Origin of the sequence: Streptomyces sp. NPDC052040, from assembly GCF_044548405.1 — a bacterium.
In the GTDB taxonomy this organism is placed as follows: domain Bacteria; phylum Actinomycetota; class Actinomycetes; order Streptomycetales; family Streptomycetaceae; genus Streptomyces.
Window position 1 is genome coordinate 243,673 of the sequence record NZ_JBIUBV010000009.1, and the last position, 56,379, is coordinate 300,051.

Sequence of the window (56,379 nt, forward strand, 5' to 3'; positions counted from 1 at the left end):
GCCCGGCCCTGGCGGTCGGCTCGGCCCTGGCGGGTGGGCTCGGCCCTGGCGGGTGGCCCGGCCCTGGCGGGTGGGCTCGGCCCTGGCGGGTGGGCTCGGCCCTGGCGGTCGGCTTGGCCCTGGGGGTTGGCCCGGACCCCCGCCGGGTCGGCAGCTCGCCTGGGTTCCGGCTGGGTTCTGCCTGGGTTCCGGCCGGTAGGCCCGCCCCTGTGGATGGCGCACTTCTGGCGGGTGGCCTGGCCCTGGCGGGTGGCCCAGGGCCCCGCCGGGTCGGCAGCCCGACCGGGTTCCGCCTGGGTTCCGGCCCATAGGCCTGCCCTTGGGGATAGCAGGGCTCTTGCGGATGGCAGGGCCTTGGGGGGTGGCCAGGCCCCCGCCGGGGCGGCAGGCCGACCGGTTTCTGCCCGGGTCCCGGCCGGTAGGCCTGCCTTTGCAGATAGGAGGGCCCTTGCGGAGGTCGCGCTCCCGGCGGTCGGCCCGGCTCTGGCGGTTGGCCCAGGCCCCCGCCGGGGCGGCAGGCCGACCGGGTTCCGCCCAGTTCTGGCCGGGAGCCCGGCCCGGGCGGGTGGCCGCGCCTCGCCGACAGCCTCGCCTCGGCCGGTGGCCCGGGCCCGTCCGGGGTTGGTGGCCGGTCTCGGCCGATGGCTCGGCTCCCGGTCGGGCGGTGGCTCGGCTCCCGGTCGGGCGGGGGCACGGTTGGCCGGTGGCCGGTCCCGGCAGGTGGTCCGGTGGCTCCCTGCCGTAGGGGAGCCGACCGGACGGGGACGACCGGATGGGGGACCGGCCGGATGGGGGCCCGGTCCCGCCCGGGACCGTTGAGCTGCACCCGCCCTGAGCGAGAGGGCCGTTCGGCCGGTCGCAGCGTGTCCGGACCTCGGGGGGACGAATACGTTGATACGGTCACAGGCCCCCCGAACTCGCGGCGGCCGCCGCATCCGTCCGGCAGCCGCCGCCGACTCGCCGTCCTCGGCCCTCCCCGGCCGGTGATCAAGCCCCTGCCAGGAGTTCTCGTGCACAGGCCGTGTGAGTGGATCCGCCGCGACGTCCGACCGGACCCCCCTCACACCCCCCTGCGCCCCTCCGGATCCCCCCTGGCCCCCTCCGAATCCGACGCATCCCCCCTGCGCCGCTCCGCGTCCCCCCTGCGTCCCTCCGCGTCCCCCCTAGGTCCCTCCGCATCCCCCCTGCCGTCCCGTCGCCCCCGCCGGAACGCGCCATGAGGTGGCTGGCCCGCCGCCGGGCCGACAGCCGCCGGACGTCCAAGGTGAGCAGCACGGACCTGCGGGTGCCCGCGCCCCCCGTATGGCTGCGCTGGCTGCCCGCCCTCTATGTGGTGGGGCTGCTGATCCTCGAACCGATCACCCCCGTGCAGTGGCCGGTGAGCTTTCTGCTGATCGCCCTCCCCGTGGTCTCCGCCTACGCCCACGGCCCCGTCTTCGTCGCCGCGGTCACGGTCTTCGCCGTCGCCTTCGAAGCCGTCCTGGCGGGCACCCCCTGCTGCGCGGGCCGGGCCGTCGGCTATGTCGGCGAGCGCCACTACGTGGCGAGCTACATCTCCACCGCGCTCGTCGGGATGCTCGGCACCTTTCTGGCCGCCACCCGAATGCGCCGGGAACGCACCCTCGCCACCGTGCGCTCCGTCGCCGAAGCCGCGCAGAGGGTTTTACTGCGCCCGGTCCCCCGACGCCTCGGCCAGGTGTCCATCGACACGCTCTACCTCTCCGCCGCCGCGGAGGCCCGCATCGGCGGTGACCTCTACGAGGCGGTGCTCACCGCCTACGGGGTACGCCTGCTCATCGGCGATGTGCGGGGCAAGGGTCTCGTCGCGGTGGAGACGGCCGCGACCATGCTCGGCGCCTTCCGCGAGGCCGCCCATGACGAACCCGATCTGTCCGGGGTGGCGCGCCGGGTGGAGCGGAGCATGACCCGCCGGGCCGAACAACTGGAGGGCGACGAGGTGGCGGAGCGCTTCGTCACCGCGGTGTTCGCGGAGATCCCGGAGCACGAGCAGGTGGTCCACATCGTCAACTGCGGCCATCCGCCGCCCCTGCACTTCGGCCGCGACGGGGTCACCGAACTGGAGCCGACCGATCCGTCGCCGCCCATCAACATCGGTGTGATGGTCGGGGACAGCTACCACATGGACGTGGCGCCCTTCAGCCCCGGCGACCAACTGCTGCTCTACACCGACGGAGTAACCGAGACCCGCGCTCCCGAAGGGTCCTTCTACCCGCTCCTGGACCGCGTCCGCTCCTGGGGGCCCATGGCGCCGCAGGACCTCCTCGCGTGTCTGCACCGGGACCTCATCGACTTCAGCGGCGGAAACCTCGACGACGACACCGCCGCCATGGCGGCATACCGCCTCCCCACCGAGCTCACCGGCTGACACACGGACCGGACACCTGCCGCGCACACCCGGCGCCGAGCACGATCCCAACAGACAGCGGCACGATCCCAACAGACAGCGGGCAGACAGCGAGCAGGAGGGACCCGCCCGACGCGAGTCGGCCCGCCGTCCGTATCCCCGGGCCACCATCGGGGCGGGGATACGGACGGCGGGCCGGTCGAAGGCGGCCGCCCCGGCGTTCACCCGCCGTGGGCGGGCTCCTTGCCGTGCGCGGCATGGCGCGGGCGGTACTTGGACGAGACCTGGCCGACGAGTTCCCGGAAGCAGACCAGGGCCGTGATCGGCGGGATGCCGACGATCACCATGGAGAGCGTCGAGTACGAGGAGTGGCTGATGCAGAGGGCCGCCGCGGTGGCGGAGGCGACCACGATGACCCCCCAGGAACGGCGGGCGGTCCGGTGCTGGAGCGCCGCGCGCAGAATGGAGAGGGCCGCCACGAACCACGGTCCGTACACCGTCAGCGGCCACCACTGCGCCAGGGGCGACGGAAGCACCGTCGCGGCGATGGCGCGCAACTGGCCGTACGAATAGGCGGTGGACCACCCCAGCAGGGCCACGGAGCACGCGGCGATCGTGGCGACCAGGAGGGTGATCGGAGTGATCGGCTGACCGCTGTCGAGGACATGGGGCGCCGGGCGGGGCCGCCGCCGCTCGCTCCGGTGCCGATGGTGCCCGTCGAGTGTGACCGGAGCGGGGGCCGGGGCGGTCACGGTGGACAGCATCTGGGCCAGTTCCTCGTCCGGGTCCCAGCCGCTCGGCCCGATGTCCGGGCCGGAGGCGCTCCAGACGGGGCGCACGTCGAAGGGGCCGACCTCGTAGGCCGTCTGCGCCAGCGGATCGTAGTCCGTCCGCAGCGCGAACTGAATGTCGTAGAGGCTCGGCTCGCCTTGAAGCCTGTCCATTCTCTAGCTCCTCCGCGCCCCTCGCTCAGGCGGTTCCGTTGAAAGCGCGCAGGTATTCATTTTCCATCTGGCCGATCTTCTTGAGGAAGTCCTCGAGAAGATCCGAGCAGCCCTTGACGCGCAGTTCGCCGATCACCGAGTCATGCCATGCGGCCCCGGTCCTGGCGGGGATCTGATCTTCGGGTTCGTTCCAAGTCACGATGACCTAACGAGCGCCAACCGCCCCGGGCTATCCGGCATTCGAGGGAATGGAATGATGAAGAAACGTTCCTCCAGTCGGATGACCGTACCCGCCCGGCGTAATTCCCCATAGGCGTCCAACCATATATATCCGTCATGGCATTTACTGCTGTGCAGCCCGGACCCGGACCCGGACCCGGACCCGGACCCGGACCCGGACCCGGACCCGGACCCGGACCCGGACCCGGACCCGGACGCGGGCGACCGGGAGCCGGGGCCCGGCGTCGTGCGGTCTCAGTGGGGGAGTGTGGCCGGGCTGCCGCCGTTGGCCTCGAAGCCCGCCACCGCCAGGGCCCGGTACACCGTGTAGTCCGCGGCCGGGTCCGCCGTCAGGGTCCAGGGCAGCGCGCCCACATGGCCGTCGATGTGGACCAGCTGGGCCATCGCCTCCGCCCAGCGCTCGCCCTGGACGAGGAAGAACACCAGCAGGTGGCGGACATGGGCGAGCATCGGGTCGTCGGCGCGAGCCGACTGGACGGCGTAGAGCGCGCCGTGGACCGCCCTGGTCACGACCTCACTGCGGTGGAAACCGCTCACCAGGTTCACCTCGGGCAGGTGCTCGAAAACCGCGAAGAGGGGCATCGCGGCCAGCAGCGAGCCGCGCGGTGCCCGGGCCGCGGCCGCCTCCGCGAAGGAGTACGCCAGCTCCCGTGAGCCGTGCCACTTCTCGCACCAGTAGTGCAGGGCCGCCAGATGGGCTCCCATATGGGCGGGCGCACGGTCGAGTATCTTCAGCCACAGCTGCTCGAACTCCGGCTGCGAGTAGCCCAGTCCGCGGGCGACCGACAGCTCGACGATGTACGGGACCGGGTCACCGGGGGCCAGCAGCGCCGCCTCCCCGCACGCCGACCTCGCCTCCTCCATGATGATCCGGAAGTCGTCGCTCCCCGGGGTCGACGTACGCCACGCCTGCTGCACCAGGAACTCCGCGTGGACCGCCGCACCGCCCGCGTCCTTCGGGTCCTCGGCCCTCCACACCCGCAGCCACTGGCCGCCCGGCGTCTCGCTCACCCCGCCGGGCCGCTGCTGGAGCTCCAGGGACGCGGCTCCCGCGAAGGCCTGCACCCGCTGCCAGCGCGTCTCGCCCGCCGCCTCCGTCCCGGCCAGCAGTTGGGCCGCCGCGCGGTAGTCCTGGGTGTGCTGCACCACGTCCAGGACGTCCAGCAGATCCTGGTCGGGGCCCGGCATCCGGATGTCCAGCTCCTCCTGTCGCGCAAAGCCGTAGTCCGCCGGGTCCGCCGCGTCCGGGTCGCCCGGCGCGACCTGCTGAATGCCCGACCGGCCGCGCTTGAGGACGGGCAGCAGAACCATGCTGAACAGGGCCAGCGCCATCAGGACCCAGAGAATCGCCATGCCTCAAGCGAACCAGACGAGCCGGATTCCGCGCCAACCCGTCGCGGAACCTGTGGAAAACTCACCGCGCGGGCCGCCCCGCACCGATATTTACGTCATGTGCCCGTCATCCCATCCGGGCCCTTGGCGCACTACCCTCGGTGCTCATGAGTGACAGGCACATCAGCGAACACTTTGAGACCCTCGCGATTCACGCGGGGAACACCGCCGACCCCCTGACCGGTGCGGTCGTCCCGCCGATCTACCAGGTCTCCACCTACAAGCAGGACGGCGTCGGCGGCCTGCGCGGCGGCTACGAGTACAGCCGCAGCGCCAACCCCACCCGGACCGCCCTGGAGGAGAACCTCGCCGCCCTGGAGGGCGGCAGCCGCGGCCTCGCCTTCGCGTCGGGACTGGCGGCCGAGGACTGCCTGTTGCGTACGCTGCTCGGCCCCGGGGACCACGTGGTCATCCCGAACGACGCGTACGGCGGCACGTTCCGCCTGTTCGCCAAGGTCGTCTCCCGGTGGGGGGTGGAGTGGTCGGTCGCCGACACCAGCGATCCGTCCGCCGTACGGGCCGCCCTCACCCCGAAGACCAAGGCCGTGTGGGTGGAGACCCCCTCCAACCCGCTGCTCGGCATCACCGACATCGCCGCCGTGGCCCAGGTCGCCCATGAGGCGGGCGCCCGGCTCGTCGTCGACAACACCTTCGCCACCCCCTACCTCCAGCAGCCGCTGTCGCTCGGCGCGGACGTCGTCCTGCACTCCCTCACCAAGTACATGGGCGGCCACTCCGACGTCGTCGGCGGTGCGCTGATCGTGAACGACCAGGAGCTGGGCGAGCAGCTCGCGTTCCACCAGAACGCGATGGGCGCCGTCGCCGGCCCCTTCGACTCCTGGCTGGTGCTGCGCGGCACCAAGACGCTCGCCGTCCGCATGGACCGGCACAGCGAGAACGCGACGAAGATCGCCGACATGCTCACCCGGCACGCGCGCGTCACCAGCGTGCTCTACCCGGGGCTGCCGGAGCACCCCGGGCACGAGGTGGCCGCGAAGCAGATGAGGGCGTTCGGCGGCATGATCTCCTTCCGCGTCGAGGGCGGCGAGGAGGCGGCGGTCCAGGTCTGCAATCGCGCGAAGGTGTTCACCCTGGGCGAGTCCCTCGGCGGTGTCGAGTCGCTGATCGAGCACCCGGGACGCATGACCCACGCCTCCACGGCCGGCTCGGCCCTGGAGGTCCCCGCCGACCTGGTCCGCCTGTCGGTGGGCATCGAGAACGTGGACGACCTCCTGGAAGACCTCCAGCAGGCGCTGGGCTGATACGGGACGACCGGCCGCCCCGCCCGCCGCACACCCGCCGGGCGGGGCGGCCGGTCACCTGGTGCGGTCCCGGGTCCCAGGCCCGACCGGGGGCCCGGGCCGACGCCCCGGCCTCACCAGTCGCTGATCGGCGGAGTCGTCGTCGACGGCGGTTCCACCCAGGGGCGCGCGACCGACGCCCAGACCAGGAAGGCGACGGCCGCGGCGAGCAGCGCCAGCCACAGCAGACGGCGTGCCGCTGCCCTGCGGCGCCGCATACGGCCGCCGCGCCGGACCGCCTCCGCGTGCAGACCGGACGGCACCGGCGGCGGCGTCCGCTCCAGCAGCCGCCGTACGGCGGCCTCCCGCTCGGGCAGATTCACCGGCCCCCTCCCTCCAGCGCCCCGCCCCGCACCACGGACGACGGAGTCACCCCCGCCCCCGGCCCTGCGGGAGCCGGACCCTTCGGCGGGTGGAGGAGCGTCGCCGTGGCGCGGGCGCACAGGCCGCGGACCCGGTCGGCGGGCAGGCCCAGCAGTGCCGCCGTCTGTTCCTCGGCGACACCCTCGTAGAGCCGGAGGACGAGGACCAGCCGTTCCTGGGGAGCCAGAGCGGAGAGGACGCTGCCCGGGGCGGGCCGGTGGCGGCCGAGCGGTCCGTACCGGTGCCAGACCGTGTGCGCGAAGCGGGTGGCGAGCCGACGGCGGGCCAGGTCGTAGGGGTCCTCGCCGTGCAGCCGCTCCCAGGAGGCGTAGGTCTCGGCGAGGGCCAGGATCAGCAGGCGCCGGGCGCGCGGATTGTCGCGGGGAGCCTCGGCGGTCAGCAGGGTGGCGGCATGCAGCAGCCGCCCGGAGGCACCCGCCACAAAGGCCTCGAACTCCCTTTCCCGGCGGGCGGATTGGATCACACGCCGTTCTCGCACCGCGCCTCCTGCCCGAGGGTGAACCCGAAGCAAACCCTGGGATCCGGCCCGTACGACTCCGTACGACAGGCACCCGGTCTCATGGGAAACCGGTCGCGCGCCCCGGTCAAGAGCCGGGACGCACCCCCTTCGCCCAGTCGTACGCCCCCGGCGGCGTCAGGACACCGGCCGCGACTCCGCCACCGGGAGCCCCTGGGCGGACTGCCGGGTGGAGAGGGCCGTGTTGAAACGGGTGAGGAGACCGCAGAACTCCTCGCGCTCCTCCGGCGTCCAGTCGTGCGTCAGCTCGGCCATCAACTGGCGCCTGGAGGAACGCACTTCCTCCAGCCGCGTCAGCCCGCGCGGGGAGAGCTGGAGCACCACGGCGCGGCCGTCCTCCGGGTGCGAGGTGCGCTTGACGAGACCGGTGTCGACCAGCGGGGCCACCTGCCGGGTCACCGTCGAGGAGTCGATGCCCATGCTCGCCGCGAGCGCCTTGACGCCCATCGGACCCTCCTTGTCGAGGCGATTGAGCAGCAGATACGCGGCGCGGTCCATGGAATTGCGCACCTGACCGACCCCGCCGAGCCGCGTCTGTTCGGCACGGCGTGCGAACACCGCGACCTCGTGCTGCAACGTGTCCAGAAGACCGGGATCAGCGACGGTCGTCATGTCCATCGACATATCAGGCGTTGTGGGCATGGCCGGAGGCTCACTTCATGCGTGGGGAGCGGGGTTGGGGGACAGGGTACGCGGCCGGGGCGCGGGCCGTACTGGGGCTGCCCAAACCCGTCCCGCGCCTTGGTCACACCCGGCCCGGACGGGCGTGAACTGCGAGACTGGTGGTCATGAGGTACAGCACGGCCGCCCCTCTGTCGTCGGTGACGCTGGACGACGTACGAGGCGCTCAGAAAATGCTCTCGGGCGTGGCGCGCGTCACCGCCATGGAGGGCAGCAGATATCTGTCCGGGCTGCTCGGTGTTCCGGTGCAGCTCAAGTGCGAGAACCTCCAGCGGGCCGGGTCCTTCAAGCTGCGCGGCGCCTATGTGCGGATCGCCGGGCTGCTGCCGGAGGAGCGGGCCGCCGGTGTGGTGGCCGCGAGCGCCGGGAACCACGCGCAGGGCGTGGCGCTGGCGTCGTCGCTGCTCGGGGTGCACGCCACCGTGTTCATGCCGAAGGGCGCGCCGCTGCCCAAGATCAGCGCCACCCAGGACTACGGCGCCGAGGTGCGGCTGCACGGCCAGGTCGTCGACGAGACGCTGGCCGCGGCCGAGGAGTACGCGGCCGAGACGGGCGCGGTGTTCATCCACCCCTTCGACCATCCCGACATCATCGCGGGCCAGGGCACGGTCGGCCTGGAGATCCTGGAGCAGTGCCCGCAGGTGCGCACGATCGTCGTCGGGATCGGCGGCGGCGGGCTCGCGGCCGGTATCGCGGTCGCGGTGAAGGAACTGCGCCCCGACGTGCGGATCATCGGTGTGCAGGCCGAGGGCTCGGCCGCGTACCCGCCCTCGCTGGCGGCCGGACGGCCCCTGGCGATCGAGAACCCGGTGACGATGGCCGACGGCATCAAGGTGGGACGCCCGGGCGATGTCCCGTTCGGGATCGTCAGGGAGCTGGTGGACGAGGTCCGCACGGTCACCGAGGCCCAGCTGTCCACCGCGCTGCTGCTGTGTCTGGAGCGCGCCAAGCTGGTCGTCGAGCCGGCCGGGGCGAGCCCCGTCGCGGCGCTCCTCGGCGGCCTCGGCGAGGTAGAGGGCCCGGTCGTGGCGGTGCTGTCCGGCGGCAATGTCGACCCGGTGCTGCTCCAGCGCGTGCTACGGCACGGCATGGCCGCCCAGGGCCGCTATCTGGCCGTACGGCTGCGGCTGACGGACCGGCCCGGGGTGCTGGCCGGGCTGCTCGGGGTGCTGTCGGCGGCGGACGCGAACGTCCTGGACGTCAGCCATGTGCGCACCGACCCGCGGCTGGGGCTCACCGAGGCCGAGGTGGAACTGCACCTGGAGACCAAGGGCCCGGCCCACTGCGCGGAGGTCGACCGGGCCCTGCGGGAGGCCGGGTACACGGTCATCGACTGAGTCCCGGTCGCACGGCCACCGGCCGCCGGACCCGATCTGCGGCCGTACGCCGCCGGGCCCGCTCCGGGGGTGGGGGCCGTACGCCGCCGGGCCCGCTCCGGGGGTGGGGGCGGTACGACGCGACCCCGGCGCCTGAGCGGCGCCGGGGTCGCGTGGGGTCCCGGTTCTCGGCCGGGGCGGGGCTCGTCAGCCGGAGTACGGCTCGGCCTTCAGGATCTTCACCGCGGCCTTCTTGCCGTTCGGCAGCTCGTACTCGGCGTCCTCGCCGACCTTCTTGCCGATCACGCCCGACCCCAGCGGGGACTGCGGCGAGTAGGTCTCGATGTCGGAGCTCGCGTACTCGCGGGACGCCAGCAGGAAGGCCATGGTGTCGTCCTCGTCACCGTCGAAGGCGATGGTCACGACCATGCCGGGCGCCACGGCGCCGTCGGCGGCGGGAGCCTCGCCGACCTTGGCGTTCTCCAGGAGCTGGGTCAGCTGGCGCACCCGGAGCTCCTGCTTGCCCTGCTCCTCCTTGGCCGCGTGGTACCCGCCGTTCTCGCGCAGGTCGCCCTCCTCGCGCGCGGCGGCGATCTTCGCCGTGATCTCCGAGCGCGCGGGACCAGAAAGGTACTCCAGCTCGGCCTTGAGCTGGTTGTACGCCTCCTGAGTCAGCCAGGTGACGTTCTCGCTGGTCTGGGTCACGGGTGCTCCTCGTCGGTACTGGGAATACAAAGCATCGCCCTACCCAGAAGAATGTGCCTTCACAGGTGGGCGAAACCACGAGCCTAACAATTCAGCGGCAAAAGGGGGAGGACATAAGCCATCAGAATTGCGACAACGCAGGTCAGCGGGGGTGTGACGCGGGCCGGCGTCAGTCGACGCCAGTCGCCGTCAGTCGGCGTGGCAGCCGAGCAGCTCCGCCGTGGTGCCCCTGGCGGTGGTCCGGAGCGTGACCACCCGGTCGATGCGCGTCGAGCGGCCGTCGAACCGGAAGTCGGCGCGGCCCACCTCGGCGCCGTCCGCCGACTGGGAGCGCACGGTGCAGTAGCCGTTCGTGTCCGCGTCCTTGTGGACCTCAAGGTGGATCTTGACCGCGTCCGCGGAGGTGTCGAAGGTGATCACCTCGGCGCTGATCTTGTTCTCCACTACATAGTGGTACGCGAACCAGCCGACGACCACGAGCAGCAGCGCGCCCAGCACACCGCCGGTGATGCGGAGGGTGCGGTCGGCGCGCTCGTCCCCGGAGCGGCCGTAGCGGCCTTCGGGCAGTCGCGTGCTCGCCGTACTCATCACAGTCCTCTCGGCAGGAACCGGGGCAAACGTCCCGGAAGGGGCTCTCCGGGATCGGACCCGGAATTATTCGCCCCCCGATTCGGTCACTATAGAAGCCGCCCGATACGCCGATTCACACGGGCGCCGACTTGCCGAGTTACTGAGGATCGAGTCTTGACTGACCAACTGCGACTGATGGCTGTCCACGCCCACCCCGACGACGAGTCGAGCAAGGGCGCGGCCACCATGGCCAAGTACGTGTCCGAGGGGGTGGACGTGCTGGTCGTGACCTGCACGGGCGGGGAACGCGGCTCCATCCTCAATCCCAAGCTCCAGGGCGACACCTACATCGAGGAGCACATCCACGAGGTGCGCAAGAAGGAGATGGACGAGGCGAGGGAGATCCTCGGCGTCCGCCAGGAGTGGCTGGGCTTCGTCGACTCCGGCCTGCCCGAGGGCGACCCGCTGCCTCCGCTTCCCGAGGGCTGCTTCGCCCTGGAGGACGTCGACAAGGCGGCCGGGGAGCTGGTCCGCAAGATCCGCGCGTTCCGTCCCCAGGTGATCACCACCTATGACGAGAACGGCGGCTACCCGCACCCCGACCACATCATGACCCACAAGATCTCGATGGTGGCGTTCGAGGGCGCGGCGGACACCGAGACCTATCCGGAGGCGGAGTTCGGCCCGGCGTGGCAGCCGCTGAAGCTCTACTACAACCAGGGCTTCAACCGCCCCCGCACCGAGGCCCTGCACCAGGCGCTGCTGGACCGCGGCCTGGAGTCGCCCTACGGGGACTGGCTCAAGCGGTGGGACGAGTTCGAGCGTGTCGAGCGCACCCTGACCACCCATGTTCCGTGCGCGGACTTCTTCGAGACCCGTGACAAGGCGCTGATCGCGCACGCCACCCAGATCGACCCCGACGGCGGCTGGTTCCGCGTCCCGATGGAGCTCCAGAAGGAGGTCTGGCCGACGGAGGAGTACGAGCTGGCGAAGTCGCTCGTGGACACCTCGCTGCCGGAGGACGACCTCTTTGCAGGCATCCGCTAGCCCTGAGGGACAATGCCTGACATGAGTGCAAGCGTGAGCCTGGCAGTGACGCACCTGCTCCCCCTCGCCGAGGTGGACGAGAACAAGGTCACCCCCGGCGTCCTCGGCTTCATCGTCTTCGCGGCGATGGCGCTGGCCGTGTGGCGTCTGATGAAGTCCATGAGCAAGCACATGGGCAAGGTCGACTTCGAGGAGCCCGACACCGCAGACGCGGGCGCCGCGAAGAAGGGCCCGGGCACCCCCGAGGCCCAGCAGGGCTGACCCCCGCCCCTGCCCCACCGGTCCCGCGGTGCCGCGAACGGTCCCCCTCCGCCTCGGCACCGCCGGACCGTTCCGTGCTGCCCGGACGTGCCCGCTTCCTCCTTGTCGGGGGGCGCGGGTCACGCAGCGGGGACGGGCCCGCCCGGCCGGAAACGCTCCACCCCGACGATGTGCCGCACCTTGAGCGGACGCACGACCACCGCGACCCGCTGCTCGCCGGGCATGATCCACTCGAAGCGCTCGCTGCCCAGGTATTTGCGGGCCAGCCGGTCCATCCGGTCGTGGGCCTCCGCCCCCTCGATGAACCGTGACACCACACCGCTGATCTGTACGCGGTCAAAGGGGTCGGCGGCGTCCGCGTGCGAGAGATACACGCGGGGGTCGCGGCGCAGGTTCTCCTCCTTCACCCGCCCCACCGAGGTGTTGAACATCAGTTCCCCCTCCCCCTCCAGATCCACCCACATCGGGCTGACCTGCGGTGCTCCATCGGCAAAAACGGTGCCGACGTACCAGATATTGGGAGCTTGCAGCCGAGCGCGGACGGCGTCGTCGAATGTCGCAGTCATCCCGCGAGGCTACCAACCATGATCCACTTGTGCTGTCCCGTCAGATGACGGCTCATGAGCGCGGTTCGGCCAGGTGAGGCAGAGCCCGTGCGGGCTCCGCGAACGGGTTGGGCGCTGTGAGAGGCTGGGCCGTATGAACCGGTTGGCTGGTGTGACCTCGCCGTATCTGCTTCAGCACGCCGACAATCCCGTCGACTGGTGGCCCTGGACGCCGGAGGCCTTCGAGGAAGCGCGGCGGCGTGATGTACCCGTGCTGCTGTCGGTCGGTTACTCCGCGTGCCACTGGTGTCATGTCATGGCGCACGAATCCTTCGAGGACCCGGAGACCGCGGCCTACCTCAACGAGCACTTCGTCAGTGTCAAGGTCGACCGCGAGGAGCGGCCCGACGTCGACGCCGTGTACATGGAGGCCGTCCAGGCGGCCACCGGTCAGGGCGGCTGGCCCATGACCGTCTTCCTCACCCCGGACGCCGAGCCCTTCTACTTCGGCACGTACTTCCCGCCCGCCCCCCGCCACGGCATGCCCTCCTTCCAGCAGGTGCTCCAGGGGGTCCAGCAGGCGTGGGCCGACCGCCGGGAGGAAGTGGGCGAGGTCGCCGGGAAGATCGTGCGGGATCTCGCCGGGCGGGAGTTCCAGTACGGCGACACCCGCACCCCCGGCGAGGAGGAACTCGCCCAGGCCCTGCTCGGCCTCACCCGTGAGTACGACCCGCAGCGCGGCGGCTTCGGCGGCGCCCCCAAGTTCCCGCCGTCCATGGTCCTGGAGTTCCTCCTGCGCCACCATGCCCGCACCGGCTCCGAGGGCGCCCTCCAGATGGCGCAGGACACCTGTGAGCGCATGGCGCGCGGTGGCATCTACGACCAGCTCGGCGGCGGCTTCGCCCGCTACTCCGTGGACCGCGACTGGGTCGTGCCGCACTTCGAGAAGATGCTCTACGACAACGCGCTGCTCTGCCGGGTGTACGCGCATCTGTGGCGGGCCACCGGCTCCGATCTCGCCCGCCGGGTCGCACTGGAGACCGCCGACTTCATGGTGCGTGAGCTGCGCACCCCGGAGGGCGGGTTCGCCTCCGCGCTCGACGCCGACAGCGACGACGGCAGCGGCCGCCACACCGAGGGCGCCTTCTACGTATGGACGCCCGCGCAGCTCGCGGAGGTCCTCGGCCCCGAGGACGCCGAGCTCGCCGCCCGGTACTTCGGCGTCACCGAGGAGGGCACCTTCGAGCACGGGGCGTCCGTCCTCCAGCTCCCGCAGGACGAGGGCCTGTCCGACGCGGGAAGAATCGATTCCGTCAGGCGCAGGCTCGTCGAGGCGCGGGCCGGGCGCCCGGCCCCGGGGCGCGACGACAAGGTGGTCGCCGCCTGGAACGGGCTGGCCGTCGCCGCCCTCGCGGAGACCGGCGCCTACTTCGACCGCCCGGACCTTGTGGACGCCGCGATCGGCGCCGCCGACCTCCTCGTACGCCTGCATCTGGACGAGCACGCCCGGCTCGTCCGCACCTCGCGGGACGGCCGGGCGGGGGCCAACGCGGGCGTGCTGGAGGACTACGCCGACACCGCCGAGGGCTTCCTCGCGCTCGCCTCCGTCACCGGTGAGGGCGTCTGGCTGGAGTTCGCCGGGCTGCTGCTCGACCATGTGCTGACCCAGTTCACCGACGGAAGCGGGACGTTGTACGACACCGCCGCCGACGCCGAGAAGCTCATCCGCCGTCCCCAGGACCCCACCGACAACGCCACCCCCTCCGGCTGGACCGCCGCCGCGGGCGCCCTGCTGTCCTATGCCGCCCAGACCGGCGCCGAGGCCCATCGCACGGCCGCGGAAAGGGCGTTGGGTGTGGTCCGGGCGCTCGGTCCGCGGGTGCCCCGCTTCATCGGCTGGGGGCTCGCCGTCGCGGAGGCGCTCCTCGACGGCCCCCGGGAGGTGGCGATCGTCGGTCCGGCCGTCGACGACCCGGCGACCAGGACACTGCATCGCGCGGCTTTGCTGGGCACCGCCCCGGGCGCGGTGGTGGCCGTGGGCACTCCGGGCAGTGACGAGTTCCCGCTCCTCGCCGAGCGGGTACCGGTGGGCGGCCGCCCCACCGCGTATGTCTGCCGCCACTTCGTCTGCGAGGCGCCGACCACGGACCCCGGGCAGCTCCGCCGGGCACTCGAAGACTGAGCCGCGAGCGGCGGGCCGCGGCACCGGCCCCCGCGCGGCCCGGCCCCCTGTCAGGGCCGACGCCCGCCCCGGCCTCAGGGTCTGCGCCCGGCCTGCCTTCAGGGCCTGCGCCCGGCCTCAGCGGACGCGCCCCGAGGCTTACGCCCGGCCCCGAGACCTACGCTCGGCCCCAGGGTCTGGCCCGGCCTCAGCGGATGTCGGCCCGAGGCTTACGCCTGGCCCCTGGCTCCTTGGCTTACGCCTGTCCCCGAGGTCTGCGCCCGACCCCAGCCGACGTCGGCCCGAGGCTTACGCCCGGCCCCGCCACAGGCGCGACGCCCGGGCCGGGCTCAAGGCCGACGCCCGGCCTCAGCCGATGCCGACCCCGAGGCCCACGCCCGCCCCCGCCCCTGCCCCTAAGCCCGGCTGGGGAACTCCGTCAGTGCGCGGTCCACGATTGCCTCCAGGCGGTCGTGGTGGGCGCCCTTCCAGTAGGCGCGGCCGCAGGCGGGGCAGCACGCGAAGACGTCGTACGAGCGACGTGTGCCGTGTTCGAGCCGGTCGGCCACCTCGTCCTTGGTCGCCTCGCGCAGCAGCCCGTTGCAGGCGGTGCACCGGGTCCAGGGGTGCAGCGCGGGTGCGAACCGGTCGAGCACGTCCCGGAGCTGCTCGTCCGGCTGGGTGCTGTAGACGAAGGCGCCCGCCCACAGCTCGCGGCGGCGCAGCAGGCCCCGGTCGCGGCTGAGCATCACCCGCTGCTCGGCGGCCGAGCGGGCGGCGAGGGCCGGGTCGCCGATGTCGGTCGACTCATAGGCCGCGTCCACGCCGAGTAGCCGCAGCCGACGGGCCAGGGTGCCGAGGTGGACGTCCAGCAGGAAGCGCAGCGGTGCCCCGGGCACCTCCTGCGGGCGCCCGACCGGGCAGACCTCGACGTGTTCGCCCGCGGCCGGGATGTGGGAGAAGGGCGAGGACCTGCCGTCCACCAGGAGCGTCCCGACCTCGGTCAGCGGCACGCCCAGCGACTCGACGACATGACCGAGCGTGGAGACGCCGTCGGTGACGACCGCGGTGGCGCGTCCGCGGCGCGCCTGCGGGAGGAAGACGGCCAGTTCGGGGGAGAACTCGACATGGATCTCGGGTCCGTTCACCGGCTCAGGATGACATGCGGAACCCGCCCGCGGCCTCCGGGTTTCGGGCCCGGCCACGGGCGGGTCCCGCACGGCGGAGCGGCCGCCGCATGGCACCGAGTGCCACGAGTTGCGGCAAGGCGCTATGCGTGCTGGTACGCCACCAGGGAGATGCCCACGTAGTGCACGACGAAGGCGGCGAGGGTGAGGGAGTGGAAGACCTCGTGGAAGCCGAACCACCGCGGGGAGGGGTTCGGCCGCTTGATCCCGTAGACCACACCGCCCGCGCTGTAGAGCAGTCCGCCGACGACTACCAGCACCAGGACGGCGATCCCGCCCGTGCGCATGAAGTCGGGGAGGAAGAAGACGGCGGCCCAGCCCATCGCGATGTAGCAGGGGGTGTAGAGCCAGCGGGGGGCGCCGACCCAGAAGACGCGGAAGACGATGCCGGCCGCCGCGGCGGCCCAGATGCCCCACAGCAGCCACTGCCCCTTCCCGCCCGGCAGGAGCAGCAGGGTCAGCGGGGTGTAGGTGCCCGCGATGATCAGGAAGATGTTGGCATGGTCAAGGCGGCGCAGGACGCCGTCCATGCGGGGGCTCCAGTTGCCGCGGTGGTAGAGCGCGCTGACGCCGAAGAGCAGACAGGCCGTCAACACGTAGATACCGCAGGCGACTCGGCCGCGCGGGGAGTCGGCGAGGGCGGTGAGCACCAGGCCCGCGATGAGCACGGCCGGGAACATTCCGAGGTGCAGCCACCCGCGCAGCTTCGGTTTGACCGGGCGGGGCAGGGAGAGCGCGACGGGACCGCGGCCGGCTGCCGGCGAGTCCGTGGGCGCGTCGGGGACGGACGCAGTCATGCGCCGCATCGTACCTACGGAACCGTAAGTTATGGATCAAAGGCGGCCCGTTATTACCCGTCCTGTCCGTTCTGTGGTGATGTCGCGGCAACGCAAAAAATCCTTCTGCCGAATCCTACGTGGACGCAAAGAAACGCGGGGATACGTGGCGATCCTCACTCCGCTCAGCTGTGACGCCCTCTGGACAGATGCGCAATCCCGTCGGATGATCAAATGAGTGCGGTCGGCACCGGATGAGCGGCTACGAAGCATCCGGGTCGCAGCCCCCACGGGGCAACCAACAGAAAACCCCTCATCTAGGAGCGATCGTGGCGCGCGACAACGCGGCTCCCTCAACCGTCCCCACCCAGCACAAGGACCTGATCTCGTGGGTCAACGAGATCGCTGAACTGACGCAGCCGGACAGCGTGGTCTGGTGTGACGGATCCGAGGCCGAGTACGAGCGCCTGTGCGAGGAGCTCGTCCTCAAGGGCACGTTCAAGAAGCTCGACCCGATCAAGCGCCCGAACTCCTACTACGCGGCCTCCGACCCGACCGACGTCGCCAGGGTCGAGGACCGGACCTTCATCTGCTCCGAGCGGGAGCAGGACGCCGGTCCCACCAACCACTGGAAGGCCCCCGCCGAGATGCGGGAGATCTTCCAGGGCGAGAAGGGCCTGTTCCGCGGTTCCATGCGAGGCCGCACGATGTACGTCGTGCCGTTCTGCATGGGCCCGCTGGGCTCGCCGCTCTCCGCGGTCGGCGTCGAGATCACCGACTCCGCGTATGTCGCCGTCTCCATGCGCACCATGACGCGCATGGGTCGCCCGGTCCTGGACGAACTCGGCTCCGAGGGCTTCTTCGTCAAGGCCGTCCACACCCTGGGCGCCCCGCTGGAGCCCGGCCAGGAGGACGTCCCCTGGCCCTGCAACCAGACCAAGTACATCTCGCACTTCCCCGAGAGCCGCGAGATCTGGTCCTACGGCTCCGGCTACGGCGGCAACGCGCTGCTCGGCAAGAAGTGCTACGCCCTGCGCATCGCCTCCGTGATGGCGCGCGACGAGGGCTGGCTCGCCGAGCACATGCTGATCCTCAAGCTGACGCCCCCGCAGGGCGAGTCGAAGTACGTCGCCGCCGCCTTCCCGAGCGCCTGCGGCAAGACGAACCTCGCCATGCTGGAGCCGACCGTCTCCGGCTGGACCGTCGAGACCATCGGCGACGACATCGCCTGGATGCGCTTCGGCCAGGACGGCCGCCTCTACGCGATCAACCCCGAGGCCGGTTTCTTCGGTGTCGCGCCCGGCACCGGCGAGCACACCAACGCCAACGCCATGAAGACCCTGTGGGGCAACTCGGTCTTCACCAACGTCGCGCTCACCGACGACAACGACATCTGGTGGGAGGGCATGACGGAGGAGACCCCGGCCCACCTCACCGACTGGAAGGGCAACGACTGGACGCCGCAGTCCGGCACCCCGGCCGCCCACCCCAACGCCCGCTTCACCGTCCCCGCGGCGCAGTGCCCGATCATCGCGCCCGAGTGGGAGGACCCGAAGGGCGTGCCGATCTCGGCGATCCTCTTCGGCGGCCGCCGCGCCAGCGCGGTGCCGCTGGTGACCGAGTCCTTCGACTGGAACCACGGGGTGTTCCTCGGCGCCAACGTCGCCTCCGAGAAGACCGCCGCGGCCGAGGGCAAGGTCGGCGAGCTGCGCCGCGACCCCTTCGCCATGCTGCCGTTCTGCGGCTACAACATGGGCGACTACATGGGGCACTGGGTCGACGTGGCCAAGGACAAGGACCAGTCCAAACTGCCGAAGATCTACTACGTCAACTGGTTCCGCAAGAACGACGAGGGCTCGTTCGTCTGGCCGGGCTTCGGTGAGAACAGCCGCGTTCTGAAGTGGATCGTCGAGCGCCTGGAGGGCAGGGCCGAGGGCGTCGAGACCCCGATCGGCATCCTGCCGACCAAGGAGGCGCTGGACACCGACGGCCTGAACCTGTCCGAGTCCGACCTCGACTTCCTGCTCACCGTCGACAAGGACGTGTGGCGGGAGGAAGCGGCCCTGGTGCCCGAGCACCTCAACACCTTCGGCGACCACACGCCGAAGGAACTGTGGGACCAGTACCGCGCGCTGGTGCAGCGCCTGGGCTGACGCCCCCCAAGCTCCGCGGCCGGTCCGGCATGCCCTGACCTGCGATGTCGTCACGAAGGCCGGCCGCGGTGACAGCACCTTGGTGTGCCCGGGCCGGGGCCCGCACCGTACAACGGCGTACGGTTGCGGGCCCCGGCCCGGTTTGCGCACATCCCGTACACATCCCCGTACACACCACACATCCCCGTACACACCGTTGAGACGGTAAAGAACCGGCATTCAGGGGTAATTCGCCTACAGTGGCGCCATGCGCGGAATCCTGTTGGCCGGGGGTACCGGCTCCCGGCTGTGGCCGTTGACCCGCTCGGTGTCGAAGCAGCTTCTTCCGGTCTTCGACAAGCCCATGATCTATTACCCGCTTTCCACACTCGTGATGGCGGGCATCCGGGACATCCTGGTCATCACCACCCCCGAAGACCAGTACCAGTTCCGCCGGTTGCTCGGGGACGGCCGCCAACTCGGCCTGCGGCTCGACTATCTCGTACAGGAGCGCCCGGAGGGCATCGCCCAGGCCTTTGTGCTGGGGGCGGACTTCCTCGACGGCGAGCCCGCCGCCCTGATCCTCGGCGACAACATCTTCCACGGAAGCGGTCTCGGCACCCGGCTGGCCCGGCACGACGACCTCAGCGGCGGCCGGGTGTTCGCCTACCCGGTCGCCCAGCCCTCGGCCTACGGTGTCGTCGAGTTCGACGAGCAGGGCCGCGCCCTGTCCATCGAGGAGAAGCCCGCCCGGCCCCGCTCCCGCTACGCCGTGCCGGGGCTGTACTTCTACGACCGTCATGTCGTGGACATCGCCCGCGAGCTGCGGCCCAGCGCCCGGGGCGAGTTGGAGATCACCGACCTCAACCGCGTCTATCTGGAGGCCGGCGCGCTCCAGGTCACCCGGCTCGACCGGGGCACCGCCTGGCTGGACACCGGCACCTTCACCTCCCTGGTCCAGGCCTCGGAGTTCGTGCGGGTGATCGAGGAGCGCCAGGGCTTCAAGGTCGGCTGCATCGAGGAGGCGGTCTGGCGCGCGGGCCTGATCGACGACGACCGGCTCCGGGAGCTGGCCGAGCCGCTGCTCAAGAGCGGCTACGGCCGCTATCTGCTGGGACTGCTGGAGGACTCCGCGTTCCGGGTCGGACCCCAGCGGGGCCCCGGACCGCGCCCGGAGGAACTGGTACCGGCGACTCCGTGATTCCAACTGGCGGCCCCCCCCCCGCCGCCCCGGCCTTTCGGCCCAGCGGCGGACCGGTCCTCAAGGACCGTGCCGGTTCTCAGGTCCCGGACCGGTCCTCAAAGCCCGTGCCGGTCCCGTCCTCAAGGGCCGCCGTTGACGACCCGAAGAAGCATACGGATGCGGAGATCCGCCACACGGTGGCGCGGCGGAAGGAGGAGGCGCGTGGAACAACTGGGCATCGAAGGGGCCTGGGTGGACACACCCAGGGTGTTCGCGGACAGCAGGGGAAGTTTCCACGAGTGGTTCAAGGGGGCGGCCTTCCACGGCTCCACCGGGCAGGAGTTCGGCCTCGCCCAGGCCAACTGCTCCCGCTCCGCCCGCGGCACGCTGCGCGGCATCCACTACGCCGAGGTCCCGCCGGGCCAGGCCAAGTACGTGACCTGCGTCAGCGGCGCCGTCCTGGACGTGGTGGTCGACATCCGCACCGGTTCCCCGGGTTTCGGGACCTGGGAGGCGGTCCGCCTCGACGACACCACCCACCGGGGCCTCTACCTCTCGGAAGGTCTGGGCCACGCCTTCATGGCACTGGAGGACGACTCCACGGTCGTCTATCTCTGCTCCCAGCCCTACGCGCCGCAGCGGGAGCACGGGATCAACCCCCTCGATCCGGCTCTGGCGATCGACTGGCCCGAAGGCCTGGTCCCGCTGCTGTCCGAGAAGGACGCCGCGGCACCCACCCTGGAAGAGGCCGGGCGCCTGGGCCTGCTGCCCTCGTTCGAGGCCTGCGGGGCCTATCGCCGGGGGCTGGTGGGCAGCGTCTGAGCCGCTTCCCGAACCTTCCCCGTCGACACGCCGCGACGGCCGCATTTACTTGGCCGCCACGCGGGTGATCTTTCCGCGGTGACACGGAGTGACATACGACTATCGGTGACGGAGAGTGAAAGTGTGTGCCGCGTCCGTGGCCACGGACAACGTGAGTGCACCCAGTGCGTGCGCTTGCAGGTGTGGTCACTCCACGTTTTCGTGAGGAAGGTTCTCAGTGAGCCGTAGAACGATCCGAAGTTCTCGGGTGAAATCCGCCACGATGGTCTCGGTCGGCGCACTTGCCGTCGTGCTGAACGTCTCCCCGAGCGCGGTTGCCGTCGCCGACGCGATCCACCGCTCGGGCACGGGGAGCAGTGCGGGCCTGCCCGGGCCCGGCGGGGCCGTGAGCGCCCACCACGGCAAACGCAGCACCCAGGGCACCAGGGGCCGGGACGGGGACCGCGGTCCTCAGGGACGCCCGGGCCACGACGGCCGGGACGGCGACCGCGGGCCCCAGGGGCCCCAGGGTCCGCGTGGCCCGCAGGGTCCCCAGGGTCCGGGCGGGACCGGGCCGCAGGGCGCCCGCGGTCCGCAGGGTCCGCAGGGCACGCAGGGTGCCCAGGGCGCGAACGGCACCCCCGGCCCGCAGGGCATCCCCGGCGCCCAGGGCGTCCCCGGCCCGCAGGGCACCCAGGGCGCCACGGGTACGCAGGGCGCCAGGGGTCCGCAGGGCTTCCAGGGCACCCAGGGCACCGCGGGTCCGCAGGGCACCCAGGGCACCACCGGTACGCAGGGCGCCACCGGCAGCCAGGGCGCACAGGGCTCGACGGGCGCCCAGGGAACCCAGGGCACCCAGGGCTCGACGGGTACGCAGGGTGCCACCGGCGCCCAGGGCAGCCAGGGCTCCCAGGGTTCGGCCGGTCCGCAGGGCTTCCAGGGCACCCAGGGCGGGACGGGTACGCAGGGCGCCACCGGCGCCCAGGGTTCCCAGGGCGCTCAGGGCTCCTCCGGCCCGCAGGGCTTCCAGGGCTCGCAGGGGTCCCAGGGCGGCACGGGTGCGCAGGGCACTCAGGGTTTCCAGGGGACGACGGGTGCGCAGGGTGCCACGGGTACGCAGGGTGCCACCGGCGCCACGGGGCCCCAGGGCAGCCAGGGCTTCCAGGGGACGACGGGTGCGCAGGGTGCCACGGGTACGCAGGGCGCCACCGGCGCCACGGGGCCCCAGGGCAGCCAGGGCTTCCAGGGCGTGACCGGTGCGCAGGGTGCCACGGGTACGCAGGGTGCCACCGGTGGCACGGGCCCCCAGGGTGCGACGGGCGCGCAGGGCACCCCCGGTACGCCGGGCGTGCAGGGCGCCACCGGTGCCCAGGGTGCGACGGGTACCCAGGGCGCGCAGGGAGCCCAGGGCGCGACCGGTGCCGGGACCCAAGGCGCTCAGGGTGCGCAGGGCGCCCAGGGTGCCGGCCTGAACTCGACCTATGTCGTGACCGGAGCCCAGGGAACCACGTCCACGGCTCTCTGCAACCCCGGTGACATCGCCATCGGTGGTGGCTACAGCGGGGGCGCGGGCAGCATCTCCAGCACGCTCCCGGTCTTCACCGGAACCGGCCCCGCCACCGGGTGGCAGGTCGTCACCCTCGGCACCCCGGCCGAGGCCGTCGCGCTCTGCGCCACGGTCACCCCCTGACCGTGATCCAGGACGGTCTCCGACCGGCCTGCTGACCCGACAGTGAGCGGCGGTGCCCCGAGGTCCCGGCCTCGGGGCACCGTCCGCGTTCCGCCCGCGGCCGCGGACCGCCTCCCCGGCCGCGACCGCCGTATTCGACCTGATCGACCCGGTCGACCCGACAAGACCAGCACATCCCGTACACCCCATAAACTCGGAGCACCATGCGCATCCTCGTGACCGGCGGCGCCGGATTCATCGGCTCGGAGTACGTCCGCCGACGGCTGGCAGCGGACGCGTCGGAGCGGATCACGGTTCTCGACGCCCTCACCTATTCCGGGGTCGAGGCCAACTTGGCCCCGGTGGCCGACCGCCCCGGCTTCCGTTTCGTCCGGGGCGACATCTGCGACCCGGAGGCGGTCGACGAGGTGATGGCGGGCCAGGACGCGGTGGTCCACTTCGCGGCCGAGTCGCATGTGGACCGGTCGATCGAGGGCGCCGGTCCCTTCGTCCGCACCAATGTGACGGGCACCCAGGTGCTGCTGGACGCGGCCGTGCGCCATCGGGTCGGCCGTTTTGTACATGTCTCCACCGACGAGGTGTACGGCTCGATCAGCGACGGCTCCTGGACCGAGGACTGCCCGCTCGCCCCCAACTCGCCGTACGCCGCGTCCAAGGCGGGCTCCGATCTGCTGGCGCTCGCCTACCACCGCACCCACGGCCTGGACGTGGTGGTCACCCGGTGCACCAACAACTACGGGCCGCACCAGTTCCCCGAGAAGGTCATCCCGCTCTTCATCACCCAGCTGCTCGACGGCCGGACCGTCCCCCTGTACGGGGACGGGCGCAACGTCCGCGACTGGCTGCATGTCTCCGACCACTGCCGGGGCATCGACCTGGTGCTGGCGGGCGGCCGGGCCGGGGAGGTCTACCACATCGGCGGCGGCACCGAGCTGAGCAACCACAAGCTGACCGGGCTGCTGCTGGACGCGGTCGGCGTGGGCTGGGACCGGGTCGAGTACGTGGCCGACCGCAAGGGCCACGATCTGCGCTACTCGCTGGCCGACGGCAAGATCCGGGAGCAGCTCGGCTATGCCCCGCAGGTCGGCTTCGCGGAGGGCCTGGCCGCCACGGTGGCCTGGTACCGCACCCATCGGTCCTGGTGGGAGCCGCTGAAGGAGAGGGCCGAGCTGCGGTGACCACGACCTGGCTGGTGACCGGCGCCGAGGGGATGCTCGGCCGGGACGTACGCGCCGAACTCGCCACCGACCCGGACGCCGAGGTGACGGCCCCGGGCCGCGGGCTGCTCGACATCACCGACCCGGACGCGGTGCGCGCGGCCGTCGACGGCCACCGGGTGGTCGTCAACTGCGCGGCGTGGACGGATGTCGACGGCGCCGAGCGGTCCGAGGCGGCGGCCACGGCCGTCAACGGCACCGCCGTACGCCATCTCGCGCGGGCCTGCGCGGACACCGGGGCGCTGCTGCTGCACCTCTCCACCGACTACGTCTTCCCGGGCGATGCCCGGCTGCCGTATCCCGAGGACGCCCCGACGGCGCCCGTCAACGCGTACGGGCGGAGCAAGCGGGAGGGGGAGCGGGCGGTCGCCGAACTGCTGCCGGACTCCGGGCTCGTCGTGCGCACGGCCTGGCTCTACGGCACCCACGGCCGCAACTTCGTGGCCACGGTGCTGGATCTCGCGGCCCGGCGCGCCACCCTGGACGTGGTGGCCGACCAGCACGGCCAGCCGACCTGGTCCCGGGCGCTGGCCCGGCAGCTGGCCGCCCTCGGCCGGGCCGCCCTGGCCGGACGGGCCCCGGCGGGTGTCTACCACGGCACGGCGTCCGGCAGCACCACGTGGTACGGCCTGGCGCGGGAGGCCTTCCGGCTCGGCGGGCTCGACCCCGAGCGGATCCGCCCGGTGGGCTCGGACAAGTTCCCGCGCCCGGCGGCCCGTCCGGCGTTCGGGGTGCTCGGTCACGACCGCTGGGCCCGGGCGGGCCTCGCCCCCCTGCCGCGCTGGGACGACCAGCTGGCCGCCGCGCTCGCCGCGCCGCCCTTCGCGGAGCTGGCCGCGGCGGCGCGGGCGGCGGGCGTACGGGTGCCGGACCGGACGGCGGGGGAGGGCCCCGGGGCCTGAGAGGGACCGTGAAAAATGCCCCGCGGATCCGGGATCCGCGGGGCACGTCCGTCTCGTCCGGCGCCTACACCAGCAGCGGTCCGCCGCAGCGCTCGGCGCCCTCCTTCATCGCGATCAGATTGGCGACCACATAGGAGATGTCGTTGCGGGAGTGCCACTCGGTCGGGAAGTAGGTGACCAGCCGCGACGACTGAAACTTGGCCTGGATCTCGGGCACGAAGGCACGGTACTGGTTGTCCGTGTAGTACCAGAACGAGTTCTCGTTGTAGAAGGCCACATGGGTCGGGTCCTGGTAGGCGCCGCGGCCGTCCGAGCTGGGCGTCATGGTCAGGAGCATGCCGCCGGGGGCCAGCAGCCGGTACAGCTCGTTGATCAGCGGCACCTTGTCGGGCACATGCTCCAGGAAGTCCACCGCCCGCAGCAGGCCCACGGAGTTGTCGGGCAGGTCCAGCGGGTCGGGCAGGGTGGCGACGATGTCGACGCCGTCTCCCGGGTGCTGGTCCACGCCCAGGTACCCGGGCGGCTTGCGGTGGGCGGCGCCCAGGTCCAGGGCGACCAGCCCGCGCCGCTCGGTCCAGGCGAGCGCGTTGGCCTCGATGTACTTGTCGTACAGGGCGACCGTCTCGCGCTGGATGTGCGCGTTGATCTCCGGGTCGCGCTGGGTGTTCGACGGGTGCATCCGCTGGAGGTAGAGGCAGCGCGGGATCTGGTGGAAGTCGCCGACGTGGAACAGCCGGCACATCAGGTCCTGGTCGTCGAGGACCGTGCGGGTGGCGTCGTAGCCGCCGGCCTTCTCGTAGGCGTCCTTGCGGAACGCCCGCACATGGTTGGGCGCGTACCAGATGTACGAGACGTTGTGCGGTGTCGGCGACATGGATTTGGCCTGGAGCAGGGTGCGGCCGTCGACGCGCACCTCCTCGTAGTTCCAGCCGTACGACTCGTTGAAGCGGCTGTCGTCCCGCTTGCCGTCCTCGGTGATCTGCGCGGTGTTGCTGTAGACGAAGACGGCCTCGGGGTGCTCGTCGAAGGCCGTGGCCAGCTCCGCGAGGCAGTCCGTCGCGAGCAGGTCGTCGTGGTCGAGTTCCACGAGGATCTCGCCGCGGGCCAGCTCACAGGCCCTGCGCTTGGCCGCCCCGACGCCGCGGACATCGTCCGCGATCTCCACCCGCACCCGGTCGTCGGGCCGCTCGGGCCGCCAGCGGGCGCCGTTGTTGAGCAGGACGATCCACTCCCAGTCCGGGCAGGTCTGCGCCTGGAGGGTCGCCAGGCACTCGTCGAGGAACCGGGGCCGGTGGCTGGGGGTGAAGACAGAGAACCTGGGTGTTGCAGTCGACGTCATCTGGAGTCACCTGTTTGGCTCGGTGTCGGTGGGGGGCTTACGTCGTCCCGGAAGGAATCGGGCACCGCGGAGTAGAGCGAGGGGTCGGCGTCCACGGCACGGCGGAACTCGGCGGCCGCCTCGTGGTCCCGGTCCTTCTTCGCCAGGATCTGGCCGAGTTGCAGATGGGCCGTGGAGGCGCCGGGAGTGGCGTCGATGGCGCGCCTGAGCAGGGTGATGGCGAGGTCGGGGTCGCTCGACTTCAGCAGTACCGCCTCGTTGTAGAGGGCGGATCCGTACTTCGGGTCGAGCTTCAGCGCCTTGTCGTAGGCCGCACGGGCATCGGCGGTCCTGCCGTCCTGCTGTGCCAGGACCCCGAGGTTGTACCAGGCGATCTTGTTATGGGGGTCGAGGTCCAGCACCCGCCGATAGGTACGGGCCGCCCCGGCCGAGTCGTGGTACTGCGTCTGCAACAGGGCTGCCTGGAGAAGGGAGTTCGTGTCCAGGTGTTTCTGCTGGGCCGCGGCCTTGGAGTCCGTCGACTGGTCCGTGTGGGACTGCACCGCCCAGACGGAGATCCCGGTGGCGACCGCGGCCGCCGAGACCAGTCCTGCCCACAATGTCCTACGTTTCACTTTGTCACATCTCGCGCAATGGTGAGGGAGCCCCCCCGTCTGTCCGCCGACGTTACGAGGCCGTCCCGGCGGCACCGCCCAGCGGCAGGTGATTGCGATCAGGGTCCACCCGAATGCAGGCACCTCATGGAGCAAGGGGCCTGAGCAGCCCTCAAACTCGTGCTGTCATCGGTTAATTGGGCGGACTGCTCGGTAATCCGTCGACAGATAAGGACGTCGCCGCGGAAGGTGGGCGAAGGCGCCTTTGGGTGCGGTGAGTTCGCGGTCGCCAGAGCGTTCGGGAAGGGGTCCCGGGGAGGGGCGCGCGGAGTGGCGCCCGGTCCGCGCGTCTCTGCGGGTGCACGCGGACCGGGGCCGTACGGAGGGAGCCACCCGGAGCGGCTCGGGAGGGTCAGCCCGCGGTGATCGGCTCGCGCGGTCCGGCCGGGGCGGCGGCGTGGGCGTCGATGCGCTCCGCCGCCAGGATCGCCGCCGCGGTGTCCGCGCGGGACGCGGCGACCACCAGTGCCCGGCCCGCGAGGGCGTGGGCCCGCCGGTGGAATGCCTCGATCTGCCGTTCACCGCCGCGCGGGGCGGTTGTCGTACGGACCGGCCGTGCGCCCCCCCGCAGCCGTGCCACCTGCTCGGCGAGCCGTTCGGCGGCCGTGTCCAGGTCTCCGGAAGGGGTCAGCGCCCGCAGGTCGTCCGTCACCGCGAGCAGGGCGGCCAGATGGGCCGCGAGCTGGATGTCCAGCTCCTCCTCGCGGGAGCGGTGCGGGAAGTCGGGGGTCGCGCCGGCCGTCGTGTGGACCGACTTGGTGCGGATCGGTTCGTACATGGGACGGCCTCCTGTGCTGGTCAGGAAACCATCCTAGCTTGGATTGGGTCTAAAGTTGAGCGTGATCGCGAAATGGAGGAGTCGGTCGCTTACGGTGAGGGGTCTTGGGTGGGCGGTTGTGGTCCGCCCGCGCCGCCGACCGGTCAGGGCTGGCCGTAACCGTCCAGGAAATTCCCTATCCGGGTGATCGCGTCCGTCAGGTCCGCGACGTTCGGCAGGGTCACCACCCGGAAGTGATCGGGCTCCGGCCAGTTGAAGCCGGTCCCCTGCACGACCATGATCTTCTCGCTGCGCAGCAGGTCGAGGACCATCCGGCGGTCGTCCTTGATCTTGAAGACGGTGGGGTCCAGGCGGGGGAAGAGATACAGCGCGCCCTTGGGCTTGACGCAGGTCACGCCCGGGATCCGGGTCAGCAGCTCGTGCGCCGCGTCCCGCTGCTCCTTCAGTCGTCCGCCCGGGAGCACCAGGTCGTTGATCGTCTGGCGGCCGCTGAGCGCCGCCACCACACCGTGCTGGCCGGGCATGTTGGCGCACAGCCGCATGTTCGCCAGGATCGTGAGGCCCTCGATGTAGGAGGCCGCGTGCGCCCGGGGGCCGGAGATCGACATCCAGCCCACCCGGTACCCCGCCACCCGGTACGCCTTGGACATGCCGTTGAAGGTGAGGGTCAGCAGGTCGGGGGCGATCGATGCCGTCGGGGTGTGGACGGCGCCGTCGTAGAGGATCTTGTCGTAGATCTCGTCGGAGCAGACGAGGAGGTTGTGCCGCCGGGCGATGTCCGTCAGGCCGCGGAGCACGGCCTCGTCGTACACCGCGCCCGTCGGGTTGTTCGGGTTGATGATGACCAGGGCCTTGGTGCGGTCGGTGATCTTCCGCTCGACGTCCGCCAGGTCCGGCATCCAGTCCGACTGCTCGTCGCAGCGGTAGTGCACGGCGGTGCCGCCCGAGAGGGAGACCGCCGCCGTCCACAGGGGGTAGTCGGGTGCCGGTACGAGCACCTCGTCGCCGTCGTCCAGCAGGCCCTGCATCGCCATCACGATCAGCTCGGAGACGCCGTTGCCGATGAACACGTGTTCGACGTCGGTCTCGATGCCGAGCGTCTGGTTGTGCATGACCACCGCCCGCCGGGCGGCGAGCAGGCCCTTGGCGTCGCCGTAGCCGTGGGCCGTGGAGACATTGCGGAGTATGTCCTCAAGGATCTCGGGCGGGCACTCGAAGCCGAAGGCGGCCGGGTTGCCGGTGTTGAGCTTGAGGATGCGGTGCCCCGCCGCCTCCAGCCGCATCGCCTCCTCGAGAACCGGGCCCCGGATCTCGTAGCAGACATTGGCGAGCTTCGTGGACTGGATCACCTGCATGTCCGCGAGCTTACGGCCGCATATCCGGTCGTGCCGCGTGTTTTGCACCACGCGGGGGCTTCCGGGCCGCCCCGGGCGGTCGTCCCACCTGTCACAGCCGCCCCTAAAATGCACCCCCATGTCATGGGAACACCGGTCCGGCGACGGGATGTACGGCGCGGAGGCCGCCACGGAGTGGACGGGCGGCCGCGCCGAGGGGGCGGTGCGCCCGGCGGGGGAGGCCTCCGGGATTCCCCCGAACGTGTACCACCCGTACGCCGAGGCGGCCCCCGAATACCACCGGTACGCCGATCCGGCGGCGGCCCATGGCTGGCAGAACGCCTATGACGCGACGCGCGAGCTGCCGGTGACCTCCGAGGTCCCCGGTCCGCCGCCGCCCGCCGTGGGAAAGGGGGCGCGGCGCCGGGCGCGGCCCGCTCCGGGCTCCCGGGGGCCCCGCCGGGCGCTGGCGGCCGCCGGGGTGCTCGGCACGGTGGGTCTGGCCGCGCTCCTGGCCGTGGGGGCGGGCTCCGGTTCCGCCGGGGGTGTGCCCGGTGGTGCGGAGGCTTCCGTACGGCCGAAGGCAGCGCGGACCGCGCCGTCCGTGGCGGCCGCGCCGTCCTCCGCCGCGGCCTCCCGGTCCGCGTCCGTCGCCCCGGTGCCCTCGCGTTCCGCGGCTCCGGCGGTCGTGGTGAGCACGAGTCCGGCACCCGCCCGGCGCGCGCCCGCCGTCCGGGCCGCGTCCGTCGCGCCGAGCGCGCCCCCGGACGCCCCGGCGGCGCCGCCCACGGTTCCGTCCGCGCCCGCCTCCGCCGCCATGAGCGCCACCGCGCCGGACACCTGGCACCACAGGCCGGGGCGGGGGCACGGGCACTCCTGGTAGCCGGACACGGCGGGGCGGGCCCGTGTGGTGGCCGGGATTCCGTGGGGCGGGCCCGTGTGGTGGCCGGATCCCGTTAGTGGGTGGCCGAAAACCGCTTCTTGTCCCGGCGGGAACCGCTGTTGACAATGCGCATGACAAATACATGGCGGGCCGGACACGTTCCGGCCCGGCACGTCACCCTCCCCTCCCCAGAGAGGACCCCCACATGAGAAAGCCTCTCGCTGCCGCACTCTTCGCTCTGGCACTCGCCGGAGCCGGTGCGGCACCGGCGGTCGCGGCTCCCCAGGCCGCACAGACCGCCGCGCCGACGGCTTCCCGCACCACGGTTCCTTCCCGGACGGCCACCCTCAAGGCCGGAGACTTCGCCGGGACCGTCTCGCTCAGCAACTGCTCCGGCTCCGTCATCCGCTTCCCGAACTCCGCGGACAACGACCCGGCGCTGGTGCTCACCAACGGCCACTGTTTGGAGACCGGCTTCCCCGACCCGGGCGAGGTCATCGTCGGACAGTCCTCCAGCCGTACGTTCGGCCTGCTCAACTCCTCGGGCAGCAAGGTCGCGACGCTGCGCGCGAGCAAGGTCGCGTACTCCACGATGACCGACACGGACATCACGATCTACCAGCTCACCACCACCTACGCGCAGATCAAGAGCTCCTACGGGATCAGCGCGCTCACCGTCTCGGACACCCACCCGGTCGCGGGCACCGCCATCAAGGTGGTCTCCGGCTACTGGAAGCGCGTCTACAGCTGCACCATCGACGGCTTCGTCTACCGGCTGAAGGAGGGCGACTGGACCTGGAAGGACTCGGTCCGCTACACCTCCGCCTGCAACACCATCGGCGGCACCTCCGGGTCGCCCGTCGTCGACACCGGTTCCGGCAAGGTCGTCGCCGTCAACAACACCGGCAACGAGGACGGTGAGACCTGCACCGTGGACAACCCCTGCGAGGTCGACGCCAACGGCAAGGTAACCGTGCGTCAGGGCATCAACTACGCGGAGGAGACCTACCAGATCCCCGCGTGCTTCGGCGCCGGGAACAAGCTGAACCTCAACGCGAGCGGCTGCGTCCTGCCCAAGCCGTAACGGCGTCCGGCGGCGCGACGGCGGGTGGTCACCGCGGAGTCCTGCGGACCGCCCGCCCCGCCAGCACATCCGTCCGGCGGCCGTCCGCGATCACCGGACGGCCGTCGATCAGCACATACGGGATGCCGGTCGGCAGGGTGCGGGGCCGCTCGAAGGTGGCGCCCGCCGCCACCGTCGCCGGATCGAAGAGCACCAGGTCGGCGCGGTGTCCCGGACGCACCAGACCGCGGTCCGGCAGCCGCAGCCGGGCCGCCGGGCGCGACGTCAGCCGCGCGACGCACTCCTCCAGCGACAGCACGCCCAGCTCGCGCACGTAACGGCCCAGATAGTGCGGGAAGGTGCCGTACGCCCGCGGGTGCGGCTTCGCACCCTGGAGGATGCCGTCGGAGCCGCCGGTGTGCACCCGGTGGCGCATGATCGCCCGGACGTTCTCCTCGTGCCCGACATGCTGGAGGACCGTCGTCCCCAGCCGGTCCTCGACCAGCAGCCGCCGGGCCGTGGCCCACGGCTCCTCGCCGCGCCGGGCGGCCGACTCCCTCACCGTACGGCCGACGTACGCGGCGAGTTCCGGACTGCCCACCCCGGAGACCTCCACGGTGTCCCAGTCGACGGGCACCCCGTGGCAGCCGTCGGAGCCCGCCGCCTCCAGAGCGTGCCGGATCCGCCCGGCCGCCGCGGGGTCGGCGAGCCGCCGCAGCAGCGCCTCGGGACCGCCCTCGCCCGCCCAGCTCGGCAGCAGCGCGGCCAGGGTGGTGGAGCCCGGGGTGTAGGGATAGGTGTCCAGGGTGATGTCCGCGCCCGCCGCCAGCGCCTCGTCGAGCAGGGCGAGCAGTTCGGGCGCGCGGCCCCGGTTCACGCCGAAGTTCAGGGTGGCGTGCGCCAGATGGAGCGGGCAGCGGGCCTCCCGGGCCAGGGCCGCCATCTCCGCGTACGCCTCCAGGGCGCCCGCCCCGTAACTGCGGTGGTGCGGGCAGTAGTAGCCGCCGTACGCGGCCACCACCCGGCACAGCTCGGTGAGTTCGGCGTTCCGGGCGTACATGCCGGGGGTGTAGGTGAGCCCGGACGACAGGCCGACCGCGCCCTGCCGGAGCCCCTCCGCGACCAGGCGCCGCATCCGGTCCAGCTCCCCGGGTGTGGCCGCGCGGTCCTCCCAGCCGACGGCCAGCATCCGGACCGTGCCCTGCGGGACCAGATAGGCGGCGTTGACCGCGATGCCCCGGTCCAGGCGGTCCAGATACTCGCCCACCGTCCGCCAGTCGAAGTCGATGTCGTCGCCGTACCCGTTCCAGCCCGCGATCGCCCGGCGCACCTCGTCGAGCGTCCGGTCGTCGACCGGCGCGTAGGACAGCCCGTCCTGGCCGAGGACCTCCAGGGTCACGCCCTGGGCGGCCTTCGCGCTGTGGTCCGGGTCGCGCAGCAGGGCGAGGTCGCTGTGGGCGTGCATGTCGATGAAGCCGGGGGCGAGGACCAGGCCCCCGGCGTCCAGTTCCCGCGCGCCCCGGGGGCGTCGTCGGCCCGCCGCGGCGGCCTCCGCGACGATCTCGGTGATCCTGCCGCCACGGAGCACCACATCGGCGCGGTACGCGGGCCGCCCGCTGCCGTCCACGACGTGTGCGTCCCGGACGACGAGCTGCTCCACCGGCCGGTGCCTAGAAGAAGGTGCGGATGAAGTCGACGACCGTGCCATCCGCCTCGGCCACCGGGATGACCTGCCACTTGTCGAAGGTGGTGCACGGGTGGGACAGGCCGAAGCCGATCCAGTCGCCGACCCGGACATCGGCCTCGGGGCCGGTGCGCAGCCACAGGTGCTGGTCGGACAGGGCCGTCACCTCGATCCCGGCCGCGGGCCGTGCGACGCCGTCCCGGCGCACCGTGTCGGCCACCGGGAGGTCGAGGTCGTGGGCGGCGTCCCGCTTGCCCGCGTTGACGAAGGCCTCGTCCGCCGTCGGGCGGGAGATCACCTGGGCCCACAGCCGGAACGCGGGCTCCAGGGCGCCCTCCTCGGGCACCCGGTTGAAGGGGGTCCCCCGGCGGTAGTGCACGTCGTCGTGCGAGACATACGCGCCCGAGCGCAGCAACTTCAGTACGGGAAGCGAGAGTTCAGGGATCTCGGCGAAGACGTCGGCGACCGCGTCGAACCACTCGCTGCCGCCCGCGCTCACCACGATCTCCTCGGCCCCGGCGAACCGCCCGGCCTTGTCGAACTCCACCGCGATCGCGGTCAGCCGGTGCAGCCAGGCCTGCACCCGCTCCGGGGAGGCGCCGGGCACCTGGGCCTCGTATCCGGCCACACCCGTCAGGCGCAGTGTCTCCGCGCGCGCCACCGCCTCCGCGACCGCCGTGGCGTCCGCCTCCGTCCGCACCCCCGTGCGGGCCCCCTCGCCCGCGCCCAGCTCGACCACGACCTCCACCGGACGCTCGGCCCCGGCCTCCCGCAGAGCCGCGTCCATCAGCTCCACTCCGCGGACGGAGTCGACGTAGCAGATGAAGCGGAAGTCGGGGTCGGCGGCCAGCTCGGCGGCGAGGTGGCGCAGGTCCGCGGTGTCCACCAGTTCATTGGCGAGGAAGATTCGGCGAATGCCGAACGCCCGGGCCACCCGCACCTGGTGGGGGAGGGCGAGGGTGATGCCCCATGCCCCGTGTGCGAGCTGCCGGTGGAACAGCTGCGGGGCCATCGACGTCTTCCCGTGCGGGGCGAAGGCGAGGCCGTGCCGGGCCGCGTAGGTCTCCATCAGTTCGAGGTTGTGCGCGAGGCGCTCGGCGGAGAGGGCGAGGACCGGGGTGGTGAAGCCGCCGGAGAACAGATTGCGGCGCTCGGCCGCCAGTTCGGCGAGGGTGCGGCCCTCGGCGTCCGGCGGGAGGCCCTTGAAGCGGTGGTCGACGCGCTCCGCCTGAAGGGCGGCGAGGCGTTCTGCGACAGTGGCGGCGTCCATGGGACCTCCCTGAGGTCGGTCGTTGCGCCCTGTGCAACGTCCGTTGCGTATCTCGCTCGCTGCTGTCTAACATCCCGGCCAACGCGGGGTCAACGGAGCCGCCGGGCCCCTCCCCGCCGTCCCGGGCCGCCGGGCTCCGGGGAACCGCAGAGGAGGAGCCGCACCGACGTGACCGCCAACGGTCCCCTTTGCGGTCCGGGCGTCCCGGGCGACCCGGACGTCGTGGAGATCGCCGCGCTCGGCGAGTCCCTGGTCACGTTCGTGCCGTCCGCGCCGGGCGGCCTGGCCGAGGTGCCGTCCTTCGAACGGGGCATCGGCGGCGCCGAGTCCAATGTCGCCTGTGCGCTGGCGGCCGCCGGGCACTCCGCGCGGTGGATCGGGCGGGTCGGGGCGGACGGCTTCGGCGCCCATCTCGTCGACGCCATCGGCGCGTACGGCGTCGATGTCGCCTCGGTGGCGCGCGACCCGGAGCGCCCCACCGGGATCTACTTCCGCACCGCGGGCGACCGCTTCGGCGAGGACCACGAAGTGGCGTACTACCGGGCGGGGTCGGCGGCCTCGGCGATGACGGTGGACAACGTGGACCTGGCGGCGGCACGGGCCTGCCGGGTGCTGCATCTGTCCGGGATCACGGCCGCGCTCTCCGAGGGCTGCCGGGACCTGCTGCGGGAGCTGACCGCGCCCCGGGCCGGGCGGCCGCTCCTCTCCTTCGACGTCAACCACCGGCCGGGACTGTGGCGCGGCTCGGACGGGCCCCGGGTGCTGCTGGAACTGGCGCGCCGGGCCGACCTCGTGTTCGTCGGGGACGACGAGGCCCACCGGCTGTGGGGGCTGCGCGGCGCCCACGCCGTCCGGCAGGCACTGCCCGAACCGGCGGTCGTGGTCGTCAAGCGGGGGGCGGAGGGGGCCACGGCTTTCGGCACGGGCACCGGCCTTCGGGGCGCAGGCGCGGGCACCGTTGCCCTGGGGAGCGGCTCCGGTGATCGGGGGAGCGGCTCCGGTGGCCGGGGTGCGGAGGCCGTCGTCTCTGTGCCCGCCCCGGTGGTCGAGGTCGTCGCCGCCGTGGGCGCCGGGGACGCCTTCGCCGCCGGGTTCCTCTCCGCCGCCCTGCGCGGGCTGCCGATGCGGGACCGGCTGCGGCACGGGCATCTGGCGGCCGCCGCGGCCCTCACCGTCCCCGGAGACCTCGCCGTCCCGCCCGCCCGGCACCGGGCCGACCGGCTGGCCGCGTTGGACGACGGCGCGTGGGGGACACTGCGACTCGGCCCCGGCTGGACCGGAGCCGACGCACGGGCCGCCGAGGAGGGACCGTAAGCCATGAGCCAGACCGTCGACCGGGCGCTGAGCATCCTGCCGCTGCTGGCCGAGGGACCCGCCGATCTCGGGCAGGTCGCCGAGCGGCTCGGTGTCCACAAGTCCACGGCCCTGCGGCTGCTGCGCACCCTGCACGAACACGGCCTGGTCCACCGCCAGTCCGACCAGCGCTACCGCCTCGGCGCCCGTCTCTTCGCCCTCGCCCAGCAGGCCGCGGAGGGACTCGACGTCCGGGAGATCGCCCATCCGCACCTGGTCCGCCTCGGCGAGGAGTGCGGACACACCGTCCATCTCGCCGTGTACGAGGAGAACGAGGTCCTCTACATCGACAAGGTGGAGAGCCGCTATCCGGTGCGGATGTACTCCCGCATCGGCATGCCGGTCGCCATCACCGTCGCCGCCGTCGCCAAGCTCCTGCTCGCCGACCTGCCCGAGCCCCGGCGCCGCGCCGTCGCGGAACGGCTCGACTACCCCCCGTACACGGCCCGTTCGACGCCGAACGCCGCCGCCTACCTCCAGGAGCTGGCGGTCGTGCGCCAACAGGGCTGGGCCACCGACCTCGGAGGCCACGAGGAGTCCATCAACTGCGTGGCCGCCCCGGTCCGGGGCACCGACGGCCGGGTCGTCGCGGCCATGTCGATCTCCGCGCCCAATGTCGTCGTCACCGCCGGTGAACTCCTCACCCTGCTCCCGCTGGTGCGCCGTACCGCGGACGCCATCAGCCGGGAGTACTCCGGCACCACCTCAGCAAAGGACCCCCTGTGACGGACAAGACCGCCCTGACCCCGAAGACCCATACGACCCCGCCCGCCCGCTTCTCCCACGGGGTGCGGAAGGGGAACCTCCTCCAGGTCGCGGGACAGGTGGGCTTTCTGCCCGCCGAGGAGGGCAGGCCGCCCGTACCCGCGGGACCCACCCTGCGCGAGCAGACCCTCCAGACCCTCGCCAATGTCAGGGCCATCCTCGAAGAGGGCGGGGCCTGCTGGGACGACGTGCTGATGATCCGCGTCTATCTGACCGATGTGGACCACTTCGCGGAGCTGAACGAGATCTACGACGCCTACTTCGACGAGCAGGGCCTCACCGGGCCGCCCGCCGCCCGGACCACGGTCTACGTCGGTCTCCCGGCCGGTCTCCTCGTCGAGATCGACGCGCTCGCGGCGCTCGGCTGACCGGTCCTCCGCCGCGGCCGGACGCCGGGTGCGCGGGGGCCGCCGCGGGCCGCCTCTTCGTGCAGAGGCAGGGAAGATTCGTATAACGATGCCGGGGCTGGCTGTGACCGCCACAGGATCGTCGACCATACTGCCCGCTGTGGAGCAGCGCATAGGTCCGAGCAGCCAGCCCCTGGACGGTGCCGGGATCGACCCGGCCTTCATCCCCGGGCTCACCGCCCCAGCGTCCGCCGGACAGGGGGACCCCGCCGAACCGGAGGATGCGGTAACGGCGACCGACACGGCCGCCGCGGAGGCCGTCGACAAGGCCGGCCCGAGAGACGTGGGCGCGGAGCCGGACGGTCCGTCCGCTCTGTCGGATCCGACGGATCCGACGGATCCGGAGAGTCCGGCGGATCCGGAGAGTCCGGCGGATCCGGAGAGTCCGGCGGATTCCGGTGAGCTTACGGGGGTCGGTGAGAGCGGGGCGTCCGAGGGCGAGACCGCCGAGGACGAGACGTCCGCCGGGGAGGACGCGGCCCGGGCGGAGGCTCCCGAGGGCCCGGTCTTCGAGGCCGCCGACCGGCGGGCCCGGATCGTCGCCGACCACAGCGGCGTACGGCTGAGCCTGGACGACCAGGAGTGCGAGTTCCGCTGGGACGAGATCGGTGCCGTGGAGACCGAGACCGCGCGCTTCGGCAAGCGGTTCACCGTCACCGTGCACACGCCCGACCGCCGCTGGTACCCGATCGAGATCGAGGCGGCCGCGCGGTCGGACTTCCCGGAGTGGGAGGCCCGGCTGGACGCGGTCCTGGACGCCTACTTCGAGGACGGCGACGAGGAAGCGGCCGCTGTCGTGGCGGACGGCGAGAAGGAATCCGCCGCCCCCGCGAAGAGCGAGGACGAGGACTGAACTACGCCCCTGGTGCCCGCCCCTCCCGGTCGGGCACCAGGGTGGACACCGGGTCAGGGCAGTGCGTGGACGTGCGGCCCCACCGTGTTGGACCAGGCGTTGCCCGAGGCCGCGTCCCAGTTCGTCGACCAGGTCATCGCGCCCCGCAGATCCGGGTAGGTGGCCGACGGCTTGAAGGAACCGCAGTTCGCGGCCCGGGTCAGGCAGTCCAGGGCGTTGTTCACCACGGCCGGGGAGACATAGCCGCTGCCCGCCGCGCTGGTCGAGGCGGGCACACCCAGGCCGACCTGGGACGGCGACAGACCGCCCTGGAGCTGGATGCAGGCCAGGGCCGTCAGGAAGTCCACCGAGCCCTGGCTGTAGACCTTGCCGTCACAGCCCAGCATGGAACCGCTGTTGTAGTACTGGGTGTTGACGACGGTCAGGATGTCCTTGATGTTCAGCGCGGTCTGGAAGTAGCCGTTCGACGTCGACTGCATGTCGATCGTCTGCGGCGCCATGGTGATGATCAGCGACGGTCCCGCCTTCGACGACAGCTGCCGCAGCGCCTGGGTCATATAGGTCGCGTTGAGGCCGTTCTCCAGGTCGATGTCCACACCGTCGAAACCGTAGGTGCCCATCAGCGCGTAGACCGAGTTCGCGAAGTTCGCCGCCGACGCCGGGTCGCTCACCGACACCGTGCCGTTCTGCCCGCCGACCGAGACGACCACCTTCTTGCCGGCCGCGTGCTTGGCGGCGATGTCCGCCTTGAACTGGTCCACCGTGTAGCCGCCGAGGCCCGCCGAGTCCAGGGTGAAGGAGACCGCACCCGGTGTGCCCGTGGCGTCCGCGAAGGCCACCGCGATGATGTCGTACTGTGCGGGCACGTCCGAGATCCGCTGCACCGTCGCGCCGTTGTTGAAGTTCTGCCAGTAGCCCGTCACCGCGTGCTTCGGCAGGCCGCCGCCGCCTCCGCCGGAAGAGGGGGCCGTGGTGGCCGTCACCGGGGCCGACTTCGGGGACTCGCCCGCCGCGTTGGCCGCCGTCACCTGGAACGCGTACGACGTCGACGGGGACAGCCCGGTCACCGTGGCCGAGGTGCCGGTCACCGCGGACACCTTGGTGCCGTCCCGGTAGACGGTGTAGCCGGTCGCGCCGGACACCGCGGCCCAGGACAGGGACGCCGACGAGGACGTGGTGGAGGCGACGGCGAGGCCGGTGGGGGCCGCGGGCACGGTCGGGGCGGGGTCGCCCCCGCCGCCCCCGTCCGGGCCGTAGACCGACACGTCGTCCGCGTAGTAGGCGGCCTGGCCGTACCAGCCGTGCAGATAGACCGTCACCGAGGTCGTCGAGGAGCCGGTGGTGAAGCTCGTGGACAGCTGCTTCCAGCCCGCCGAGTCCGGGGTCCAGGTCGACACGTCCGTGGTGCCGGTGCCGGTCGCGCCCAGATAGGTGTAACCGCCCTGCACCCATGCGCTCAGGGTGTAGGCCGTGTTGGGCTTCACCGCGACCGACTGGGTGCACTGGGCGTTGTCCTGGCCCGCCGGGACCGCCTTCAGCGCGGCCGTGCCGCCGTGCACCGGCGACGACACCGTCGTACCGCTCCCGGCGGAACAGGTCCAGCCCGTGAGGCCGGACTCGAAGCCGCCGTTCCTGGCGTTGTTCACGTCCGCGGCGGCGGCGTGCCCGGCCCCCAGAAAGGTGAGGGCGAGCGCGGCGACGGCGGTCCCGGCCAAGGTGCGTCTGCGAGGGAACATGCCTGGTACGCGGTCCACTTGGGCCTCCGATGCAGGGGAGAAGGGGGAGGTGGGGACGTAGGGAGAAGAGGGGGAGTGGGGGGAGCGTGAGGGGGTGGGGGAGTTGGGGAGTGTGAGGCTGGGGGGAGTGGGGGAGGGACGTGCGGAACGGTGGCCACCGTCTGATCCATGAATTTGGTCCAGACCAATAGGCTTGTCAAGATGTCCGACGCTGCAACGCCCCTGCCGCTGTGCCGAGTTGCGGCATATGCCCCTACACTGTGTTGATCATGGTCACACCTTCGGTGAGATGATCTTCCGGATTCGGTGTTGAGCCGGGCATGCCGTGGATATGGTGCTGGTGCAGGACGATGCAAGAGGACGCAACAGGGGCCATCTGAGGCGGGGGTTCGACCATCCCGCCGCAGTGAACGGGGTGGTGTGCAGCCGTGCCGACCGCGATAGCCGTCACCAGTCCCGACCTCGTGCTCCCGCCGCCCGACCGGGGGACCCCGCCCGCCGTGGTCCAGCCCGGGCCCGCCCTTGAGCAGTCCCTGACCGGTATGCACGCGCTCATCGAGCAGCACGGATACGTCGTCGTGCTGCACTCCGGGTCCGGGTCCGGGGACGACCCGGTCGTGCAACGGCTGCACACCGTGCGTTCCGTCCTGGAGAGCGACCGCATCGCGCTGCTCGGCACCGATCTGCCGCCGCTCGGACTGGCCCTGCTCGCCCAGCAGTTACGCCAGCTGTCCGTCTGCGACTTCAGCCCCGGTGTGCTGGCGTCCGCCGCGCGACTGCTCGCCCACTACATCTACGCGGGCGCCCTCCTCGGCTCCGTCACCAGGCTCGACCGCGTCCCCGTACCGCTCGCCTCGCACGCCAAGTCCTGGGTGCCGAACGCCCAGTTCGCCGTACTCGCCCACCCCCGGCCGCACCTCGTCCGCGTCGGCCAGCAGGACCTGCCCGGACCCGAGTTCGCCACCCGGATGGTCGTCGCCGCCGGACAGCCGCCCTCCGACTGGGTCACCGCCACCCTCGCCCCCTCCTGGCGCGTCCAGGGCGTCCAGACCGTGCCCCTCCCGGCGGACTCCGGGCGCTGGTGGGGAACCCAGAAGCTCGTGGAGTTCGCCGCGGGCCTGCACGACATCTCCGTGCTCCACCAGCTCGTCTCGTCCGTACGGCGCGAGAGATGCCACTGGTGCGGCCTCGAACTCATCGGCGACCGCTGCGCCTTCTGCTCCGCGCCCCTGACCCCGCCCCCCGAACTCCGGCCGACCGCCGCAGCCGCCCGCACCCTCCCGCAGGGCGGCACCTGAGCACCGTACGCCCCACCGCTCGAACGCCCCACGGCCGGACAGCGGGTCCGTCCGACCGCACGGCACATCCCTTCGAGGTGAGATGTAGTGAACGCACGTCAGCGCCGCGGCGTCATCCTGCTGGTGCTCTCGGCCCTCGCGGCCGTCGGCGCCTTCGCGGGCGTTCTGTCGGTGGTCCGCGACGTGAACTCGAAGGTCGGCCCGGAGGTCACGGCGTACCGGCTCCGCGGCGACATCCCGCCCTACCGGGAACTCGCGCCCGACCAGTTCCAGAAGGTCTCCATGCCCCGGCGCTGGCTGTCCTCGACCGCGGTCACCAGTCTCTCCCAGATCCGCGGCAAGATAGCCGTCACCCGGCTGGAGAAGGGGTCCCTGCTCCAGACCGACATGATCGTCGACCGGCCCGCACTCCAGGCAGGACAGCAGGAGATCGCGATCATGATCGACGCGTCCACCGGTGTGGCGGGCAAGATCGACCCCGGCTCGCGGGTCAACATCTACGCCACCTTCAAGGCCCAGAACGACAAGGGCCGGGACGAGTCCCGGATCATCGTGACCAACGCCCGGGTCCTCGACGTCGGCAAGCTCACTGCCCTCGACCCGGACCAGTCCAGCGACGAACGACGGCAGAACGCCACCGAGGCCGTCCCCATCACCTTCGCCCTCGGCACGGCCGACGCCCAACGGGTCGCCTACGCCGAGTCGTTCGCGGAACACGTCCGGCTCGCCCTGGTCGCGGGCGGCTCCGAGACCCCGGTCCCGCCCGGCGACCGTACGTACACCCTCGACCAGGACAAGTAGGAGGCCACGCATGAGGTCCCTCCCGGTCTCCGACGGGCCCTTCCGCAGTCGATCCGTCCGCAGTCGACCCGTCCTCAGCGGGTCCGCCTCCGGCGGGCTCGACCCCGTTCCCGGTCCCGGCTTCTGCTTCGGCCCCGGCCCCGGCCCCGGCCCCGGCTTCGGCTTCGGCTTCGGCTTCGGAGGGTTTCGCCGATGACCATCCGCATCCTTCCCGCCGTCGGCGACGTCGAGGCGGCCCGCGCGCTCACCGGTCTGCTCGGCCGGCTCCCCGACGCCGAGGCCGCCCAGCCGGTGCCGGACACCACCGCCCTGCTCGACACCCTGGCGCGGCTGGCCGGTGACTCGCTCGACGAACTGCCCGAGGTGGTACTCGTCCACGAGCGGATCGGGCCCGTCCCCGCGCTCGACCTGATCCGCGACCTGGCGATGCGCTTCCCGGCCGTCGGGGTCGTCCTCATCACCGCCGACACCAGCACCGGCGCTCTCACCGCCGCGATGGACTCCGGCGCCCGGGGCATCGTCACCTTCCCCCTCGGCTACGACGCCCTCGCCGAACGCGTCCAGGCCGCCGCCACCTGGTCCGCCGGGATGCGGCGCCATCTGGGCAGCACCGGACCGGGGCCCCACGCGGGCCCCGGCGGCACCGTGGTCACGGTGACCGGTGCCAAGGGCGGGGTCGGCGCGACCGTCACGGCGGTGCAACTGGCGCTCGCGGCACGGGCGTCGGGCCGCACCGTCGCCCTGGTCGACCTCGACCTCCAGTCCGGTGACGTCGCCTCGTACCTGGATGTGCAGTTCCGCCGCTCGGTGGCCGACCTCGCCGCGATCGCGGACATCACCCCCCGGGTCCTCCAGGACGCCGTGTACACCCACGACAGCGGTGTCGCACTGCTGCTCGCCCCCGCCGAGGGCGAACGTGGCGAGGAGGTCACCGACCGGGTGACCCGCCAGATCATCGCCGCCCTGCGCTCCCGCCACGACGTGGTGATCGTCGACTGCGGCGCCCAGATGAACTCCGCGACCGCCGCCGCCGTGGAGGTCGCCGACCAGGCGCTGCTGCTGGTCACCCCGGACGTGGTCGCGGTCCGCGCGGCCAAGCGGATGGTGCGGATGTGGGACCGGCTCCAGATCCGCAAGGCCGAGGAGACGCTCACGGTCGTCAACCGTCACTCGCGCGGTACGGAGATCCAGCCGTCCCTCGTCGAACGCATCACCGGCACTCGGGTGGCCCGCGCCGCGGTCCCGGCCTCCTTCAAGGAACTCCGGCCGGTCGTGGACGCCGGACGGCTCCAGGACCTCGACGCCCGTTCCGCGGTGAAGCAGGGGCTGTGGTCGCTGGCAGGGGAACTGGGCCTGGTGGCAGCGAAGGAGGACGGGGGCGGCCGCAGGCGCCGGGCGCCGTCGGAGCGGGGGACGCTGGTCCCTTGGCGCAAGGGCGGCGACCGGGGCGCGGTCACCCTGGAGTTCGCCGCGATGTTCCCGCTGGTGCTGGTCGTGATGGCACTGCTGTGGGAGTGCGTCCTGTACGGCTACACCTACTCCCTGGCGGGCAACGCGGCCGACGAGGCGGCCCGCGCGGCCACGGCCGCGTACGCCGTGCAGGGCGATGTGGCGGGCGCCTGCCGACAGGCGGGCGCCGCGCATCTGCCGTCCGCCTGGAGCGGAGCGGACATCGCCTGCGGCCAGGACGGCCCGGTGATGAAGGCGACGGTACGGGCAAGGGTCCCGCTGTTCTTCCCGGGCGTCGACCCCGGATGGCAGGTGGAGGGCACCGCCGGGGCGGCCCTGGAGGGGGACGGCCGATGAGAACACCACCACGCACGGAGGGGACGACCGGGCGGCCGGGTTCGCGGTCACGCCGCTGGGGGACTGGGTGGCCGGGGGCACGGTCACGCCGCTGGGGGGCCGGGCGGCCGGGCTGGCGGTTACGCCGCTGGGGGATCGGGCGGCCGGGAGCGCTGCTACTCCGCCGGGGCGCCGCGTGGCGGGAGGCGCCGTCACGCCCCCCGAGGACCGCACCGTCACGCCCCCCGAGGGCCGGGCGGCCGGAGGCACTCCTACGCCACCGGGCCCCCGGGCGGCCGGAAGCACGGCTGCGCCGCCGGGACGACCGCGGGGTCTCCATGCTCGAATTCGCCGGATTCCTGCCCATCCTCCTCCTCATCGGGATGGCCGCCGTCCAACTCGGCCTCATCGGCTACGGCATCAACCAGGCAGGCACCGCCGCCCGCGCCGCCGCCCGGGTGGCCTCGCAGAACGGCGACGGCAACGCCGCGGGCGCGGCGGCCGTCAGCGACTGGCTCCACCCGAGCGTCGACGCCCCCCGCGGCGCCGGAACCACCACCGCCACCGTCACCGTCACCGTGCCCTCCGTCGTGCCCCTCCTCGGCGACTGGCCCGTGACCCGCCGCGCCACCATGCCCAACGACCCCGACCCCCTCGCCCCCGGAAGGAGCCGACGACCGGCATGAGCCTGCGTTCCCGCATCGCCGCCCCGGACGACGGCGCGGCCGCCCGCGAGGACGGACACCTCGTCGCGGTCTACCGCGCCAAGCTCCTGGAGGAGATCGACCTCGCCGAGATGTCCGGCCTCGCGACCGCCGAACGCCGTGTCCGCCTGGAGCGCGTCCTCGGCCACATCATCAGCCGCGAGGGCCCGGTCCTGTCCTCGGCCGAACGCGCCCAGCTGATCCGCCGGGTCGTCGACGAGGCACTCGGCCTCGGCGTCCTGGAACCGCTGCTCGCCGACGCCTCGATCACCGAGATCATGGTCAACGGGCCCGACTCGGTCTTCGTCGAACGGGCGGGCCGCGTCGAACAGCTCCCGCTGCGCTTCGCCTCCACCGAGCAGCTGATGCAGACGATCGAACGGATCGTCTCCACGGTCAACCGGCGCGTCGACGAGTCCAACCCCATGGTCGACGCCCGCCTGCCCACCGGCGAACGCGTCAACGTCATCATCCCGCCGCTCGCCCTGACCGGCCCCACCCTCACCATCCGCCGCTTCCCGCGCGCCTACACCCTGCCCGAACTCATCGGCCTCGGCTCGCTGGACGAGCAGATGCTGATGCTGCTGGCCGCGTTCGTCCGCGCCCGCTTCAACGTCATCGTCAGCGGCGGTACGGGCTCCGGCAAGACGACCCTGCTGAACGCCCTGTCCGGGCTGATCCCCGTGCACGAGCGGATCATCACCATCGAGGACTCGGCCGAACTCCAGCTCCAGCAGGAGCATGTGATCCGACTGGAGTCCCGCCCCCCGAACGTCGAGGGCAAGGGCCACGTCACCATCCGCGACCTGGTCCGCAACAGCCTCCGGATGCGTCCCGACCGCATCATCGTCGGAGAGGTCCGCGGCGGCGAGACCCTCGACATGCTCCAGGCGATGTCGACGGGTCACGACGGCTCCCTCGCCACCGTCCACGCCAACTCCGCCGAGGACGCCCTGATGCGCCTCCAGACCCTGGGCTCGATGTCCGAGGTGCTCATCCCGTTCGAGGCGCTCAAGGACCAGATCAACTCCGCGGTGGATGTGATCGTCCAGCTCGCCCGGTTCGCCGACGGCTCCCGCAAGGTCGTGGAGATCGCCCTCGTGGTCTCCCACGGCCGCGAGCAGTTCCGCGTCGCCACCGTGTCCCGCTTCCGGCCCGAGCCGCTCGGCGCCGACCGGCTCGTCCGCGGCCGCTTCGAACACCTCCCGGTGCCCCGGACGGTCGCCGAGAAGCTCTACGTCGCCGACGAACCCCTCCCGCCCGCCTTCGGCATCGCGGAATCCCCCGACCACCTCAGGAGCGCGCCATGAAGGACCTCGCTCTCCTCGCCCTCGGCGCCACCGTCCTCACCGGCACGCTCGCCGTCGCCGGTGTCCATCTGTACGCCTCCGGCCGGGCCCAGCGGCAGGCGCTCGTCGACCGGCTCGCCGACGGCCGGTCCGGGCCGCAGCGCACGGCGGGCGGCAGGGTCAAACGCTTCACCGTCGTGGACCGGCGGCTGCGCCGCACCCGCCTGGGCCGCGCCCTCCAGCTCCGCCTTTCGGCGACCGGACTCGACCTCACACCGGGGGAGTTCTCCGTCTGTGTCGCCGCCGTCGTCGTCGCGCTGTGGCTGATCGCGGCGTCCACGCTGGCTCCCTTCTTCGGCCCGATCGCCGCACTGGTGGGCGCCTGGGGAGCGGCCGTCTTCCTCAACTGGCAGCGGCAGAAACGCATCGAGGCCTTCATCGGCCAGCTCCCGGACGTGGCCAGGCTGCTGGCCAACGCCACCGCCGCCGGTCTCGCCCTGCGCACCGCCCTCGCCATGGCCGCCGAGGAGCTGGAGGCCCCAGCGGGCGAGGAACTCGCCCGAGTGGCCGACCAGTTGACGCTGGGCCGCACCATCGACGACACCCTCGGCGAACTCGCCGTACGCCTGCCCTCCCGGGAACTGGTCGTCCTGGTCACCACCCTCGTCCTGGCCAACAAGGCGGGCGGCTCGGTCGTCGACTCGCTGCGCAACCTCACCCAGACCCTGGAGGACCGCAAGGAGACCCGGCGCGAGGTCCGCACCATGCTCTCCGAGGTCAACGCGACGGCCTTCACGGTCCCGCTGCTGGGCCTCGGCTCCCTCGTGCTCGTCGACTCCTCCAACGACGGCGCCCTCGCCCGTGTCACCGGCTCCCCGCTGGGCCAGGGCCTGGTCCTGCTGGCGCTCGGCCTCTACACGGCCGGCTTTGTCGTCATCCGCCGCCTCGGCAAGATCGAAGTGTGAGGGGGGACTCGCGATGACCGGACTGCTGCCCCTGCTCCTCGCCCTGCTGACGGCCGTCTCCGTCACGGGGATCCTCCTCGGTATCCGGATGATCCGCGCGGACGCCAAGCTGCCGGGCGATCTGGCGCTCGCGCTGGAGGTGGGCGCCACCCGGGTCTCCGCGGCGGGCTCGGCCGTCGACCGGCTCGGCATGCGCTTCGCCCCGCTGGTGCTGCGCCTGATGGGCCCCCGCCGGGTCGACGCCAAGCGCCGCCGGATCGACATGGCGGGCAACCCGGGCGGCCTCACCCTCCAGCGCTACGCCGCCCGCCGGGCCGTCTACGGCGTCTTCGGCCTGGTCGTGGGCCTGATGTTCGTCACCAACGGGCAACTGCTGTTCGCCGTCCTCACCTTCGCCTTCGGACTGCTCGCCGCCGACGCCCTGATCTGGCAGGCCGTCCGCGAACGCAAGGACGTCATCGAACGCACCCTGCCGGACTTCCTGGACGTCCTCGCCGTCGTGGTGTCGGCCGGACTCGGCTTCCGCCAGGCGCTGGACCGGGTCGCCGAGAAGTACGAGGGTCCCTGGGCGGACGAACTCCGCATCACCCTGCGCCAGATGGACATGGGCGTCAGCCGCCGCCAGGCCTTCGACGAACTGCGCCGCCGCAACTCCTCCGAGCAGGTGAGCCAGTTCGTCTCCGCACTGCAACAGGGCGAGGAGCTGGGCTCCCCGATCGCCGAGACCCTGATCCAGCTGGCCACGGACATGCGGCGCACGGACGCCCAGAACGCCCGCCGCCGCGCGGCCAAGACGATTCCCAAGGCCACCCTGGTCACCCTCGTCTTCATGCTCCCGGCAACGATGATCCTGATCGCCACGGGCATGTTCCTGGGCTCGGGGACGGACTTCGGCTCGATCCTGGGCCGGCGATGAGCAGCCGGGTACCCCGCACCACCCCCGGCTATCTGGAGGACGACGCCCCGCCGCCGCCCAGCGTCCGCCTCCAACTGGGCGCGCTCCAGGCCCTGTGCCGCCAGACCGTGGCCGTGCGGCTGGCCACGGTGGTGATCGGCGCCCCCTTCGCCCTGGCCAACACCTCCTCCGGCGCTCCCCGCTACGCCGTCCTCACGGCGGCCGTCCTCGGCGTCATGACCTCCTACGCCCTGCTGCGCGACTGGGAGCGCGTCGGCCCGCGCCTGCTCGCCCACCCGGCCCTCATGGCGCTCGACCTGCTCTTCGTCGCCACCCTCCTGCTGACCGCGTCCCCCGTCTCCCCCCTCGCCTACGCCACCGTCTGCACCCCCCTGCTGTCCGGACTGCTCTACGGCTGGCGCGGCGCGGGCGTCCTCACCGGACTGCAACTGACCGTGGTACTCGGGGTGTTCCGGGCCTGGGAGCATCGGCCGGGCGTCGGCGCCAGCACCCTCCTGATCGCCGGGTTCTGTGTCGCCGCGGGCATCATCGGGGTGACCCTGCGCAATCTGATGTTCCGCTTCGGCGCGGCCGGTGAGGCACTGGCCGAGGCGAATGCCCGGCTCGCGGCCGCCGAGGCCGTGGAGTCCGAACGGGCCCGTCTGGCCCGGGAGATGCACGACTCGCTGGCGAAGACCCTGTACGGTCTGGCCCTGTCCGCCGAGGCGCTCGCCGTCTCGGCCCGGCACCGTGACCCCGCCGTACTCGAACGGCAGGCGGCCCAGGTCGCCGACGCCGCCCGGAGCGCCGCGGCCGAGTCCCGCGCCCTGCTGCGGGACCTGCGGCACCGCAGTGACTTCACCGCCGGGCGGACGGACCTCGCCGCCGAACTGACGGCACGGACACGCGCGTTCGCTGCCCGCAGCGGCGCCGAGACCGAGCTGAACCTGCCCGGGACACCGCTCCTCCTGTCCTACGCGGCCGCCCACGACGTACTGTCCATCGCCTCCGAGGCGCTGGAGAACACCCACCGCCACGCCCGCGCCGGCCGCGTGCGCATCGCGCTGGACGCGACCGGCCCCGAGGCGTTCGACCTGAGGATCGGGGACGACGGCATCGGCCTGCCCCCGACCGCCGTACCCGAGGACCTGGCGGAAACCGGCCACTTCGGTCTGCTGGGCATGGCGGAACGCGCCGTGTCCCTGCGCGGCCGCCTCCGGCTGGGCCGCTCACCGCTCGGCGGCGCCGAGATCCATCTGCGCGTCCCCGCCCCCGACCCCGCTCCCCACCGCCCCCAGGAGGAGGCCGCACATGCCTGACCAGGCACTTCCCGGCCCGCCGCTGCGCGTCCTCGTGGCCGACGACAATCCCGTCGTACGGGCGGGCCTGACCGCCCTGCTGTCCGTCCACTCCGACATCGAGGTGGTGGCGGAGGCGTCCGACGGCGGACAGGCCCTGGCCCACGCCGCCCGGCACCACCCCGATGTCGTCCTCCTGGACCTCCGGATGCCGGGCACGGACGGCCTGACCGCACTGCCCGAACTGGCCCGTGGCTCCCTGGTGATGATGCTGACGTACAGCAGCGAACCCGAGGTCGCGGCGGAGGCGCTGCGCCGCGGGGCCTCCGGCTTCCTGGTGCACGGCGAGTTCACCGCGGCCGAACTCGTCTCTGCCGTGCGGCAGCTGAGGCAGGGTCGGCGCCCTGTCCGGTCTTCGCTCGGTGTTTCCTCCCAACAGGGCAAAAGTGCTTCGCAGCTGCAATCGTTTATGGCACATTCGTCGAAGGCCCTCACCGCCCCCGCGGGCCTTCCCCGGCGCCGTGCCGCGGGATGGCTGGACTTCGGGCTGAGTTCCAGGGAGGTGGAGGTCATGGATCTCATCGCGGCCGGTATGAACAACCGGCAGATCGCCGCCGCCTGCTTCATCAGCGAGAAGACGGTGAAGAATCACATCAATCGCATCTTCGCAAAGCTGCACAGTTCCTCCCGCAGCGAGGCGATCGCCCGCTGGCTCGGCACGGCCGACGGGGGGTGGCACCGATGACCCCCGCACAGCAGGGAAGTTGGGCCCCTGGGCCCACTCGGAGCGGGGGCCCTTTCCCCTACGGTGCCTGGGTTGGTCGTATCCGCATCGGGCGGGAGGTCGGGGGCCGTGGTGACGAGGACGAGGCGCAGGATCGGCACATGGGCGCGGACCGTGGTGTCCCGGGTGCGGGGAACCGGACGGGACGCGGGGGCCGGGTTCGTGGAGTACGCGGGGCTGATGATCATCATTGCGGGGATCTTCACGATGATCGACGGACTGGGGCTCGACGGCGCGATCTCGGGAGCGATCATGCGTGCCGTGAACAACGTCATCGGCGGCTGACCGCTCTGCACCGAGGCGCGGACCGTGGGCAGACGCTTCCCCTGTACATCTGGCTGACGGGGATCCTGCTCTTCGCCGCGATCGCCTTCTTCGTCTTCGCCCAGGCAGCGTCCGCCCGCAATGGAGCCCAGTCCGCGGCGGACGCTGCCGCGTTGGCGGCGGCACAGGACTCCCGCGACGAGTTGCTGAGGGGCCTCGAAGGCGCCGTAGGACAGGACGGCGACGGCGACTGGCTGACCTGGCTGCGGGGCGACGGTCTGCTGGGCACCGGGGCGAGCGCCGCCGCCGGACGGCTCGCCGCCGCCAACGACTCCACGGTGCTGGGCTTCGACCCCACCACCGTGGAGGGCCATCCGGGATACCGGGTGGCGATCGAGACGCGCTACACGGTGGGGAAGTCCATCATCCCGGGCACGGAGACACAGCACGCGAGGGCCGAAGCCGTCGCGGTGGTCCAGCCCCGCTGCACCGTCCCGGCGGACGCGGATCCCAAGAAGCCCGTCCAGCTCGACTGTGACGGCCGCTCCGTCGACATCGACCCCGGACATTTCGATCCGGGCGACCTTCCCGATGCGTCCGTGCTGTTCTCCGTGCATCTGGCCAAGTGAAAGGAAGCCGTACCGATGGACTCTCCGCGCACCAGAAGGGGCCGCAGGGCGCTGAGCGCGGTCGCGATCACGATCGGGCTGGTCCTCGCGGTGGCCGGCTGCGGCGGGAGCGGTGACAGGCAGTCGGACAAGAGCCCCGGAGGGTCGTCCGCACCCGCCCGGAGCGGCGCGTCCGGTCAGAAGCAGTCCCAGGCACCGCAGACGGACTCCGTGCTCGCCGAGGTCAAGGGGGAGAACGGGCTGACGCTGACGGTGACCTCCGCCAAGCGCGACGGCGGAGGCTTTGTGACCGTCGAAGGGACGGTCACCAACAACACGGGCACGCTGTGGGTCGCAGCGGACTGGCGCGGCGACGAACAGGAGCTGGCCAGGAACGGCGGTTCCATCGCCGGAGCCAGCCTGATCGACCAGAAGGGCAAGAAGAAGTACCTGATCCTCCGTGACACCTCGGGGCGCTGTCTGTGCACGCAGTTCACCGGGGGAGTCAGGGACGGCGCGACCGCGCAGTGGTTCGCCCAGTTCCCCGCCCCCCCCGACGGCACCGACACCGTCGACTTCCAGGTTGGTGCCATGCCCCCCGCCTCCGTCGACCTCTCCCAGGGGTGAACCGTCATGCCCCTGCCGTTCCGCGCCGCCACCGCCCTCTCGCTGCTCACCGTGCTCGGCCTGGCCGGCGGCCCCGCGGCCATGGCCGACGACAACCCGAGCGCACCGCCCGGGACCGTCGCCACCTCGCCGCCCCCCTCCGTCGACCCCACCAGCCCGGGGCTGAAACTCGCCGACGGAGCCACCCTTGCCCCCGCCAAGGTGTTGGACATCAAGTCCGTCGTGGAGGACCTCGGCGGCGAGGAGCGGCGCGAGGACACCAATGAGAGCGTCACCTTCGCACTCCAGGCGGAGGTGCTGTTCGCCAAGGACAGCGCCACGCTGAACCCGCAGGCCCGCTCCCGTATCGACGCCATCGCGGACGAGGTCAAGAAGCAGAACGCCACCAGCGTCCGCGTCTTCGGCTTCACCGACAACCTGGGCACGTACGCCCACGGCCTGGTCCTCTCCAAGGCGCGCGCGGAGGCGGTCCACGACCAGCTGGCGGCGCGGCTGGGCGGGACCGTCACCTTCGAGGTGCGCGGCTACAGCGAGGACTACCCGATCGCCGACAACTCCACGGAGGAGGGCCGCCGCAAGAACCGGCGGGTGGAGGTGTCGTTCCCCAGGGGAGAGGCCTCCCCGAACCCGGCGGACGGCGCCGGGGGCTGAGCCCCCGCCGGGAATCACCCGGAGCCGCCTCCCCGCCCGCGCGTCGCCGCTGCGCGATGCTCGTGCCGTCCGGATGGTTGGCCGGCGTCGTCACCGGGAGCTGCCATGAGAAAGATCGTCCTGATGATGTCCATGTCCCTGGACGGCTTCATCGAGGGCCCGAACCGCGAGATCGACTGGCATCTGGTCGACGACGAACTGCACCAGCACTTCAACGATGTGCTGAAGAAGATGGGCGCGTTCCTGAGCGGACGCATCACCTATGAACTGATGGCCGATTTCTGGCCCACTGCGGACGCCGATCCGCACCGCTCGGGGCCCATGGTCGAGTACGCCCGGATCTGGCGGAACATGCCGAAGATCGTGTTCTCCCGGACCCTGCACCACGCCGACTGGCACACCACGGTCGTCGGGGAGGTCGTCCCCGAGGACATCCGGGCGCTGAAGGAGCAGGACGGCGGCGACCTGGCGCTCGGCGGCGCCGCCCTGGCCGCCGAGTTCCTGCGGCACGACCTCGTGGACGAGTTCCGGGTGTACGTCCACCCCATCCTGGTCGGCCGCGGACAGCGCCTCTTCGCGGACAGCGACGAGCTGACGGGTCTGCGCCTCCTCGACTCCCGCAGATTCGGCAACGGCGTCGTCCTGCTGCACTACGAGCGCCCCGGCCCGGACGACCGCTAGCCCGGCCGAAGGAGCCGTAGGAAAGGGCACGGCGGCGACAAAAGGCGTTGTGGGCCACGGGTCCGTACCGATAGGAAGATCGCATGACTGCTCTCGGTGCTGTGTTCCGGCCCCAACTGCCCCCCGAGCGGCTGCGCCCGCTGGCCCGACTGGCGGACGAGTCGGGCCTCGAAGAGCTGTGGCTGTGGGAGGACTGCTTCCTGGAAGGGGGCATCTCCTCCGCGGCCGCCGCGCTCGCCTGGACCGAGCGGCTGCGCGTGGGCGTCGGACTCCTCCCCGTACCGCTGCGGAATGTCGCGATCACCGCGATGGAGGCGGCCACACTGGAACGCATGTTCCCGGGGCGGCCGGTGCTCGCCGTGGGGCACGGCGTCCAGAGCTGGATGGGCCAGGTCGGCGCCCGCGCCGAGTCGCCCGTCACCCTGCTGCGCGAGTACCTCGACGCCCTGCGGGCCCTGCTCCGCGGCGAGCGCGTCACCACCGAGGGCCGGTATGTGCGCCTGGACGGCGTCGCACTGGACTGGCCGCCCGCCGAGCCGCTCCGCATTCTCGCCGGAGTCGGCGGACCCCGCTCGCTGCGGCTGTCCGGCGAGGCCGCGGACGGCACCATCCTGACGGCCGCCACCCCGCCGGACGGCGTACGGCGGGCCCGTGCCCTCATCGAGGAGGGCCGCGCGGCGGCCGGCCGCACCGGCCACCACCCCGTCGTGGTCTATCTGCTCACCGCCACCGGCCCCGACGCGGCGGAGCGCCTGCGGACCGAGCAGGCGGCGGAGGGCCTGGACTCGGTGCCGGGCCTGGGAGTCGCCGGGGATGCGGGCGCCGTCGCGGAGGCCGTCCGGCGGCTGGCGGACGCGGGAGCCGACACGGTGGTCCTCCAGCCCACGGCCGACGAGCCGGACCCCGAGGGCTTCGTACGCTTCGCGGCCGAGGCGGTCCGCCCGCTGCTGCCGTAGCCTCCCGCACCGCCCGCCCCCGCTGCCCGCTGCCGGAGGGAGCGCCGATATCCGGTCGCGTCCCGCCCCCGCCCGCTGACAGCATGGCCGGTATGGCCGATATAAGCGGTGGCGACCGTACGTTCGAGGACCTGGTCCGTGAGGCCGTCGACGCTTCTGTCGAGGGCTGGGACTTCTCCTGGTTCGAGGGCAGGGCGACGGAGGAGCGGCCGCCCTGGGGCTACGCGCGCTCGATGGCCGGGCGGCTCGGGCGGGCCGGGGCCGCGCTCGACATCCAGACCGGGGGAGGGGAGGTCCTCGCCTCCGCCCCGGCGCTCCCGCCGCTCACCGTCGCCACCGAGGGCTGGCCGCCGAACGTGGCCCGGGCCTCCGCACTGCTGCATCCGCGCGGTGCCGTGGTCGTCGCCTCGCCCGAGGAAGCGCCGCTGCCGTTCGCCGACGCCGTCTTCGACCTCGTCACCAGCCGCCACCCGGTGCGGACGTACTGGAGCGAGATCGCCCGGGTGCTGCGCCCCGGCGGTACGTACTTCTCGCAGCAGGTCGGCCCGGCGAGCGTGTTCGAGGTGGTCGAATACTTCCTCGGACCGCAGCCGCCGGAGATCCGGTGTGCCCGGGACCCCCGGCGGGCGCGGGCCGAGGCCGAGGCGGCCGGTCTCGACGTGGTCGACCTCCGCGAGGCCCGGCTGCGCATGGAGTTCCACGACATCGGCGCGGTGGTCCACTTTCTGCGCAAGGTGGTCTGGATGGTGCCCGGCTTCACGGTGGAACGGCATGAGGAACGGCTGCGGTCCCTGCACGAACGGATCCGCACCCAGGGGCCGTTCGTCGCGCACAGCACCCGCTTCCTCGTCGAGGCCCGTAAACCGGGGGCGGAGGCGGCCCGGTGAGCCGCCGGGCGCCGGGGGTTTCCACATCGTTATCGCGGGCGGCTCGCATGCCCCGCACGGCCCGCGTTAAGTTCGTACCAAGGTAATTCGCGTGAGCAAAGCTGCGCGGGCGGCACCGCGCAGTGGAGGGGGCTGCGCGGTGCCCCGCGTCCCGCATCGACCCGCCGTCAGGCCCCGTGCAGCACCAGCCTGGCCCCGCGCCGTACGCCCCAGTGCTCCATCGCCCCGGCCTCCGCCTCCAGGACATGGCGGGCCCGGAGGCGCGGCAGCCCGATCCGCCCCGGCCGCATCGTCCGCACCGCCAGCACCCGCAGGTCGCGGTCCAGATGGGCGACGTCGATCGCGAACCGCATCCCCAGGGTGTGCACCGCGCTCGCCGGACTCAGCAGCAGCGCCCCCTCGACCCCCTCCCGCCCGAGCAGCCCGCGCCGCCGCTCGCGCGCCGACCGGGCGACCTCCAGGGGCACCGGCGCGGCGGGCGCCCCCGCCGTGGTGAACGTAGCCATGGCGGCGAACCTAGCCCCGCAGTCAAGCCGCCGATACCCCCGCGCGTCACCCGCCCGGAGTACGGCCGAAAGGGGCACCGACTGTCCTGTCATCGCACAAAAATCCCTTGGATCCCTCGGAAATCCGCCGGATCTCCTTTGAATCCCCTGCGATTCAGCCATGTGACGGCATGGAATGAACGCCTCCGAGGCCACCGGCGCGTTGCCGGATGATTTCGGAGAGTAGTTATTTTGCGGCAATGCACGTGACAGCCCTTACGAAGGGTTATGGTGGAAACCCCCCCTCGGGCCGGTCCGTCTCCCCCCCACGGACCGGCCCGTTTTTCTTGTCACCCGCCCGGACCGGAACCCGGACGGGTGCCGCACACGTCCCACAGGGGGACGGAACGTACCGCCGCACACGTCCCACACACGGACGGAAGGTACGTCCGAAAGCACGACAGGGGGCCGCCGTTCACCGGCACGGCACCCGGCCGGGCCGCCGACACCCCTGGCCGGAGCCCCCGTTCTCCGGGGGTAGGCTTCGCGTCCGGGGACCGCCATCCGACGGGGAGCGCACCCGCCCGCACCTGTCTGATCCGCACGGAGGGGCTGACAATCACGTGAACCTGCGCGACAAGCTGCGCGGCCTGCTGGTCAGGCTGTACGCACGCCGGGTGGAAGGCCACCTGGACCACGCTCAGGTGCCCAAGCACATCGGCGTCATCATGGACGGCAATCGGCGCTGGGCGAAGGCGGCGGGCTCGACCACCGCGCAGGGCCACCAGGCCGGTGCGGACAAGATCGAGGAGTTCCTCGGCTGGTGCGCCGAGACGGACGTCGAGGTCGTCACCCTCTGGCTGATGTCCACGGACAACCTGAACCGGCCCAAGGACGAGCTGGTCCCGCTGCTCGGGATCATCGCGGACACCGTGCGCTCGCTCGCCGCCGACGGCCGCTGGCGGGTCCACCACGTCGGCGCGCTCGACCTGGTGCCCGGCCATGTGCGGACCGCGCTCAAGGAGGCCGAGGAGGCCACCGCGCACGTCGACGGGATAGTGGTCAACGTCGCGGTCGGCTACGGCGGCCGCCAGGAGATCGCCGACGCCGTCCGCTCCATGCTCGTCGAGGCCCGGGACAAGGGGGCCTCCCTGGACGAGATCGTCGACACCGTCGACGTGGACACGATCGGCCGGCATCTGTACACCAGCGACCAGCCGGACCCCGATCTCGTCATCCGAACCAGCGGCGAGCAGCGTTTGTCCGGTTTCATGCTGTGGCAAACGGCCCATTCGGAGTACTACTTCTGCGAGGTCTTCTGGCCGGCCTTCCGCAAGGTCGACTTCCTGCGCGCCTTGCGCGACTACGCCGCGCGGCACCGCCGCTACGGCGGCTGACACCCCGTCCGGTTCCGCCCCCGTTCACTCTTTTGGGCGCGGTCCGGACGAGGGGCGTTACGAGGAGTTCACCGGGGCGCCGCCGTGTGCCCTGGCATGGCCGCGCGTGTTCGAGGGCATAAGCCAAACAGGTCGACACCCGAACCACGGGTGTCGTATCTCAGCGGACGGCTCGGGGCCGTCCGCCCGGGAGGCCCTTTGCACCAGCCCGACCGTGCGGTCTCGGCACGGAAGACGCAGCGGAGGGCCGGTTCTCGGCCCGTGCATCGCGGCCGTCGACCGGTCCAGATTCACTCCGTCGCTCCCCGACCTCATCCGAGGGGGTACGTCCTTCCGTGGTGACCAGCACAAAGCGCCACAAGCCAGACCGGCGCACCTATGTTCTCGACACCAGCGTCCTGCTGGCCGACCCGAACGCCATGACCCGCTTCGAGGAGCACGAGGTCGTGCTCCCGGTCGTCGTGGTCACGGAGCTGGAGGCCAAGCGGCACCATCCCGAACTCGGCTACTTCGCCCGGCAGGCGCTGCGCCTGCTCGACGACTACCGGGTGCGGTACGGCCGTCTCGACGCCCCCCTCCCGACCGGAGACCTCGGCGGAACGCTCCGGGTCGAGCTCAACCACTCGGACCCCAGCGTGCTGCCCACCGGCTACCGCCTGGGGGACAACGACTCCCGCATCCTCGCGGTCGCCCGCAATCTCCAGGCGGAGGGCTTCGACGTCACGGTCGTGTCCAAGGACCTTCCGCTGCGGATCAAAGCCTCCTCGGTCGGGCTCCTCGCCGAGGAGTACCGGGCGGAACTGGCCATCACGGACTCCTCCGGCTGGACCGGGATGTCCGAACTGACCCTGTCGGCCGAACGGGTGGACGTCCTCTTCGAAGAGGGCCGTGTACATGTCCCCGAAGCCGCCGGACTTCCCGTGCACACCGGCCTGACGATCCAGTCGGAGCGGGGCAAGGCGCTCGGACGCGTCACGGCGGAGGGTGACGTTCGTCTGGTCCGCGGGGACCGCGAGGCCTTCGGCATCAAGGGCCGCAGCGCCGAGCAGCGGATCGCGCTCGACCTGCTGCTCGACCCGGACGTGGGGATCGTGTCGATGGGCGGCCGGGCCGGTACCGGCAAGTCCGCGCTGGCACTGTGCGCGGGCCTGGAGGCGGTGCTGGAACGCAGGCAGCACCAGAAGGTGATGGTCTTCCGGCCGCTGTACGCGGTCGGCGGGCAGGATCTGGGCTATCTGCCCGGCACCGAGGCCGAGAAGATGAGCCCCTGGGCGCAGGCGGTCTTCGACACCCTGTCCGCGGTCACCACCCGTGAGGTCGTCGAGGAGGTCACGGCGCGCGGGATGCTGGAGGTCCTCCCGCTCACCCATATCCGTGGCCGCTCGCTGCACGACGCCTTTGTGATCGTGGACGAGGCGCAGTCCCTCGAACGGAACGTGCTGCTGACCGTGCTCTCCCGGATCGGCGCCAACTCGCGCGTGGTGCTGACGCACGACGTGGCCCAGCGGGACAACCTGCGGGTGGGCCGGTACGACGGAGTGGTCGCCGTCGTGGAGAAACTGAAGGGGC

General features: G+C 72.1%; 55 protein-coding genes (1 of these 55 only partly in view). 36 read left to right on the forward strand and 19 right to left on the reverse strand.

Annotation, left to right across the window (positions count from 1 at the left end; genetic code table 11):
* The first annotated feature begins 1,216 nt into the window (after positions 1-1,216).
* Entirely contained in the window at positions 1,217-2,386 is a 1,170-nt protein-coding gene (locus tag ACIHAA_RS20235; protein WP_399818946.1) for a PP2C family protein-serine/threonine phosphatase, read from the forward strand.
* 200 nt (positions 2,387-2,586) lie between these two features.
* On the opposite strand, the gene ACIHAA_RS20240 is transcribed toward ACIHAA_RS20235, so the two are convergent.
* The 3 genes from ACIHAA_RS20240 to ACIHAA_RS20250 all read right to left on the reverse strand — a co-directional run bounded on the left by ACIHAA_RS20240 (position 2,587) and on the right by ACIHAA_RS20250 (position 4,902).
* Positions 2,587-3,309, reverse strand: coding sequence for a DUF2637 domain-containing protein (locus ACIHAA_RS20240; protein WP_399818948.1), 723 nt, complete (start codon positions 3,307-3,309; stop codon positions 2,587-2,589).
* A gap of 25 nt (positions 3,310-3,334) precedes the next feature.
* The gene (locus ACIHAA_RS20245; protein WP_399818950.1) at positions 3,335-3,508 is read right to left on the reverse strand and encodes a hypothetical protein; all 174 of its coding nucleotides are present in this window, start codon (positions 3,506-3,508) and stop codon (positions 3,335-3,337) included.
* A gap of 275 nt (positions 3,509-3,783) precedes the next feature.
* Positions 3,784-4,902: a hypothetical protein gene (locus tag ACIHAA_RS20250; RefSeq protein WP_399818952.1), complete on the reverse strand. Its 1,119-nt coding sequence runs from the start codon at positions 4,900-4,902 to the stop codon at positions 3,784-3,786.
* A gap of 146 nt (positions 4,903-5,048) precedes the next feature.
* Between ACIHAA_RS20250 and ACIHAA_RS20255 the strand changes: the two genes are divergently transcribed.
* A complete protein-coding gene (locus ACIHAA_RS20255; protein WP_399818953.1) occupies positions 5,049-6,203 on the forward strand; it encodes a cystathionine gamma-synthase in 1,155 nt (384 codons plus the stop codon).
* A gap of 113 nt (positions 6,204-6,316) precedes the next feature.
* On the opposite strand, the gene ACIHAA_RS20260 is transcribed toward ACIHAA_RS20255, so the two are convergent.
* The 3 genes from ACIHAA_RS20260 to ACIHAA_RS20270 form a co-directional block, all read right to left on the reverse strand.
* Positions 6,317-6,565: a hypothetical protein gene (locus tag ACIHAA_RS20260; RefSeq protein ID WP_399818955.1), complete on the reverse strand. Its 249-nt coding sequence runs from the start codon at positions 6,563-6,565 to the stop codon at positions 6,317-6,319.
* Positions 6,562-7,104 (reverse strand): sigma factor-like helix-turn-helix DNA-binding protein, encoded by a 543-nt coding sequence (locus ACIHAA_RS20265; RefSeq protein WP_399818957.1) that lies wholly within the window; start codon positions 7,102-7,104, stop codon positions 6,562-6,564. Before ACIHAA_RS20265 ends, ACIHAA_RS20260 begins: the two co-directional genes overlap by 4 nt.
* A 156-nt stretch (positions 7,105-7,260) precedes the next feature.
* On the reverse strand, positions 7,261-7,767 hold the full coding sequence (locus ACIHAA_RS20270) for a MarR family winged helix-turn-helix transcriptional regulator (protein ID WP_399819098.1): 507 nt from the start codon (positions 7,765-7,767) through the stop codon (positions 7,261-7,263).
* A 164-nt stretch (positions 7,768-7,931) separates the two neighbouring features.
* On the opposite strand from ACIHAA_RS20270, the gene ilvA reads away from it, so the two are divergent.
* Entirely contained in the window at positions 7,932-9,161 is a 1,230-nt protein-coding gene (ilvA, locus tag ACIHAA_RS20275) for a threonine ammonia-lyase (protein ID WP_399818959.1), read from the forward strand.
* Positions 9,162-9,347: 186 nt separating this feature from the next.
* Here ilvA and greA read toward each other — a convergent pair whose 3' ends face one another.
* Both greA and ACIHAA_RS20285 read right to left on the reverse strand, forming a co-directional pair.
* Entirely contained in the window at positions 9,348-9,845 is a 498-nt protein-coding gene (gene greA, locus ACIHAA_RS20280; RefSeq protein ID WP_399818961.1) for a transcription elongation factor GreA, read from the reverse strand.
* A gap of 189 nt (positions 9,846-10,034) precedes the next feature.
* Positions 10,035-10,433 (reverse strand): DUF4307 domain-containing protein, encoded by a 399-nt coding sequence (locus tag ACIHAA_RS20285; RefSeq protein ID WP_399818964.1) that lies wholly within the window; start codon positions 10,431-10,433, stop codon positions 10,035-10,037.
* A gap of 156 nt (positions 10,434-10,589) precedes the next feature.
* Here ACIHAA_RS20285 and mca point away from each other — a divergent pair, with 156 nt between their 5' ends.
* Complete coding sequence (gene mca, locus ACIHAA_RS20290; RefSeq protein WP_399818966.1) at positions 10,590-11,462, forward strand: mycothiol conjugate amidase Mca; 873 nt, start codon at positions 10,590-10,592, stop codon at positions 11,460-11,462.
* Between the two features lie 12 nt (positions 11,463-11,474).
* Positions 11,475-11,723: a hypothetical protein gene (locus ACIHAA_RS20295; protein ID WP_399818969.1), complete on the forward strand. Its 249-nt coding sequence runs from the start codon at positions 11,475-11,477 to the stop codon at positions 11,721-11,723.
* 119 nt (positions 11,724-11,842) lie between these two features.
* Here ACIHAA_RS20295 and ACIHAA_RS20300 read toward each other — a convergent pair whose 3' ends face one another.
* Positions 11,843-12,289, reverse strand: a complete 447-nt coding sequence (locus ACIHAA_RS20300; RefSeq protein ID WP_399818971.1) for a TIGR03618 family F420-dependent PPOX class oxidoreductase — start codon at positions 12,287-12,289, stop codon at positions 11,843-11,845.
* Positions 12,290-12,422: 133 nt separating this feature from the next.
* Here ACIHAA_RS20300 and ACIHAA_RS20305 point away from each other — a divergent pair, with 133 nt between their 5' ends.
* Positions 12,423-14,450, forward strand: a complete 2,028-nt coding sequence (locus tag ACIHAA_RS20305) for a thioredoxin domain-containing protein (protein WP_399818973.1) — start codon at positions 12,423-12,425, stop codon at positions 14,448-14,450.
* A 395-nt stretch (positions 14,451-14,845) separates the two neighbouring features.
* Here ACIHAA_RS20305 and ACIHAA_RS20310 read toward each other — a convergent pair whose 3' ends face one another.
* The gene (locus ACIHAA_RS20310) at positions 14,846-15,577 is read right to left on the reverse strand and encodes a Mut7-C RNAse domain-containing protein (protein WP_399818974.1); all 732 of its coding nucleotides are present in this window, start codon (positions 15,575-15,577) and stop codon (positions 14,846-14,848) included.
* 122 nt (positions 15,578-15,699) lie between these two features.
* On the reverse strand, positions 15,700-16,413 hold the full coding sequence (locus ACIHAA_RS20315; RefSeq protein WP_399818976.1) for a hemolysin III family protein: 714 nt from the start codon (positions 16,411-16,413) through the stop codon (positions 15,700-15,702).
* A 308-nt stretch (positions 16,414-16,721) separates the two neighbouring features.
* Between ACIHAA_RS20315 and ACIHAA_RS20320 the strand changes: the two genes are divergently transcribed.
* The 6 genes from ACIHAA_RS20320 to rfbD all read left to right on the forward strand — a co-directional run bounded on the left by ACIHAA_RS20320 (position 16,722) and on the right by rfbD (position 24,317).
* A complete protein-coding gene (locus ACIHAA_RS20320; protein WP_399818978.1) occupies positions 16,722-18,545 on the forward strand; it encodes a phosphoenolpyruvate carboxykinase (GTP) in 1,824 nt (607 codons plus the stop codon).
* 247 nt (positions 18,546-18,792) lie between these two features.
* On the forward strand, positions 18,793-19,725 hold the full coding sequence (gene rfbA, locus ACIHAA_RS20325) for a glucose-1-phosphate thymidylyltransferase RfbA (protein ID WP_399818980.1): 933 nt from the start codon (positions 18,793-18,795) through the stop codon (positions 19,723-19,725).
* Between the two features lie 204 nt (positions 19,726-19,929).
* The gene (gene rfbC / locus ACIHAA_RS20330; RefSeq protein WP_399818983.1) at positions 19,930-20,529 is read left to right on the forward strand and encodes a dTDP-4-dehydrorhamnose 3,5-epimerase; all 600 of its coding nucleotides are present in this window, start codon (positions 19,930-19,932) and stop codon (positions 20,527-20,529) included.
* Positions 20,530-20,776: 247 nt separating this feature from the next.
* On the forward strand, positions 20,777-22,198 hold the full coding sequence (locus ACIHAA_RS20335; RefSeq protein ID WP_399818985.1) for a collagen-like protein: 1,422 nt from the start codon (positions 20,777-20,779) through the stop codon (positions 22,196-22,198).
* Positions 22,199-22,401: 203 nt separating this feature from the next.
* On the forward strand, positions 22,402-23,376 hold the full coding sequence (gene rfbB, locus ACIHAA_RS20340; protein WP_399818987.1) for a dTDP-glucose 4,6-dehydratase: 975 nt from the start codon (positions 22,402-22,404) through the stop codon (positions 23,374-23,376).
* Positions 23,373-24,317 (forward strand): dTDP-4-dehydrorhamnose reductase, encoded by a 945-nt coding sequence (gene rfbD / locus ACIHAA_RS20345; RefSeq protein WP_399818990.1) that lies wholly within the window; start codon positions 23,373-23,375, stop codon positions 24,315-24,317. The genes rfbB and rfbD overlap by 4 nt, the downstream gene beginning before the upstream one ends.
* Positions 24,318-24,381: 64 nt before the next feature.
* Here rfbD and ACIHAA_RS20350 read toward each other — a convergent pair whose 3' ends face one another.
* From ACIHAA_RS20350 to ACIHAA_RS20365, 4 genes are all read right to left on the reverse strand, one after another.
* Complete coding sequence (locus ACIHAA_RS20350) at positions 24,382-25,656, reverse strand: glycosyltransferase (protein WP_399818992.1); 1,275 nt, start codon at positions 25,654-25,656, stop codon at positions 24,382-24,384.
* Positions 25,653-26,270: a tetratricopeptide repeat protein gene (locus ACIHAA_RS20355; protein WP_399818994.1), complete on the reverse strand. Its 618-nt coding sequence runs from the start codon at positions 26,268-26,270 to the stop codon at positions 25,653-25,655. Before ACIHAA_RS20355 ends, ACIHAA_RS20350 begins: the two co-directional genes overlap by 4 nt.
* A 391-nt stretch (positions 26,271-26,661) precedes the next feature.
* Positions 26,662-27,087, reverse strand: coding sequence for a hypothetical protein (locus ACIHAA_RS20360; RefSeq protein ID WP_399818996.1), 426 nt, complete (start codon positions 27,085-27,087; stop codon positions 26,662-26,664).
* 143 nt (positions 27,088-27,230) lie between these two features.
* On the reverse strand, positions 27,231-28,442 hold the full coding sequence (locus ACIHAA_RS20365) for a pyridoxal phosphate-dependent aminotransferase (protein WP_399818998.1): 1,212 nt from the start codon (positions 28,440-28,442) through the stop codon (positions 27,231-27,233).
* A gap of 118 nt (positions 28,443-28,560) precedes the next feature.
* On the opposite strand from ACIHAA_RS20365, the gene ACIHAA_RS20370 reads away from it, so the two are divergent.
* Positions 28,561-29,304: a hypothetical protein gene (locus ACIHAA_RS20370; protein ID WP_399819000.1), complete on the forward strand. Its 744-nt coding sequence runs from the start codon at positions 28,561-28,563 to the stop codon at positions 29,302-29,304.
* 205 nt (positions 29,305-29,509) lie between these two features.
* A complete protein-coding gene (locus ACIHAA_RS20375; RefSeq protein WP_399819001.1) occupies positions 29,510-30,388 on the forward strand; it encodes a serine protease in 879 nt (292 codons plus the stop codon).
* 28 nt (positions 30,389-30,416) lie between these two features.
* Here the strand turns inward: ACIHAA_RS20375 and ACIHAA_RS20380 are convergent, their stop codons facing one another.
* On the reverse strand, positions 30,417-32,027 hold the full coding sequence (locus tag ACIHAA_RS20380) for an amidohydrolase family protein (protein ID WP_399819003.1): 1,611 nt from the start codon (positions 32,025-32,027) through the stop codon (positions 30,417-30,419).
* 10 nt (positions 32,028-32,037) lie between these two features.
* The gene (locus ACIHAA_RS20385; RefSeq protein ID WP_399819005.1) at positions 32,038-33,321 is read right to left on the reverse strand and encodes an alanine racemase; all 1,284 of its coding nucleotides are present in this window, start codon (positions 33,319-33,321) and stop codon (positions 32,038-32,040) included.
* Between the two features lie 168 nt (positions 33,322-33,489).
* On the opposite strand from ACIHAA_RS20385, the gene ACIHAA_RS20390 reads away from it, so the two are divergent.
* The 4 genes from ACIHAA_RS20390 to ACIHAA_RS20405 all read left to right on the forward strand — a co-directional run bounded on the left by ACIHAA_RS20390 (position 33,490) and on the right by ACIHAA_RS20405 (position 36,699).
* Entirely contained in the window at positions 33,490-34,635 is a 1,146-nt protein-coding gene (locus ACIHAA_RS20390; RefSeq protein WP_399819007.1) for a sugar kinase, read from the forward strand.
* A 3-nt stretch (positions 34,636-34,638) separates the two neighbouring features.
* Entirely contained in the window at positions 34,639-35,400 is a 762-nt protein-coding gene (locus ACIHAA_RS20395) for an IclR family transcriptional regulator (protein ID WP_399819009.1), read from the forward strand.
* Positions 35,397-35,807, forward strand: coding sequence for a RidA family protein (locus ACIHAA_RS20400; RefSeq protein WP_399819011.1), 411 nt, complete (start codon positions 35,397-35,399; stop codon positions 35,805-35,807). The genes ACIHAA_RS20395 and ACIHAA_RS20400 overlap by 4 nt, the downstream gene beginning before the upstream one ends.
* Positions 35,808-35,946: 139 nt before the next feature.
* Entirely contained in the window at positions 35,947-36,699 is a 753-nt protein-coding gene (locus ACIHAA_RS20405) for a hypothetical protein (RefSeq protein WP_399819014.1), read from the forward strand.
* A gap of 53 nt (positions 36,700-36,752) precedes the next feature.
* Here ACIHAA_RS20405 and ACIHAA_RS20410 read toward each other — a convergent pair whose 3' ends face one another.
* A complete protein-coding gene (locus ACIHAA_RS20410; RefSeq protein ID WP_399819016.1) occupies positions 36,753-38,435 on the reverse strand; it encodes a chitinase in 1,683 nt (560 codons plus the stop codon).
* A 428-nt stretch (positions 38,436-38,863) separates the two neighbouring features.
* On the opposite strand from ACIHAA_RS20410, the gene ACIHAA_RS20415 reads away from it, so the two are divergent.
* From ACIHAA_RS20415 to ACIHAA_RS20490, 16 genes are all read left to right on the forward strand, one after another.
* Positions 38,864-39,733 carry a hypothetical protein gene (locus ACIHAA_RS20415; protein ID WP_399819018.1) on the forward strand — a complete coding sequence of 290 codons (870 nt, stop codon included), beginning with the start codon at positions 38,864-38,866 and terminating at the stop codon, positions 39,731-39,733.
* A gap of 87 nt (positions 39,734-39,820) precedes the next feature.
* Positions 39,821-40,534 carry a Flp pilus assembly protein CpaB gene (gene cpaB / locus ACIHAA_RS20420; protein ID WP_399819020.1) on the forward strand — a complete coding sequence of 238 codons (714 nt, stop codon included), beginning with the start codon at positions 39,821-39,823 and terminating at the stop codon, positions 40,532-40,534.
* A 192-nt stretch (positions 40,535-40,726) separates the two neighbouring features.
* Positions 40,727-42,340: a CpaE family protein gene (locus ACIHAA_RS20425; RefSeq protein WP_399819022.1), complete on the forward strand. Its 1,614-nt coding sequence runs from the start codon at positions 40,727-40,729 to the stop codon at positions 42,338-42,340.
* Positions 42,341-42,627: 287 nt separating this feature from the next.
* Positions 42,628-43,005, forward strand: coding sequence for a TadE/TadG family type IV pilus assembly protein (locus tag ACIHAA_RS20430; protein ID WP_399819100.1), 378 nt, complete (start codon positions 42,628-42,630; stop codon positions 43,003-43,005).
* On the forward strand, positions 43,002-44,333 hold the full coding sequence (locus tag ACIHAA_RS20435; protein WP_399819024.1) for a CpaF family protein: 1,332 nt from the start codon (positions 43,002-43,004) through the stop codon (positions 44,331-44,333). The genes ACIHAA_RS20430 and ACIHAA_RS20435 overlap by 4 nt, the downstream gene beginning before the upstream one ends.
* Positions 44,330-45,277, forward strand: a complete 948-nt coding sequence (locus ACIHAA_RS20440) for a type II secretion system F family protein (protein ID WP_399819026.1) — start codon at positions 44,330-44,332, stop codon at positions 45,275-45,277. The genes ACIHAA_RS20435 and ACIHAA_RS20440 overlap by 4 nt, the downstream gene beginning before the upstream one ends.
* Positions 45,278-45,290: 13 nt before the next feature.
* Entirely contained in the window at positions 45,291-46,193 is a 903-nt protein-coding gene (locus ACIHAA_RS20445; RefSeq protein WP_399819028.1) for a DUF5936 domain-containing protein, read from the forward strand.
* Positions 46,190-47,491 (forward strand): sensor histidine kinase, encoded by a 1,302-nt coding sequence (locus ACIHAA_RS20450; protein ID WP_399819030.1) that lies wholly within the window; start codon positions 46,190-46,192, stop codon positions 47,489-47,491. Before ACIHAA_RS20445 ends, ACIHAA_RS20450 begins: the two co-directional genes overlap by 4 nt.
* A complete protein-coding gene (locus ACIHAA_RS20455; protein WP_399819032.1) occupies positions 47,484-48,215 on the forward strand; it encodes a response regulator in 732 nt (243 codons plus the stop codon). The genes ACIHAA_RS20450 and ACIHAA_RS20455 overlap by 8 nt, the downstream gene beginning before the upstream one ends.
* 132 nt (positions 48,216-48,347) lie before the next feature.
* Entirely contained in the window at positions 48,348-48,539 is a 192-nt protein-coding gene (locus ACIHAA_RS20460; RefSeq protein WP_399819102.1) for a hypothetical protein, read from the forward strand.
* Between the two features lie 5 nt (positions 48,540-48,544).
* Positions 48,545-49,147, forward strand: a complete 603-nt coding sequence (locus ACIHAA_RS20465; protein WP_399819104.1) for a pilus assembly protein TadG-related protein — start codon at positions 48,545-48,547, stop codon at positions 49,145-49,147.
* A 15-nt stretch (positions 49,148-49,162) separates the two neighbouring features.
* Complete coding sequence (locus ACIHAA_RS20470; protein ID WP_399819034.1) at positions 49,163-49,753, forward strand: hypothetical protein; 591 nt, start codon at positions 49,163-49,165, stop codon at positions 49,751-49,753.
* A gap of 6 nt (positions 49,754-49,759) precedes the next feature.
* Positions 49,760-50,404, forward strand: a complete 645-nt coding sequence (locus ACIHAA_RS20475) for an OmpA family protein (protein ID WP_399819036.1) — start codon at positions 49,760-49,762, stop codon at positions 50,402-50,404.
* A gap of 105 nt (positions 50,405-50,509) precedes the next feature.
* Entirely contained in the window at positions 50,510-51,085 is a 576-nt protein-coding gene (locus ACIHAA_RS20480; RefSeq protein WP_399819038.1) for a dihydrofolate reductase family protein, read from the forward strand.
* Between the two features lie 83 nt (positions 51,086-51,168).
* Positions 51,169-52,041: an LLM class flavin-dependent oxidoreductase gene (locus tag ACIHAA_RS20485; protein ID WP_399819040.1), complete on the forward strand. Its 873-nt coding sequence runs from the start codon at positions 51,169-51,171 to the stop codon at positions 52,039-52,041.
* Positions 52,042-52,133: 92 nt separating this feature from the next.
* A complete protein-coding gene (locus tag ACIHAA_RS20490) occupies positions 52,134-52,928 on the forward strand; it encodes a class I SAM-dependent methyltransferase (protein WP_399819041.1) in 795 nt (264 codons plus the stop codon).
* A gap of 167 nt (positions 52,929-53,095) precedes the next feature.
* Here the strand turns inward: ACIHAA_RS20490 and ACIHAA_RS20495 are convergent, their stop codons facing one another.
* Positions 53,096-53,434, reverse strand: a complete 339-nt coding sequence (locus tag ACIHAA_RS20495) for a DUF192 domain-containing protein (protein ID WP_399819043.1) — start codon at positions 53,432-53,434, stop codon at positions 53,096-53,098.
* A 602-nt stretch (positions 53,435-54,036) separates the two neighbouring features.
* Between ACIHAA_RS20495 and ACIHAA_RS20500 the strand changes: the two genes are divergently transcribed.
* The gene (locus tag ACIHAA_RS20500) at positions 54,037-54,810 is read left to right on the forward strand and encodes an isoprenyl transferase (protein WP_399819045.1); all 774 of its coding nucleotides are present in this window, start codon (positions 54,037-54,039) and stop codon (positions 54,808-54,810) included.
* Positions 54,811-55,145: 335 nt separating this feature from the next.
* Positions 55,146-56,379: the 5' portion of a PhoH family protein gene (locus ACIHAA_RS20505; RefSeq protein ID WP_399819047.1), read on the forward strand. The gene runs 92 nt beyond the window's last position; only the first 1,234 of its 1,326 coding nucleotides appear in the window; it begins with the start codon at positions 55,146-55,148; the stop codon falls past the right edge of the window.

Bases quoted from the DNA above. Each gene is read 5' to 3' on its own strand.
- ACIHAA_RS20235 (WP_399818946.1), top strand. From the start codon at position 1,217: ATGAGGTGGCTGGCCCGCCGCCGGGCCGACAGCCGCCGGACGTCCAAG.
- ACIHAA_RS20240 (WP_399818948.1), bottom strand. From the start codon at position 3,309: ATGGACAGGCTTCAAGGCGAGCCGAGCCTCTACGACATTCAGTTCGCG.
- ACIHAA_RS20250 (WP_399818952.1), bottom strand. From the start codon at position 4,902: ATGGCGATTCTCTGGGTCCTGATGGCGCTGGCCCTGTTCAGCATGGTT.
- ACIHAA_RS20255 (WP_399818953.1), top strand. From the start codon at position 5,049: ATGAGTGACAGGCACATCAGCGAACACTTTGAGACCCTCGCGATTCAC.
- ACIHAA_RS20270 (WP_399819098.1), bottom strand. From the start codon at position 7,767: ATGTCGATGGACATGACGACCGTCGCTGATCCCGGTCTTCTGGACACG.
- ilvA (WP_399818959.1), top strand. From the start codon at position 7,932: ATGAGGTACAGCACGGCCGCCCCTCTGTCGTCGGTGACGCTGGACGAC.
- ACIHAA_RS20285 (WP_399818964.1), bottom strand. From the start codon at position 10,433: ATGAGTACGGCGAGCACGCGACTGCCCGAAGGCCGCTACGGCCGCTCC.
- ACIHAA_RS20295 (WP_399818969.1), top strand. From the start codon at position 11,475: ATGCCTGACATGAGTGCAAGCGTGAGCCTGGCAGTGACGCACCTGCTC.
- ACIHAA_RS20300 (WP_399818971.1), bottom strand. From the start codon at position 12,289: ATGACTGCGACATTCGACGACGCCGTCCGCGCTCGGCTGCAAGCTCCC.
- ACIHAA_RS20305 (WP_399818973.1), top strand. From the start codon at position 12,423: ATGAACCGGTTGGCTGGTGTGACCTCGCCGTATCTGCTTCAGCACGCC.
- ACIHAA_RS20315 (WP_399818976.1), bottom strand. From the start codon at position 16,413: ATGACTGCGTCCGTCCCCGACGCGCCCACGGACTCGCCGGCAGCCGGC.
- rfbA (WP_399818980.1), top strand. From the start codon at position 18,793: ATGCGCGGAATCCTGTTGGCCGGGGGTACCGGCTCCCGGCTGTGGCCG.
- rfbB (WP_399818987.1), top strand. From the start codon at position 22,402: ATGCGCATCCTCGTGACCGGCGGCGCCGGATTCATCGGCTCGGAGTAC.
- ACIHAA_RS20350 (WP_399818992.1), bottom strand. From the start codon at position 25,656: ATGACGTCGACTGCAACACCCAGGTTCTCTGTCTTCACCCCCAGCCAC.
- ACIHAA_RS20360 (WP_399818996.1), bottom strand. From the start codon at position 27,087: ATGTACGAACCGATCCGCACCAAGTCGGTCCACACGACGGCCGGCGCG.
- ACIHAA_RS20365 (WP_399818998.1), bottom strand. From the start codon at position 28,442: ATGCAGGTGATCCAGTCCACGAAGCTCGCCAATGTCTGCTACGAGATC.
- ACIHAA_RS20370 (WP_399819000.1), top strand. From the start codon at position 28,561: ATGTCATGGGAACACCGGTCCGGCGACGGGATGTACGGCGCGGAGGCC.
- ACIHAA_RS20375 (WP_399819001.1), top strand. From the start codon at position 29,510: ATGAGAAAGCCTCTCGCTGCCGCACTCTTCGCTCTGGCACTCGCCGGA.
- ACIHAA_RS20385 (WP_399819005.1), bottom strand. From the start codon at position 33,321: ATGGACGCCGCCACTGTCGCAGAACGCCTCGCCGCCCTTCAGGCGGAG.
- ACIHAA_RS20395 (WP_399819009.1), top strand. From the start codon at position 34,639: ATGAGCCAGACCGTCGACCGGGCGCTGAGCATCCTGCCGCTGCTGGCC.
- ACIHAA_RS20410 (WP_399819016.1), bottom strand. From the start codon at position 38,435: ATGTTCCCTCGCAGACGCACCTTGGCCGGGACCGCCGTCGCCGCGCTC.
- ACIHAA_RS20425 (WP_399819022.1), top strand. From the start codon at position 40,727: ATGACCATCCGCATCCTTCCCGCCGTCGGCGACGTCGAGGCGGCCCGC.
- ACIHAA_RS20435 (WP_399819024.1), top strand. From the start codon at position 43,002: ATGAGCCTGCGTTCCCGCATCGCCGCCCCGGACGACGGCGCGGCCGCC.
- ACIHAA_RS20440 (WP_399819026.1), top strand. From the start codon at position 44,330: ATGAAGGACCTCGCTCTCCTCGCCCTCGGCGCCACCGTCCTCACCGGC.
- ACIHAA_RS20445 (WP_399819028.1), top strand. From the start codon at position 45,291: ATGACCGGACTGCTGCCCCTGCTCCTCGCCCTGCTGACGGCCGTCTCC.
- ACIHAA_RS20450 (WP_399819030.1), top strand. From the start codon at position 46,190: ATGAGCAGCCGGGTACCCCGCACCACCCCCGGCTATCTGGAGGACGAC.
- ACIHAA_RS20455 (WP_399819032.1), top strand. From the start codon at position 47,484: ATGCCTGACCAGGCACTTCCCGGCCCGCCGCTGCGCGTCCTCGTGGCC.
- ACIHAA_RS20470 (WP_399819034.1), top strand. From the start codon at position 49,163: ATGGACTCTCCGCGCACCAGAAGGGGCCGCAGGGCGCTGAGCGCGGTC.
- ACIHAA_RS20475 (WP_399819036.1), top strand. From the start codon at position 49,760: ATGCCCCTGCCGTTCCGCGCCGCCACCGCCCTCTCGCTGCTCACCGTG.
- ACIHAA_RS20480 (WP_399819038.1), top strand. From the start codon at position 50,510: ATGAGAAAGATCGTCCTGATGATGTCCATGTCCCTGGACGGCTTCATC.
- ACIHAA_RS20485 (WP_399819040.1), top strand. From the start codon at position 51,169: ATGACTGCTCTCGGTGCTGTGTTCCGGCCCCAACTGCCCCCCGAGCGG.
- ACIHAA_RS20490 (WP_399819041.1), top strand. From the start codon at position 52,134: ATGGCCGATATAAGCGGTGGCGACCGTACGTTCGAGGACCTGGTCCGT.
- ACIHAA_RS20495 (WP_399819043.1), bottom strand. From the start codon at position 53,434: ATGGCTACGTTCACCACGGCGGGGGCGCCCGCCGCGCCGGTGCCCCTG.